The organism is Peribacillus sp. NPDC096540, from assembly GCF_050278525.1.
In the GTDB taxonomy this organism is placed as follows: Bacteria; Bacillota; Bacilli; order Bacillales; family DSM-1321; genus Peribacillus.
The window spans coordinates 1-57671 of sequence record NZ_JBNNTG010000005.1 but is presented as its reverse complement, the minus strand read 5'-3'; the positions used below and the strand labels follow the sequence as shown (position 1 = coordinate 57671).

Here is a 57671-nt window from a genome sequence, read left to right as displayed (position 1 = left end):
TGACCCTTTTGTATTGTATTAAATTTCCATATCCATTGAAGAAGGAGTAAAAATTTTCACTCCCTATGGTAAAGTTTTTTTTACCTCAGTTTATGCTTTTCCATTTTATATTTTAATAATTGTTTCGATATCCCCAACTGTCTGGCAGATTCCGCAATTTTCCCGTTTGTTTTGGTTAATTGGTGAACAATAATCTCTTTTTCAAATTCCTGAACCGCATCTTTTAAAGAATCTACATTCATATTTTTAAGATCAGCTTTTGGAGCTTCTACATAATCTTTAATTCTGCTAGGAATATCATCCAATGTGATTTGATTAGAACTAACGTGATTATAGGCCGTTTCTACAGCGTTCTTTAACTCTCTGATATTCCCGGGCCATGGGTATCTTCTAAAGCACTCTAGTACTTCCCTTTGAACACGATCTATATATATATTCATGGTATTATTGTAAAAATTCAGATAATGTTCAACAAGCACTTCTATATCTTCTTTTCTTTCCATTAAGCTTGGCAGGTCAACCTGCACAACACCTATTCTATAAAATAAATCCTCTCGCAACCGTTTCTCAGCAAGTAAAATGTCTGGGACCTCATTAGTTGCTGAAATTACCCTTATGTCCAACCGGATATTTTTTTTCCCGCCTAATCTCCTGATTGTTTTTTCTTCAATAGCTTTTAGCAGCTTCACCTGAAGGTTGATATCTAAGGAATTAATTTCATCTAAGAATAATGTTCCACCTTCAGCTTGTTCGAATAAACCCGGCATGTCTTCCGACCCAGTAAAGCTCCCTTTATTCGTGCCAAACAAGGTACTTTCCCATAAGCTGGCGGGAACTGCACTACAGTTAAGTGAAATAAAAGGCTTTCCAAATCGATCACTTAAATTATGAATGGCCTGGGCAATAAGTTCTTTCCCTGTACCAGTTTCCCCAACAATTAGAACATTTGAGTTTGTTAGAGCAATTCTTCTAAGTTTATCTTTAATACTTTCCATTTTAGGGTTAACCGTGATAATATCATCAACTGTATAGACTGTATTATTCTTTCTGAAAATCTTATGGCTCGAATATTTATCCAAATATTGAATAGCATCCTTCGAAAAGTAGCGCTTAGAGAATTCTACTGCCCCAATAATTTTATCGTTTTCCGCAATTGGGTATGTGGAATTGATGGTTTCAATAACCTCTCCCGTTTTGGTGATCATCTCTTGCTTAATATTACATAATGGTTTCCCGGTTTTTATCACATTCATCAATGTACTATTTTCGTTCGTAATGTTTTTATAAAATGAAGTTACATTTTTCCCCATGAACTCTTCAGGCCGTATTCCAAGTTCTTTAAGAACATTTAAATCTGCCATATCATGAAAAATAATCATCCCTTTGTCATCGACGACCAAAACATTATCAAAATCTGATAATTGACTAAATATATCTAAATTCTTATTCACCCTTCCAGCCTCCTATCCAACTTAAAATATTTCATAGCCTAACAGTCCCTGATGATTAGTCACACCACTACGTCTTGCTTCTTTTGGAACTGCGTGGCTTACTCATGAGAATATTCGGGAGCCTTGAAAAAGCTACTAGGGTGCAAAAGTCTAATCATTCTGATATTTTACCATGAAACAAAGTGCTTTTCCTTAGTAAACGTGCTTTAGGTATTCTCTATATCCAATATAACTATGATAGTTGTTTGAAAAACAAAAAAAGAGCATCCCAAAAGTCGAATTGCCTACACCTTTGGAACACTCTCTTTTCTATTATTAATCAGAGCCTGTTATAACAAAATCGTCTTGGAGCAAAGCTAAAGGAAGCTTTCTATTAATAGGATCCCCTGCCGAAACATTAATTTCAGTAATGTGACCACTGGCACCTATTGAAACATCAATCAATTTTCCATCTTCCGTTTTCACTAAAAAGAGCCTCTCCCATTCATAAACATAGGAATTCTTTTGAACGTAAACTTGTTCGATGGTCCCATTCTGAGCACACTCGATGGTATGAATCGGTTTTAACACGGAATCACTCCTCCACTCTCCATTATTTGACTAAAGCTTATACCCAGCCACGGAATATTGAGGCTTCTGCCATTTTTCTGACACCCACCATATACGCTGCCAGCCTCATATCCACTTTTCTTGTCTCGGACATTTCATATACTTGATTAAATGAATTGACCAATAACTCTTTTAATTTGGTTTGGACTTCAGCATCTTCCCAATAATAACCTTGATTATTTTGAACCCATTCAAAGTAAGAAACTGTCACACCGCCTGAACTTGCCAATACATCAGGTACGAGAAGCACATTGCGTTCCGTCAAGATCTTAGTTGCCTCCAATGTGGTAGGTCCATTCGCTGCCTCCACGACAATTTGGGCTTTGATAAGATGTGCATTTTCTTTGGTGATTTGATTGGAAATGGCAGCAGGCACTAAAATATCACAATCTTGTTCCAGAAGTTCCTGATTGGTGATTGTATTATCGAATAGTGTCGTTACCGTTCCAAAGCTATCCCTTTTATCAAGTAAGTAATCGATATCCAGACCATCCTGGTTATAAATGGCACCATATGCGTCCGATATGCCAATCACTTTCGCACCTGCATCATGCATGAATTTGGCCAAAAAGCTTCCTGCGTTCCCAAACCCTTGAACGATGATGCGTGCACCTTTCAATTCTATGCCCTTACGCTTTGCCGCTTCCTCGATACAGATGGTGACACCTTGTGCAGTCGCCTTTTCCCTACCGTGTGAACCGCCCAGTACCAGTGGCTTACCTGTAATGAAACCAGGAGAATCGTGTTCTCTTATTCTACTGTACTCGTCCATCATCCATGCCATGATTTGTGAATTCGTATAAACATCCGGGGCCGGAATATCTTTTGTCGGCCCCACTATTTGGCTGATTGCCCGAACGTATCCACGGCTAAGCCTTTCCAATTCACCGATGGACATTTGGCGCGGATCACAGATGATGCCGCCTTTTCCTCCGCCATATGGCAGATTCACGATTCCGCATTTCAAACTCATCCACATTGAAAGTGCCTTGACTTCTTCCTCATCGACTTCGGGATGAAAACGGATTCCACCTTTCGTCGGACCGACAGCATCGTTGTGCTGGGCACGGTATCCAGTGAAAATCTTCGTCGTATTGTCATCCATCTTAATCGGAATCCGGACGGTCAGCATCCGAAGAGGTTCCTTCAAAAGCTCGAACACTTCTTCAGAATAGCCAAGTTTATCAAGCGCCTCCTTGATTACGACCTGTGTTGAATCAAGCAAGCTGGCAGTTTCTTTTTCTTCTTTGACAGTTGTACTCAATGGAATTCACCTCATAGGTATATTAGGATAAAACTCTTTTAATGCGTTCGATTGCCCAATCCAAGTCTTCTTTAGTAATCACTAATGGCGGAGCAAAACGGATAACTGTATCATGTGTTTCTTTACATAGCAGTTTTTCTTCTTTAAGCTGCTCACAATAAGGTCTTGCTGCTTCTGTTAATTCGACTCCGATGAATAAGCCTCTGCCGCGGATATCTTTAATCATTGGATTCTTGATTTCTTTTAAACTATCCATAAAGTATTGTCCAAGCTCCAATGAACGTTCCGCAAGCTTCTCTTCTTCAAGAACTTCCAATGAAGCGATGGAAACCGCACATGCCAATGGATTGCCGCCGAATGTAGAACCATGGGAACCAGGATTGAATACGCCAAGGATTTCACGGTTTGCAGCTACGCAAGAGATTGGAAATACTCCACCACCAAGGGCTTTTCCTAAAATATACATATCAGGAATCACTTCATCCCAATCGGAGGCAAACATTTTACCTGAACGGCCAAGTCCTGATTGAATTTCATCGGAAACGAATAGGACATTATTTTCTTTACATAAGTCGTAAGCTTCTTTTAAGAATCCTTGTGGCGGTATGATGATTCCCGCTTCACCTTGAATCGGTTCGATTAAAAATCCAGCCGTTTGCGGTGTAATCGCTTCTTTCAATGCATCAAGATCGCCATAAGGGATAAGCTTGATCCCTGGTAGCATCGGTCCAAAGCCCCTTCTATATTCCTCATCGGATGACAGGGACACCGCTGCCATTGTACGGCCATGGAAGTTCCCGACACAAGCAATGATTTCAGCTTGGTTTTCTGCGATTCCCTTAACATCATAACCCCAGCGTCTAACAGCCTTGATTGCTGTTTCAACAGCTTCAGCACCCGTATTCATAGGCAGTGCCATGTCTTTTTGCGTAATGCGAGAAACCATTTCATACCATGGGCCCAATTTATCACTATGGAATGCACGGGACGTTAATGTTACGCGATCAGCTTGTTTTTTTAATTCGTCGATGATTTTCGGATGCCTGTGGCCTTGGTTCACTGCTGAATAGGCACTAAGCATATCCATATATTTGTTGCCTTCAGGATCTTCCACCCAAACTCCTTCAGCCTTCGAAATGACGATTGGAAGTGGATTATAATTGTTTGCACCATATTGTTCTGTTTGCTCGATTAATTTATCCGTTAATGTTGTCATGTTGATTCCCCCTAAAATTTATAGCGTTTCAGATGTTGTTTTTCCTTGAAGATGAAGAACTAAATAATCAGGACCGCCCGCTTTTGAATCTGTACCTGACATATTGAATCCGCCAAATGGCTGGTATCCTACAATGGCACCAGTACAGCCGCGATTGAAATACAAGTTACCTACGTGGAAATCCTCACGCGCTTGTTCAATATGTTCAATATTGTTCGAGATGACCGCACCCGTTAATCCATAATCCGTGTTATTGGCAATCTCGATTGCATGATTGAAATCTTTTGCCTTACAGAATGCAACCACTGGTCCGAAAATCTCTTCTTTCATGACACGAGCATTTTCATCCACATCAGCAATAATTGTTGGTTGGATAAAGAAACCTTTTGAATTGTCTCCTTCTCCCCCTGCAACAAGTTTCCCTTCTTGTTTACCGATTTCAACGTAGCTCATGACTTTGTCGTAAGCTGCTTGATCGATAACCGGACCCATGAAATTGTTTACATCCGTTGGTTCTCCAACTGTTTTTTCTTTTGTTAATTCAATTACACGATTTAATACTTGATCATACACATCTTCCACAACGACTGTACGTGAACATGCAGAACATTTTTGACCTGAGAATCCGAATGCAGAAGCGACGATGGATTGTGCTGCAAGTTCTAAATCTGCCTCTTTATCAACAACGATCGTATCTTTACCGCCCATTTCAGCGATGACACGTTTCAACCAAATTTGGCCTTCGTTAACTTTTGACGCACGCTCATAAATACGGATTCCAACATCACGAGATCCAGTAAAGCTGATGAACCGCGTACGAGGATGATCCACCAAGTAATCGCCTACTTCAGCACCGCTTCCTGGAATGAAGTTCACAACTCCTGCAGGTAAGCCGGCTTCTTCTAGCACTTCGATAAATTTAGCCGCAATGACCGGTGTTGTACTTGCCGGTTTCAATAAAACGGTATTTCCTGAAACAAGAGCCGCTGTCGTCATACCTGCCATAATCGCAAAAGGGAAATTCCAAGGTGAGATGATGACACCTACACCAAGTGGAACATAACTAAATGTATTGTGTTCAATTGGGCGGCTTTCCACTGGCATACCGTCTTTAAGCTTTAACATTTGACGTGCATAGTATTCCATAAAGTCGATTGCTTCCGCTGTATCAGCATCCGCTTCATTCCAAGGCTTCCCTGCTTCTTTAACCAATAGAGCTGAGAAGTAGTGTTTTCTTCTCCGAACAATGGCTGCTGCTCTGAATAATATATTTGCACGCATTTCTGCTTTTGTTTTTCTCCAAGTTTGGAATGTCTTATCTGCCGCTTGCATAGCTTGCTCTGCAAGGTCTTTGTTTGCCTTTGACACAATCCCGATAACTTCTTTTTTATCTGCTGGGTTTACAGAGGTAATGACTTCATCTGTAAAGATTTTTTCACCGTTAATAACTAATGGATATTTATTTCCTAAATCCTTTGCTACATCATTCAAAGCAACCTGAAAGGCTTTATTGTTTGCTTCATTATTAAAATCAGTAAATGGTTCGTGTTTGTATGGTTGGACCATTATGTCTCATCTCCCTAAAATTTATGTTTTTACTTCTCTCTTTATAACTAGCAAGTTCCGTGCCAACTTTTCAACTTTTTCGAAAAATATAGACTTTCCCAAGGGAAATGCAAAGAAATTTAGCACTTTTGGCAAAATGTAAGCAAATTGTGCCATTATTTTTTGCTATAATTCTTAATTTGTGGCTTGAATGCTATAGTTTTTATTAATGCAAGATTTGTGCCAACTTGTTTTTTCACGAAAAACAAGGAATTTTTATCTTTTGCGCAAAAAAAGTTTGCACTTTAATGCAAAATAATCTTGCTGTGCAAATTTTTATTGCGCCTTTTCTACAAATCCTCTACAATAATCTCTAAGAAATGAATAATAGTAGGAGGTAATAATGAATTTAGATCAAATCATAAAAATAGAAGGTTTTCAATCCATCCTATATTCACTCGTAGATGTAATTGATATTGGGATACATATAATAGATACAGAAGGTCTAACCATTGTTTATAACAAAAAAATGGCTGAAATTGAAGGAATGGATTCAGAAGATGTATTAGGGAAAAAGATTCCAGATATTTTTAAGTTCCAGGAGGAAACAGAGAGTACGCTAATACGGGCTCTTCATTCCGGCAAAGCAACTGAAAACTCTAAACAGACCTACTTTAATAATCTCGGACAGGAAATTACAACAATCAATAATACGTTTCCGATTTTAGATCAGCAGCAAAATATTATCGGTGCTATTGAAGTAGCAAAGGATATAACAAATCTTGAAAGAATTATTAAAGATAATATTTTAAACAAGGGCGATACCAAATATACGTTTGACAGCATCATTGGAACTAGTGAGAATTTCTTAGACGTAATTGAAAAGAGCAAGCGTTCCACAAGAACCACATCCTCCATCCTAATAGTCGGAGAAACAGGTACCGGAAAAGAACTCTTTGCCCAAAGTATCCATAATGGAAGTAACCGTTCGACACATCCTTTTATTAGTCAAAACTGTGCTGCACTGCCAGATAGTTTAATTGAGGGAATTCTCTTTGGAACGAAGAAAGGGGCTTTCACAGGATCCATTGAAAGGCCTGGGTTATTTGAACAGGCACAAGGCGGAACCATCCTTCTTGATGAAATCAATTCTTTAAACCCGAATTTGCAAGCAAAATTATTACGGGCCCTTCAAGAAAGAACGATTCGCCGAGTAGGAGATACAAAAGACAAAAAAATTGATGTTCGAGTCATTGCAACGATAAATGAAGATCCAATAGATGCGATTTCAAATGATCATTTACGAAAGGATCTATATTATCGATTAAGCGTTGTATCCTTATTTATCCCTCCACTTCGTGAGCGGAAAGAAGATATACCTTTGCTGGCGCAATCCTTTATTGAAAAGTTCAATGCGTTGTTTGAATTGGATATTGAAGGAATCAGCGATGAGGTCTACTCTCTTTTTTATGATTACGAATGGCCAGGAAATGTAAGAGAACTTGAGCATATTATTGAAGGGGCTATGAATTTACTAGAACCTGGGGATACAAAAATTGAGATCCCGCACCTTCCAACTTTATTTAAAAAGAAAGCACATATAGAAGAAACTCAACTGGATATAAAAAATGACCTTCTTCAAAATGAAGAATTACAAGACACAACCATGTCTCTTGATGATTATATTGCTAATACAGAAAAGATTTATTTGGAGAAAATATTAAAGGAACACGGCATGAATATCTCACAAGCAGCTAAAGCCTTGAATATAAGTCGTCAAAGTCTTCAATACCGCTTGAAAAAGCATCAGGTTAAATAACATCATTCCCGCACAAAGAAGGCCCCCATTGATATGGAGGGCCTTTTGTTTATCGACAAAAGGGAGTTTGGAATGGTCACATCCCGAACCGTGATTTAAAAAAATGGTTTAATTCTGCTTTATGGAATCCTAAATGGATGGAAGAAATTTGCGACACTCCTGCCGAATAACTGGCTAGCCGAGACCCCACAGACGCTTGCGGCGAGGAGGCTTGGCAGACAGTCGGCGGAAAGGGAGCGGATTTCTGAAATCAACTGAAACGTTTTTCAATAAAAAAACTGCAGGCAAACTCGCTTTCTACGAATTTGTCTACAGTCTGAAGGCCCCGATTGATAGTGATGGCCTTCCTTTGCCTGCTATTCTTTTCACTTCACAATCAGAATGTTTCAGCTGCTTTTGCAACGTTCTCTAAACCATCTGCAATGATTTTTTGTGTGCGATCTGGATACTGATTATGTCCTTCAATAACCACTTCTTCAGGATTTTTGATGCCCCATAGGCTAATAATGGTTTTTACTAAGTTTACAGCCATTTCAGCAGAAGCCATTCCTTCTAAGGCATAATCTGAGCCACGAGCGTTTAATAGCATGACTTTTTTATCACCAGCATATCCAACAGGACCTTCCGCTGTATAATTAAACATTTTACCAGCTTGAGCCAAATAAGAAAGGTACGTGATTAGCGGAGCAGGTACCGTTGAATTCCATAAAGGAAAAGCAAATACTACTTTATCCACGGCAAGGAACTGATTCAAATATTGATCAACTAAACTAGCTGCTTTTTCTTCTTCAGGTGTCAGTTCAAAACCTTGGTTTCGTTTATACATCCCAGTTATCGCTGTATTACCATAGTACGGTAGCTCTTCTTTAAATAAATCTAACTCAATCACTTCATCCGTACCATTCGCTTCTTTGTAAGTTTTTAAAAATGTATCATACATTTTTGGGCTTACTGCCTGGTCTGCTGGTCGATCGTTCGCTTTGATAAATAATACTTTTGTCATTTTTTTATTCTCCTCTGTACTTGTATCTTTATTTCCAAATAACTTACTAAAAAATCCCATTTTTCTCACCAATACTTTCTGAATATACTATAGTTTCAACCCGAAAGGCTTTAGATAACTAAATGAATCTCATTTCCTGACGGATCTGTGATGACATAAAAATCGTCTTCCCTTGTAGCTTCTGCACCGATTTTGTTTAGTTGTTCAATCACTTTGTTTCTCGCTTCATCATCTGTAAAAACAAGTGAATACCAGTTGAGTCCTACACTGTTTTTCCTTGGGGCAGGAGCGCCAACGCCATTCCATGTGTTTAATCCGATATGATGATGATATCCGCCGGTTGAAGTAAAGAGAGCTCCTCCGAATCGATTCACAATAGTAAACCCAAGACCCAACATGTAAAATTCTTCTGTTTTTTGTAGATCTGCTACATGTAAATGAATGTGTCCCATTAACGTACCAGCAGGCAGTCCGCTCCACTTGGCGTCACTTTCTGCCAGAAGGCTGTTTCCATCTAACGGATCCGTTCCCATCGCAACTTCCCCATTTGCCCATGTCCAGTCAGAAGATGGACGGTCCCAGTAGACTTCAATGCCATTTCCATCCGGATCAGTGATGTACAGCGCTTCACTTACATCGTGATCCGAAGCTCCAAACCGGTATTCTGTATGAAGTAAATGGCGTAAAAAGATCGACAAGTCAGCACGGGTTGGCAGCAAAAGCGCAAAGTGATATAAGCCTGTTGTTCTTCCTTCTTTTGGAATTACATCAACGGGCTGCTCAAGTGTAAGCAACGGGGTTTTACCGTCTGTTGTTAAAACAGCTTTGCGATCCGTTTTTTTCAATAATTGGAGACCTATGATATCTTGATAAAATGTGATGGCATTATCCAAATGCATGACATTAATACTAACTTCCCTTACAAACGTAACGGGCTTTTGATGAAATTCCCCCATCATATTGTTACTTCCCTTCTTTATTAAAGAGTTTATTATCTAAAGAAAAAATAGAGCGGTTTGCACATGCCAGATAAACGGACATAGCAAGCAGTGCTAAGTCCAGCTCATATCCTGCCGATTGTCCATTGCCGAGAAATCCAGCAGGTAATTTAGCCGTGAAAATGGCACCCAGCAAAATAACGGCAAACAAGATAGAAACGATTCGTGTTCCAAAGCCCACTATTACTGCAAGGCCTCCGACTAATTCGATAAATGCTACCACATAAGCCATGAACCCAGGAATTCCGAGGCTATCAAAGAAGCCTGCCGTGTTACCTATTCCACCTTGAAACTTTGAAACTCCGTGAATGAAAAAAGTAAGACCTAAAATGATACGTAAAAAAACTTGACCAGCTTCATTTCTATTCATGTTATTTATTCTCCTCTTTTTGTTGGTTACTTTATGTAAGTAATTATATTTTCATAAGCTTATAATGTCAAGTAAGTTTTATAGATTTACTTACGCTTAACAAATCCCCCTATGTATCGTTCGGTAAATCGAATGAAATTCGAAGGACTATCTTCTCTAGAACAGCTGAATTAGTTGGGATCTTATTGGCGATAATAAGTGTCAGTACATTTGAAGGAATAGTAGAAGTAAATGGAACCTATTCCTTATAAAAAGTAGGGTTTTTAGGCGCTAAACTCATAAATCCTGAAAAAAATAAAAAAACCTGAATCCCTCTAAAAAGAAGTGAAGGATCCAGGTTTCCATGTTAATTTCTCTTTGATAATTGCAATGCATTTTTGATGCTTTTTAGTGATTTTGAGCTTCCATACATCAGGACTCCACCACGATAGATTTTCGCTCCGATAATACCAAGTAAAACAATTGTTAAAATCAATACAGCAATGCTTATTGCGATTTCCCAGAAAGGGACATCAAGCATGCCTACGCGCAAGAACATGATCATTGGTGTGAAAAATGGAATGAAAGATGTAATCGTGATATAACTGGCTGAGGGATTCCCTAGTCCAAACATCGCAATCATAAAAGCAACGACAACTAACATGGTCATCGGTGAAATCATTTGCTGAACATCTTCAATTTTGCTGACAACGGACCCAAGGCAAGCCGCAAGTGTCGCGTACAGAAGATAACCAAGCAATGCGAAGATGATCGCATAAATGATCGTTGAGATATTGATGTTGCCGAAACCAAAAAACGCGAAAAATCCTTCATTCATGCCTGTCAAGCTTTGCTTAATTGATAAATAACCCAATCCAAAAAATAAAATCATTTGTGTAAGACTAAGCAAAGCTACCCCCATTATTTTGGCAAACATCTGCGTGACCGGCGGGACACTTGAAATCAGGATTTCCATGACTCGTGATGTTTTTTCAGTAGCTACTTCCATTGCAATCATCGTTGCATACATCAACACACCGAAGTAAATGACGAATAAGAGCACATACACAAGACCGCGAGCTTGATTGAGGTCTTCTTCTGTTTTTGCATTTTTTTGAAGTGCAATCGTTTCAAAGGCTGGCGGCGTATTCAATTGAGTGATTTGCTGCTCTGTCAATTTCAATTCTTTCGCTGCTATTTGGCTTTTCAATTGGGTAAGTGCGAGAAGCAAATCATTACTTACAGTTGAATCTGAAATTTGATTCGCTTTATACGTTCCTTTGATGCCTAGGCTGTCATCCTTTTCGATTAATAAATACCCAACGATTTTTTCTGCGCTAACCATTTCCTCCGCTTCCTTTTCATCCTGAGCGGATATTATCGAGAGCTCATCGTTCACACCTGCTACCGCATTTTTATAAGAATCAAATAAGCTATCTTCAGTCTGATCAATAATGGCGACCTTTTCCTGATCATCACTATCGAATGTATCAATAAGCTTCGAAATATTCGTAAGAACAAGAATCAAGGCCATCATAATGATTGTAGAAATGATAAAGGATTTCGTTTTTAATTTTGATAGATATGTATGGGAAAGAACAATCCAAAATTTATTCATAGACTGCACCTACTTTTTCAATGAAAATATCCGTCAGCGATGGTTCTTCCAATTCAAACTTTCGGACAAACCCTCTTGGAACAAGATCACGAATCATGTTCTCGGCTACATCTTCACCAGTGACTTGAAGGATTTTCCCTTCCATCGTGTTCTTAACTTTTGTTACACCTGAATAAGAATCCAGGAAAGATAAATCAAAATCAGCTTTAATTGACACATTCTTTTTACCAAAAGAACGCTTAATTTCTTTTAATTTCCCAGCCACAACAGGGGAACCTTTATGCATGATGCAAAGATGCTCACACATCTCTTCAACATGCTCCATACGATGGCTTGAAAAAACAATCGTCGTGCCGCCGTCCCTCAAGTCGATTACCGCTTTCTTCAGCATTTCCACATTAACAGGATCTAGTCCGCTAAAGGGCTCGTCAAGAATAAGCAATTCCGGTTTATGAATCATGGAAGCGATCAACTGGATTTTTTGCTGATTTCCCTTTGAAAGCTCTTCAACTCGCTTATCGATGTACTCAGGCACCTTAAAACGGTCAAGCCAATATTCTAACTCTTTTAATGCATCTCCTTTTCTCATGCCTCTTAATCTAGCTAAATATACAATTTGATCGCGCACCTTCAGTTTTGGATATAGTCCGCGTTCCTCAGGAAGATAACCAATTAATGAACTGGTCGTATAATCGATTTTCTTACCATCCCAAAATATTTCTCCTTCGGTTGGGTCAAGCAAGCCAAGTATCATACGAAACGTAGTTGTTTTCCCTGCACCATTCCCACCTAGAAAACCAAACATTTCTTTCTCAGGGATGGTGAAATTCAGATTATTAACTGCTGTGAAATCTCCAAATTTCTTTGTGATTTCTTTGATTTGTAAAGCCAATGTACAACCTCCTATCACATAATTCTTAATCTATGTTAACGGAAAACTTTACCAAATTCAACTATCATTGAGGACCAATAACACCTCTCCACTACTATTATATTTGTAATAATATGCAAGTTATCACAAATAAAGTCCCAATACTTAACCTCAAAAGCCTGCCACAAAGACGCCTATTTAACGCCTCCCGTATGTTCAATACCCAAATTTTATTTTTCTGTGAATCTTAAGAAAAAAACCCCTTCCCTCTTCTTGGTACAGAGTGTGGCAAATGATAATGACTTTTAGTTTTATAACTTACTCATATAAAAAAACGAATTGCCGAAGCAACTCGTTTGATGGGTTTTATTGTTTGTATGTGTAAAATATTGTTGAATTAATGATGAAAGAATCTGCAATAGTTCTGCCGACTTCTTCACATGCCACTTTGTGAAACTTTGTTGCATCGACTGGTTCATATAATAATTGATGAATGCCATCCACCGACCGAATTGCCACTATAGCCTTTGGATTCGTCTCGAATATTTGTTTTAAAATATCTTCTTTATTAGGAACAAGGCTGGCAATCCAGATTAGATCATACTCACTATAATCATGTAGGGCACCATCTTTTAAAATATAGTCTGTGTTCCTATCGGTATATAAATCTTGTATGAAACACTGGCCAAATGTATAAGCCTGCTTATCAATATCGAGACAGGTTATTTTTGCACCCAATTCTTTTTTTAGCAGGAAAGGACTTAAAGGTAAAGGGCCCGCTCCAATAAATGCGATCGAATGAAAATCGTTTTTCACTTTTTTAAGTTCATGTATTTCTGTATTGATCAGTTCTTTGTAGTTATCCCAATACATAAATGAACGAAAGTCATCTAAAGAATTCACCTTGCCAATAAATAATTTAGCATAGTAATTCTCCATTAAGGTTTCTGCAATCGTCAGCTTTTCAAGCATGGTTCCCCTAATTGATTTAATCTCCCTATTATTAAGAATATCTTCTGCTATGGATTGATCTATTGGTTTAGAAAGAATGGAAACTAGTTCAGATAAAACGTGATTAATTATCTCATTATTTGGTGATAAATCTTGCTCTGCTAGTAAGATCTTATATGTTTCTATATATGTATTAATGATTTTTTCTTGTTTTCTAGCTAATTCGATTGTCTTCATGTCTAACACTCCTCTTAGGAAATAATTTATGACTTAGCTGTGGTATATACAGTGCTAAAAATACTGAACGCCCTAAGCTAAATACAGTAAAGGCCAACCATAACGCATGGTTTTGAAACGAAGGCACAAAGATATAAAAGGTTATTAAAAAAACAATTAAGGAGTAAATCATTGAGTTCCGAATAGGAGCTGCTTCTGTAGCCCCTGTAAAAACACCGTAGAAAACGATGCCTACACTTGCCGAAAGAGGAAACAAATTAAGCCAGATTCCATAATCATTTGCCAAATCAATGACACTTGGTATACGTGTAAATAGTGAAATGATGTAATCACTAAATAGATAGTAACTGACAGCAATCAATAGAGAGGATAGGCAGCCCCACTGCCACGACAACATAAGGGTCTTCTTATACAAGTGCTTATCCTTCGAACCAATGGCTTTTCCAACAAGAATGCTAGATGCATTTGCGAACCCGTCAAAGAAGTAAGCCATTATATAGTGAATTTGAGGACGGCATTGGCTGCCAATATCTCCGTTCCATATGACGCGCCCTTCGCCGTAAAAATATTAAAAACAGTTAGCAGACAGAGCGTTCTGATAAATAAGTCTCGATTCACCGACATCATTTTTTTAAAAGAAAACGGGTCGATCATCTCTTTTAAAGGAGGCATTTTAAATCGAAAGGGTGACGCTTTCCAAATAATAAATATCCCAATGAAAAAGGCTGTTACCTCTGATATAAGAGTCGCTATAGCTACTCCAGATACACCCCATGCAAAAACATGGACAAACAACAAATCAAGAACAATATTCATGAGATTCATAAACACTTGTAGCACTAACGAAACCTTTATTTTGGACATCCCCATTAGCCATCCTAAGATGACGTAATTCATCAAAGTAAATGGAATTCCCCATATTCGAATGCTGAAGTAGTCAGAGGCATATAAGTGAACGTCAGCATCCGGATTTATCAAGGTTAAGGACACCTGTTCAATTGGACCTTGAAGCAGAATAAAAATTATCCCTACCGCAATCGCTAATAACAACGGCCTTATAAAGGCTAACATTCCTTGCTGTTCATTCTTTGCCCCAAGTGCTTGTGCCGCAAATCCAGATGTACTCACTCGCAAAAAGCCGAGCAGCCAATACATGGTATTAAAAATTATCGTACCTACAGCTACGCCACCCAAATAAGCAGGATTGGGTAACTGGCCCACTACTGCCGTGTCCACCGCAGCTATTAAAGGTGTCGTTATCGTCGAAATGGTCAGAGGAACGGCTAAGGCTAGATATGATCGATGATTCACCGTACTTCCCCCTTATGGTTTAAATTCTTTTCTGTCATTAATCAAAATCATTACGATTTATATTTTAAACAGATAGAGCGGTTCTCTTGAAGTTCTTCATCATTCAAACATTGATATTAATTCTTGTGTGTATGAATGACGGTCCATAGAAAAGAGGTTTTCCTTCTCGAATGAATCAACAATGACACCCTCTTTCATCACCATGATTTTTTGACTCATCTCATGCACAGCCGACAGGTCATGAGAAATAAAAAGATAAGATATATCCAACGTCACTCGTAGTTCATCTAACAAACGCAATAAGGCTGCTTGTGATAGCACATCAAGACTTGAAGCTGGTTCGTCTAATATAATAAGCGCTGGTTCAATACTAATAGCACGTGCAATAGTCACCCGCTGCTTCTGCCCGCCACTTAGTTCATGCGGAAATCGTTCAGCAAGCCCTATTGGAAGTTTTACAGCATCTAACAGCTGTGCGACAAAGTTTTCTTCACTTGTATACTGAAAATGTTTCAGCTTAGCCTGACTGCCATATTGCAGATAAGGATCTATTAGCGAATCCTTTATCCTTAGTCTTGGATTCAACGCTGAAGCAGGATTTTGTAAAACCGCTTGGATGTTTTTTCGGTACGGCTTTAAACTGCGCTCGCTTTTGTTTTGCAAAGGCGTGCCCTCGAACATAATACTTCCCCTATTAAAAGATTCAATCTGTAAAATGCAGCGAGCAAGTGTGCTCTTCCCGCACCCACTCTCTCCTACTAAACCTAGGCACTCTTTCCTCTCCATGCTAAAATTCACGTTCTTAAGAACTTCCACTCCGTTATCGTACGTTTTATGGACATTTTTCACTTCTAATAAACTCATCCTGACACTCCTTCAAGTGAAAATAGACTCTTGCTTCTAAGTGATGGCGATGATTGAATCATTTTATCTGTATAAGCGTGCTTCGGATGATTCAGCACCTGATTCTTATCACCGGTTTCTATTATTACTCCGTCTTTCATAACAGCAATACGGTCCGCGTATTTCTTCACATGACGCAAATCATGAGTAATGAACAAAATCGCACAGCCGGTTTCTTCTTGCAGCCGGGATAATAATTGCAAAACCTTAAAAGAAGATACACTGTCCAAGGCAGTAGTCGGTTCATCCGCTATCAATATATCTGGTTTAAGCAGCAGGGCAATCGAAATGGACACACGTTGAAGCTGCCCCCCGCTTAATTGAAACGGATATCTTCTATAGATATCTTCATCAAGGCCAACGGAAATAAGCGCTTCGACGGCTTGCTGCCGCCTTGCTTTGTTAGACAGTTTAAGGTGCGTCCGCTGATACTCATCGAAGTGTTGTCCAATGGTAAGAAACGGAGTAAATGAACCTTGGTAATCTTGAAAAATATAAGCTAGGCGCTTTCCGCGAATTTGCCGTATTTCAGAGGGAGACAGCGTTAATAAATTCTTTTCTTGATACCATATTTCTCCCTTTGCTTGGAGATTTGGCCCAAGCAACTGTCCGATTGACATTGCTGTCATGCTTTTGCCGCTACCACTTTGACCAACAAGTGCGAACCACTCTCCTTTATGAACCTCTAACGAAAGGTCTTTGACAATCTTATTTTGTTTGCCCATAACAGATAGATGATTAACGGTTAAAATACTCACGATTCCACCTCCTTTTTTACATCAAATTTATCACGCAAATAATCACCGAATAAGTTTGATAAAAGAACGACAAATCCAATAGCGAGTCCGGGATAAATCATCAGAAACAGATTGGATTGATAGTAAGGACGGGCGTCATTGAGCATTGCCCCCCATTCTGGTGCTGGAGGCTGCGCACCGAGTCCGATATAAGACAGGGAAGATATGAGCAAGATGATTTTCCCTAAATCGAGACTTGCCAGTACGAGTACATTCCCAATAAGGTGCGGTAATAAATGTTTTCGCATAATCCGAAAAGAACTAAGTCCATTGATTTTAGCTACCGTCACATAATCTTTCTGACGCTCTGTAATCACCGTACTACGCACAAGCCGAGCATAATTCACCCATTTCACTACAACAATGGCCAACAGCAGGTTCTCAATTCCCGGGCCTAATAGACCACTCAACACAATAGCTACGATTGTATCTGGAAACGATAAAAAAGCATCTGCAATCCGCATGAAAATTCGATCGATCAAACCGCCTTTGAATCCAGAAATCACCCCAAACGGGACGCCGATTATAACAGCAACAAACAAAGCTAAGAGCCCATAGCCAACCGTCAGCTTTGTACCAAGCAGCAGACGCGTTAATACGTCACGCCCTAAGTGGTCCGTGCCGAGCGGATGTTCTAAGCTTGCTGGCAATAATCTTTCAGCCAGATTGACTAGTAGCGGATCATGCTTCAGGCCAAGAAAGGTGTACGCTGCAACAGCAAACAGAAAAGCCATCGTTGTATAAACAGCGGCAGCTTTCCATCGTCTTTTGATTTGTTTTCTGATCACTAATTCCATCAACTATTATTCCTTTCCTTTAGTCTTAGCTCTGGGTTTAAATATCGGTAAGATAAATCCACTGCGCTATTTACCAGAAATACAATAATAGCCATGATCAAAATGTATCCTTGGATGACTGGGTAATCACGAGACCGAATAGAGTCAACGACCATCTTCCCAATACCAGGATAGGCGAAAATCACTTCAACTACGACGACCCCGCCGATCAAGCTGCCAAGGCTAACACCGAATACAGTAATGACCGGCGGTAAACTATAGCGAAATGCGTGGGCAAAGAAGATACGTATTTCTGAAATCCCCCTTGACCGGGCGGCTCTGATAAATTCATGACTAAGCGAGTCAATCAAACTCGAACGAAGCAAGCGGACGTATACACTTGTAATGGCAAGGCCCAAAGTAACCGACGGCAGGACCATAGAAATGAATCCGTCCCTCCCCATTGTTGGAAGTACCCCCCATCGCACCGCGAATAAATCTATCAAAAGCAGTCCCAGCCAAAAGCTAGGTATAGCTGCGCCTAATAGTGAGACTCCACGACTTATCTGGTCAATCCAACTCCCCCTATACAAAGCAGCAAGCGAGCCCAAAGGAATGGCTATACTAAGCATGACAAGTAACGCACCTATTGACAGTTCAAGTGTCGCCGGCAGACCGCTTATAATCATTTTCATCACAGGCTGATTCGTAATATAGGAATTTCCGAAATCCAATTGAACAAAGTCCGCAAACCAATGTCCATACTGCACAAGCAACGGATCATTGAACCCCAATTCTTCACGAAGCTCATTGACTTGCTCGTTTGTAATCGATACATCATCCACTTGAAGAATCGATAGTACCGGATCACCTGGAGCGAGCCGCACAAAAAGAAAGCTGATAAATGTAATAACAAGGATAAAAATCACAACTTCGATAAATCGCCGTCCTAGAATACAGAACATTTACTTAACATCCAGTTCATTCGTCAGCATGTAGTATTCACTTCGTGAAGTGATCCAGTTTTCAACTTTATCGGAGTTATAAGCAACAAGTGTGTTGGGATGTAAAATAAATGAGTTATATACTTGTTCATCCACATACATCGCAATTTCTTTAGCTAATTCTGAACGTTTTTTCTGCCCAACTGTTACGTTTAACCTATCAATAAGGGCTGTCAAATGATCGTCATCCGCACCACTGAAGTTTAAGGCGCCATTTGGATGATACGTTGCATTTAAATAGTAGCCAGCATCTCCGCGCGGTGCCGTTAAATTACTGTACGTTGTTAAATCCCAATCTCGATTGGCTGCCATATACTCTTCCGGGATTTCAATCTGTTTGATTTTCACATCAATTCCTAACTGAGCAGCATCAGATTGAAATACTTGAGCGATTAACGGTAAATCGGCACGCGAGCTGTAAGTAAGAAGCGTAAACGAAAGCGGTTTGCCATCTTTTTGCATAGCATCATGTACTTTCTTAAATCCTGCTTGTTCAAGATATTCTCTAGCCGTTTCCATTCCACTCTCTTTTTTGGGATAGTCTGGAGCAAATGAGAACGTAGATGGAAAAGGTCCTGTGGCAGCTTCTGCATGACCTTGTAAAATCGTATCCGCAATGGATGAACGATCAATCAATGCATCAATAGCCTTACGAACGTGTATATCTTGCAGCGCTTTCCGTTCTAAATTCATTGTCATTTGATGTACACGGAAAGTAGATGTGGACTCAACCGTCACCCCATCGATAGCTTCTAAATTAGCCAGGCTTTCAACTTCTGGGCGGAAGACAATATCCGCGTCTCCTGATTCAAGGGCAAGAGAGCGTGCGTTAGCATCTTCATTAAACGAAAATCTAGCTTTCTCCAGTTTCGCTGCACCACCCCAGTAAGAATCGTTCCTCTTAAGATCCACTGCAGTTCCTGGTGTGAATTTCGACACGGAAAATGGGCCTGTCCCAATTGGTTTGTTTATAAAGTCACTTTCCGTTACGTCAATAATCGATGTGTTTGGATGAACCAATTCAGAAGGAAACTCCGGAAAGGGACCTTCTGTTTTAATCATCAAGGTATTTCCTTTTGCTTCTATCGAATCAATGCGCAAGGCATTCTTAATCGCTAGACTATCTTTCATTGCCCTCTCTAAAGATGCCTTTACCGCCTCTCCATCCATAGACTTTCCGTTCTGAAAAGTTACTCCCTCTCTTAGCTTAAACTCCCAATTTTGTCCATCTTTACTATTCCAGCTTTCAGCCAGCCATGGCTCAATAGTCAGGTTCTTATCATTGAGATGTACCAAAGTTTCAGTAATTCCTGCACGCAGTGACACATAACTTGTATCAACATTAGGATCGAGCGAGCTAGTGGCAAAATTAAAAAGTAAATTCACTTCTTTTTTCTTTTTCTCTTGTTCTTTCATAGACTCAGTGGAGCAAGCAGCCAAAAGCAAGAATGATAGACATAAAATAAAAATCAATTTATATTTTATGAACATGATATATTTCCTCCATTACCTCAAGTATTTTTATTGATTACCGCAAATCGAATTGATTGCGATTTATATTCCAGCTTTACTATCATGATGAACCAGGTAACCAACTATCTGATGTTTAACCATCATTCTATGTACATGCACCGAACTCGGGATTATTTACGCATTTACGAGTATTTGCGCCAAACTCACGAGTAAATACTCCAAACTCACGAGTAAATACTCCAAACTCACGAGTAAATGCTCCAAATTCACGAGTAAATACTCCAAATTCACGTGTATTTGCGCCAAACTCACGAGTAAATCCGTCAAAGTCATGAGTAACAGCTTTAAATCTCGTGTAATAGCCCTTAATCTTGAGTAAATGGACCAAACTTTCAATTTACTGCACTAATTCCCTTGTGTAAATCCCTCAATTCAAGCAAGTGTTATATTCTTAATATTAAATAGCCCCTTTCATTAAATAAATCAAAATCGTTACGATTTATACTTTTTATATAAGCAACTCTTTTCTTGACTGTCTCTCATTATAAAACGTAATGATTACTATTTACAAGGTTTTTTTTATCGTTATTGTTAAACGGTCCGCACCTTCAGCCTTCAAGGTTATACTGCTTTACATGATGATAAGTCATCGACTTTTTCGATATGAAAAAACTCCTGAAAATTTATTTCAGGAGTTCTATTTTTATTTTTTCAAGTCGTTGTAATGGCTGACAACTTCTTTGGTTATTTCGTTATTCTCGTCTAAACCGCTAACTTCTTTAAGAACAAAAGGTACACCGTTTTCTTTCACCATCGCTTGCAGCTTTAGGGCTTCTTCATCCTCATTATAATTAAAGAGTAAAGCTGCTGCTATTGCCTTCGCTAAATGTGTATAGGAAAGGCCAGCTTTCTTCGCTTCTACTGCAGGGCGTACAAGACGGTCGTTTGGTCCAAGCTTACGCAAAGGTGAACGGCCTACTCTATTTACTGAGTCATTTAAGTAAGAATTTTTAAATCGATTAATGATCTTTTCAATATACTGCTGATGCTCGTCTGGGTTCAACCCGTATTGCTTTATTAAATAAGCGCCCGTTTCCCCCAATGTTTTCTTGACTTGCTCTACGATGGCTTCGTCTTCCAATGACTGGTCAATCGTCAATTTGTTATCCTTGAGATAGCCCAGGTAAGCGATGACAGCATGACCTGTATTAACGGTAAAAAGTTTTCTTTCAATGAATGGAGCGAGTTCTTTTACAATGGTCATTCCCTCAACGGCAGGAATGTTTTCATTCGTTTCAACGACCCATTCATAATAAGGTTCTACCAAAACATCGAGGGAACCCTCGTTATTTTGAATCGGAACAATTCGATCAACTGCTGAATTAAAGAAGAATACTTTATCAGCTAAGTTTGCCTTTGTATCCTGATCTATGTTTTCTAGAATGTACCCTTCTAAAAGATCTGTTGCTGATATTTGGTTTTCGCAAGCAATCACATATAGTTTTTCATCAGTTTCCTTCACTCTTGAAGTTAACCCTTTTGCAATTAAAGGAGCGATGTGAGGCAAAATATTCGGACCGATTGCAGTCGTAAGGAATGTTGCTTCCTTAATTGCCTTGATGATTTCCTCTTCCTGCTTTAAGCTGTTTAAACCTGATACATTTTCTACTGTGACCGATTCTTGCTGGTCAGTCGCCAATTTGACTTGGTATTGCTTTTTATCATTTAACTGGTCGATGATTTGATCAGCTATATCTACAAATGTTACATGATATCCAGATTGTGAAAAGAGTGCCCCAATAAATCCTCTTCCAATATTCCCTGCGCCGAAATGTACTACTTGTTTCATTTCTATCATCCCTTTATCAAGTTAGTATATAAATAATCCCAAAATATAGCTTCCATTCTACTGCGAATTGCTTCTTCGTCTGATGATGAAAAAATCATTATAGATTCATTGCTTTCAATTAAGCTTGAACTGATCAAGCTGACGATTTCCTGCTGTTTCGCACTTAATTCTTCAGGTGCAAGCATCAGCAACAGGTTTTTCATATATACGTCTTTTCCGTCCATTCCTCTTACTAGACAAGGTTCATCTAAGTGTGCCACCTGGAATATCAACTCTTTCACATTCTTATGTCTGCTATGAAAAAGTCCCATGCCAGTACTAGGTATTCCTAGCCCGCCTTTTTTTTCCCGTTCCTTTAAAGATTCAATCACATCAACCGCACCAGTTAATAGCTTTTCCTTTTCAGCCATCCAAACCATTTCCTCAATAACCTGCCGATGTCCTTTCAGATGCGGCAGCCGATAAAAGCGAAAATTATTGATAACAGCGTCTATTGATTGCTGGACGTCTTTCAGTTCCTGCAATACTTCTTTTAATAAGCCATTCTCTTTTTTTGGCAGGGAATCCTTTTGGGCTGAATGACTGCCATAACGCTTATTCTTAGTGAAGTTTTCAATATTCTTCCTTAAATAATTCCTAATGTTCAATATATTCTCTTCACTCAAAAGAGGGGATACGAGGATATAATCCATATCGATATACGGAAGCCTAACGGTAGAAATGATTACATCATAGTTTTTCAGGCTGCCCTGCTGCTGGATATCTTTGATCGTCTTGATTTCTACAGTCTGGATTTCTATGATTTCTTTTTTGATCCGGCTTGCAAGCATCTTCGACGTACCAATACCTGTCGGACAAACGATGAGTGCCCTTATTAATATTTCTTCCTCCCGCATCACTAATGCAGATCCGAAATGAAGGACAATGAAGGCTATTTCATCTTCAGGAAAATCTTTAATTTCTTTGAATCCCTTTTCAAGACTGGTCTTTACTGCTAAAAAGAGAACCGGATATTTTCGTTTAATATCTTCCGTTAAGGGATTATATAATCCCATTTCCTGTTTGATCCGGAAAAGCGATGGTTCCATGTGGGCAAGGAGCCCTTGATACAATGGGAAATCCTTGGTCAAATCAATTTGCAGTTGAGCAGAAACATCTTTTATCAAATTCCTTATCAATTGGCCTAGCAGCACACTGTCATATGGAATGGCATCCGCTGCATGAAGCTTAGAACCTTTAAGGATGACGGCCAGGTAGCTTATATCATCGATGGTAAAAGAGACTTCCAGCATGGTGCTGAGTTCCTTGCCTATTTTATTCATAAGGTTATTCTCATCCGAAAGTTCTCTTATTTTCTTGAAGTCCTTCTCCAAAAAAAATTGGCTTTCATTTCTTTGCAGGGTTACATAGATATGTACAATTAACCCTATGTACCCGCTATCCGCTAAACGCGAATGGACACTGTTAAAAGTCGAGTTCAGCACCCCATCAATAGCCAGAAGATAATCGGGATCGAAATAGTCTAGGATCTTCCCCTCTGGGAATTTTCCTTCTTGCAACAAAAATAAACTTTCAATCAGCTCTTCATTAAAGAAGTGCAAGAAATAGGCAGCCTGAGCTTTCCGTTTATTTTCTTCAGTGCCGGTAAGCTCTATTCCGACTCCCCTTTTTCTGGTAATCACGATATTAAAATTTCTTATCCACTCAGTAAGTTCGTCTAAATAGGTTGAAAGAGTGGTTATACTTATACCGAGATCCCCCGCTAGAGCTTGAGTTTTATAGGACTCTTCCTGTAGTAAAGCTAAAAGAAGATGCAACTTTCTTTCTTGTGGCGTTTGATCAATCGGATGATTACCCATCAGGTGCTGTACAAGCCTAAAGACTTGTTCATTCTTCCCATCGATGGACAGCCCTTCATGTGTATTTCGGGTTAATTGCAAATCAAATGAGTGCAGAATTTTTTCTACAGACTTTAAATCACGTTGAATCGTCCGGACACTTACATTTAATTGAGATGCAATAGATATGGCCGTATGTTTTCCTGAAGTTTTTATGATCAATTCTATGATTGATTTTTCCCTTGAAGTAATATACATGCTACCAACTCATTTCAGGTGGAGTAACACGAGAAAATACTGAATAGAAAAGCGTTACAACGCTTTTCTATTCTTAGTTAAAAGTATTTAATTATTTTTAACGTTTATAATATCCATTAATTCCCTGACTGATGTGGCTTTAACCATCTTTTCAATATTCTCCATCTCCGAGCAAGTAACCGCAATGCCAGATAGAATTTCAAGATGTGTGCCATCCTTGCCTGCTATCCCGAATATTAACCGAGCCTTTTGGCCATCAAAATCGACACCGTTTGGTATTTGTAAAACGGTAAATCCAGATTTAAGGACATCTTTCTTAGCTTCCTCAGTTCCGTGGGGAATGGCTACATCATTTCCCATATAGGTTGAAGTCATTTCATCACGTGCAATCATCGCTTCAATGTAGCTTTCCTTAACGTATCCTGCATTTACCAAAGCTCTTCCCGCAAAGCGGATCGCTTCTTCCTTATTGTCGAAGTGTTGATTAAGGAAGACATTTTCTTCGCGAAGCAGATCATTATCATCCTGTTCATCTTCGTTGATGCCAGGCTCGATTGAATGTTCACGAACACCTGGAACTTTCTCTTCAGCATCTTCGACAATCTCATGAAGCTCGTCAGTACCATCATCCTGAAGCCGTGCAAGCAATGAATCGTATTCAGGACTTGATAAGAAGTTATCGACAGATACATGAAAAGCATTCGGCACTTTATTTTGTGCTCTTGGAGTTAACTCTTCCTGTGTAATAACAATTTGTGCGTCAGAAGGAATGTTGCTGATTGCTGTATTTGTAACATCAATATTCAAACCAGCTTCCTTTACCTTTTTGCGCAGCAGGGAAGCACCCATTGCACTTGAACCCATACCAGCATCACAGGCAAATATAATTTTACTAACGTTTGTTGGCATAGTGCCCGGATCTGAAGCAAAAACATCAGCAACAGAACTTTTCTTTCCTTTTATTTCTTGCATTTTTTTCGCAGCATCTTCGATATTTTCATCCGTCTGTTTACCTGTTTTCAAGACAAATGCAGCTACGATGAATGATACAATTGCAGCTACGATCACACCTGCAAAGTTAGCAATATATGCGCCCATATTATGCGGAGTTACCGCTGTAATGGCAAGAATACTGCCTGGCGATGCGGGAGCGAACAATCCGCCGCCTAAAAGAACCAAAGTGAAAACTCCGCTCATGCCTCCAAGAATGACCGCTAAAAATAACATCGGTTTCATTAGAATATAAGGGAAATATATTTCATGGATACCACCGAAGAAATGAATGATGGCAGCTCCAGGCGCCGATCTCTTCGCAGTGCCTTTTCCGAAGAAGCAATAAGCAAGCAGAATACCAATACCGGGTCCAGGATTTGCTTCAAGTAGAAACAGAATGGAAGATCCAGTTTGTTTAACTTGCTCTACACCGATTGGTGAAAGGACGCCATGATTAATTGCATTGTTTAAGAACAATACTTTGGCAGGCTCGATTAGAATACTTGTTAATGGCAGTAAACCTGTACCCACAAGCCAGTCAACACCTGCTACAAGCCACCCTGTAAAGACGTTAACAGCAGGACCTATCGCTAAGAAAGATAGAATGGACAGCAAGCCGCCAAGAATCCCAGCTGAGAAATTGTTAACAAGCATTTCAAAACCGGCTTTTATTTTTCCTTCAATAAATTGATCGAATTTCTTAATAACATAACCGCCAAATGGTCCCATGATCATTGCACCAAGGAACATTGGAATATCAGATCCAACAATAACACCCATAGTCGCAATAGCACCAACTACACCGCCTCGGTGATCATGAACTAACTTACCACCTGTATAACCAATTAAAAGCGGAAGCAAGAAAGTAACCATTGGGCCAACCATTTTGGCAAGGCTTTCATTTGGGAGGAAACCAGAAGGAATGAATAGTGCAGTGATTAACCCCCAAGCTATGAAAGCAGATATATTCGGCATGACCATTGAACTTAGAAAGTTACCGAACTTTTGAACAGCAACCTTTATATTAAAGTGAGCCATTTTGCTCTCTTCCCTTCATATTATAGTTTCACCTAATGTTAAGGCACGGTTCATTCACATTCAATAAAAGAAAAAGCTAACTTTGTCGCGGGAAAGAAGACAAACATAATGTTTCTCTTAATTCTAGTTTTATTCAGACAGTTATAAATATCAATGAGCTTAGATAGAAAGAGTGTTAGTGAGGGAGGCGAGCAGTAGGATATAGGGCCACCTTTTCAATCGAAATTAAAGAGCCCCATTCGTAATAGTACTATTACGAATGGGGCTCTTTACAATAAAAAGGTACTTTAAATAATCGGGGAACTACATGCTATATTTCTTATAGTGGGATTATTCCTAATACAAGAGATACCAAAATCATGACAAGAGTCGATCCGCAAGCCCACTTTAAGAAAGTACGCTGCAGGGCTCCAAAATCTTCTCCTACCATCCCAATCAATAGATAGGTAGATGGAACAAGCGGACTTAATAGATGAACTGGCAACCCTAAAAGAGAAGCTCTTCCTATCAGGGCAGGATCAATTCCATAAGCAGCGCCTGCTTTTGCAAGTAATGGAAGTACGCCATAATAAAAGGCGTCATTAGACATGAAGAAAGTAAAAGGTGCGCTAATGATAGCGGTGATAACGGCAAAGTGTGCACCCATTTGGTCAGGAATGTGCTGAATCATAGAGTTTGCCATAGCATCTACCATTTCAGTTCCGGAAAGAATTCCGGTAAAGACACCTGCTGCAAATATCATCGAAACAACGGATAAAGCATTGTCAGCATAATTGGCTACACGTTCTTTTTGATCACTTACTTTCGGATAATTAATCGTAACAGCAATGGCAAAACCTATCATAAATAGGACAGCTGAAGGCATAAGTTCCATAATCAGCGCCACTAGCAGGGTAAGTGTTAACGCATAATTAAAGACAATTAATTTAGGACGCTTAATGTAAGCATCTTCTGTTGCAGCCGCATGTTGAGCTACAGCATTATAATCTACTTCTATTATCCCAATTCTTTTTCTTTCTTTTTTACCCATACAATATGCCATGAATAGAACGAATAGCACTCCGCCGATCATCGCAGGAATAACAGGCGTGAAAACATCGGACATTTCTAGTTTCAAAGCAGTCATCACCCTTGCTGTCGGGCCTCCCCAAGGAAGAAGATTCATGACGCCAGATGACGAAACAGCGATACCAGCTAATACAAGCGGTTTCATTCCAATCCGTTTATATAGCGGAAGCATGGCAGAAATCGTGATCATATATGTGGTTGTACCATCTCCATCTAACGAAATAAGTAAAGCCAAAACTGCCGTACCGAGGGCAATTTTTACAGGATCTCCTTTTACAAGTCTAAGGATCGTATTAATGATGGGATCAAAAACTCCAGCATCGATCAAAATACCAAAGAAAAGGATCGCAAATAAAATCATGATTCCTGTTGGCGCCACACTTTTGATTCCTTCTAACGCCATTTCACCCATTTCACTACCGAAACCACCAATAAGTGCAAAAGCACTAGGTACTACAATCAAAGCTATCATGGCTGAGAGTCGCCCAGTCATAATTAAAATCATAAACACTAATATCATCAAGTATCCTAGTAAAGCGAGCATATCTATCACTCCTATCTTCTAATAAAATAAATTGTATATGAAAACGCTTAATCTGTAAGCGTTTTCAATTTATTGTGTTTTAAAACTATTTTGTTAATTGTGTTCATTATGTTCACGGAGGTACTTTTCCTCTTCAATTTTAAGACTAAACCGGATGCCATCCCCCGGGTTTGAATGGTTGGTTTTTTAATGTTTTTAACAATATTGGTAACTCTCAAGCACTTTTCTTCCCACCGCTTTTCCCATACAAAAAACACCTCCATTTACGAAGGTGTTTTTATATTTCCTAGGTTATCTTTCTCTAAATCAAATCTTATAATATCTACGTTCTGGTCTCCCTACTACCCCATATATTACTTCTGCTTTACATTTCTTTACGGATATCAGGTATTCCAGATAACGCCTTGCTGTTGTTCTAGAAGCACCGATTTGAGAGCTCACTTGCTCAGCTGACAAACCAATGTCACTTATTTCAAGGACATCCATTACTTTTGATAATGTAATTTCGTCGACTCCTTTTGGTAATGCAGGTCCATCATTGATTTTCGGCGTAGACGGTCCCTTTTTTAAAATAAGATCAACAAAATCCTGGTCTATATCTTGTTTAGATTGCATCAGGTGGGCTTTCTTAAGATACTCCACTATGACTTGGTTGAAGCGCTTCATTTCTACCGGTTTAATTAAATAGTTCTCTACACCATAGTGAAGGGCCTTTTCAAGTTGTTCTTTTTCTGTAGCTGCCGTAATCATGATAATATCCACATTCGGGAATTTCTGACGAATGTTTGGAAGTAAGTCTGTACCAAGCTGATCCGGCATATAGACATCAAGCAGAAGCAGATCAGGGCTTTTTTGTTCCAAAATCCGAAGAGTCTTTTTTGCACTTACTGCTTTCCCGACCACTTCAATTTCTTCAAAATTTTTCAAAAATTTCTCATGGATATCCGCTACACGAAAATCATCTTCTGCAATGACCGCTCTTATTTTTAACATTCTTTCCCTCCTGTCTGCTCTTTAGGAAGATACACGGTGAATACGGTGTTTTCTTCCTCGCTTTGAACTTCGATGATGCCACCCAACTCTTTTACAACAGAATCAGCATTTGATAGTCCATATCCACTTGGATTTCCACTTGATTTCGAAGTGAAACCTCGGTCGAAAATAAACGCGATATCATTTTCGGGTATTCCCTTTCCATTGTCACTTACTTCAAATACCATATCATTTCCGATATCGGTAGCGAAAAATCTCACTAGTGGCTCATCTATGCCAGAAACCGCTTCCAGCGCATTATCGATTATATTGCCAAGAATCAAGGTAAGTTGGGACAACTTTATATGTTCAGGGAGTTTCTCCAAGTAACTTTGTGAGTCTATTTCAAAGGGAATCTTCTTTTCTGATGCTTTTCCTATCTTCCCAAGTAACAGAGCTTGTACCTTTGTATCTTTAATCTGTTCGAACACAACACGGTTCAGAGAGTACAGTTCGGATGTTTCGCTTTGAATCATATCTATTGCTTCATCATATTCCCCTAACTGTATCAATCCGGATAGAACATATAATTTATTGGTAAATTCATGGGTTTGTGCTCTTAAATCCTCTGAATGCATCTTCACTTCCGATAATGTGTTAACCATTTCCTCTATTTCTGTTCGATCACGGAACGAAGCGACTACACCGCTTACACCTTCACTATCGAAGATCGGGGTGCAATTCACAATAACAGATTTATCTTTCCATGAAATTTCTTTATCCACTTGCGGTTCCCCTGATTTCAACACTTCGAATAAATATGTTGAAGGAAACAGCCCATCTACTTTCAAATGGCGAACAGGTTCTTTTATATCCAGCAACTTTTTTGCCGGCTGATTCATGGATGTAATCAGACCATTTTGATCAATGGCTATAATTCCTTCTTTCACCGAGTGAAGTACTGCATTTTTTTCTTTATATAAATTAGCAATTTCAAATGGCTCTAACCCTAATGTATCTTTACGTATGCTTCTTGCCAGCATATAGCTCCCAACGATTGATATCATAATGGCTACTAAAGACACAATCATCTCTTTAGACAAATCCTTAAAAATTTGGGCACGAACATCATTCACTAAAAAACCGACCGAAACGATTCCAATTATTTTTCCATCCTTATCAAATATCGGTGACTTTCCTCGAATAGAAAGGCCAAGGGAACCAGCCGCTTCGGAAACGTAATATTCACCATATTGAATAGCCCGAATGTTATCCCCGCCCTCCATTTTCTTCCCTATTTCAGAGGTTAACGGATGGGAATAACGAATTCCATCTTTATTTCCTACAACGATGAATTCAGCCCCTGTTTCCTTGCGAATCTTTTCGGCAATCGGCTGGATTGTTCTAGCAGGATTTTCTGATTCAAATGCCTCCCTGATGGTAGGCATAAAGCTAATGGTTCTTGATAACTCCAAAGCTAATTGACCTTTATCCTTCGCTATTTGTCTTCCTTCCATATAGGAAAAGGAGGTCGTTAATAAGAGAATCAAAAATAAGCTCAATGATAAGACTAACCCAAGAATCTTGGTTTCTAGCGATACTTTCCTCATATTTAACAGCATCCTCTATTTTCATTTCCACTTTTTTAATAATGATTTTACCATTTCTATTAAATATTGAACATTGTGATTTGTTGGCGTTTATTTCACCATATTTAAAAATGAAAGGATTTAAGTAACAAAACAAGGTATAATTTTTAAAAAAATGGAGGGCGAAATGAATTTCTTGAATCCTTATCAAATGATTTATATGATCATCATCACCCTTTTGCTTATTTATGATTTTTTTCCAGTCCTTTTTCTTTCTGATATCGTTTCACCAGAGGTACTACTTGGGGTTATGATCGGTTTATTTCTCAGTGTCCTATTTAAGAAAAATAGTCACACCGATCATGATGTGAGGATCAAGGAGCAGTTGTTTTACACCTTGTATCTCCTTTCCCTAGTGGGAATGTTAACCGCTTTAGGGGGACGATCAACGATAGGTATTTCCTTTAATGATGTCTTTCTTTGGATAGTCCTGCTTCTGTCTTGCTACCATATCTTTTCTTACTGGAAGAAAGCAAAACAGTCTGAAACCTAAAATGCTCAAAGGAAACATCTCCTTTGAGCATTTTCAAAAACATGTAAATGAATTGATTTGTCTTGTATCTATGCCAAAAACTGTCCAGAACCTGCCATTCCATCTGAAGCCTGCAACAGATCGCGGACCGACAAAAATGGGATAATACCAGAAACTTGCACCATTATTTAACCATATAAATGTATTCCGGAATAAGCAAAATGAAATGGCTCCTGGATCTACAGCAAATGTTGAAGCCGATTGTTGAAGAGGGATAAACGATGGCGGAGGGGCCGTTGGCGCTTGTGAACTTGGTGGTAATCCTGGTTGGCCCGGAAATCCTGGTGCACCTGGAAATCCCGGTTGGCTCGGAACCCCTGGTAAACCAGGTATACTTGGAAAGCCGGGTAGACCTGGAAACTGTCGGACAAGATAATCTTGATCTTCATAATAATACGTTGGGTACATATACATAGTCATTCACCTCTACCTGATTGATTGTAATAAGGTATGGTGAATAGGCTTGAGATGGTTGGGCTACTTTGTAATTATTAGGGGGATTCTCACTTAGTAGGCCCTGTAAAACATTATTGTAAGAGAAAGGGGAGAACATTTTTGACTCAATACATCTATATTGCTTCTCCAATGAAACTTCCTGAAGGTTCGTTTGGCCTTAAGCCAGTCTCACCTGAACAACCAAATGTTTTCAAAGATGAATTGGATTTCACACATTTACATTTTGAAGATAATTATGATAGGGCATCAAAAACAAGATTTTCATATAGTTCCCACTTTTCATTCAATCATCAGGTTGCCATTAACCATAACCTTTTACCGCTAAAATACGTATCCAAAAGCAATGCGATACAAGAAAAGTGTTTAGATATATTGTATTCGTATATAGAGGAAGAACTGCACGCTAGCGGAGTTATAGAGTATTTCACTAGTTTGAATGGCCACGAAGACTTGCCCATAGGAGTTAATCGAAGCGTTAGTTGGACTGACATTAAAACACCTTATGATCTAGTTATAGCGGACCGTGAGTTTTGGTATTTTACCTTGTGAATCCACTAGTCTCCCACATTGAAAAATGAACATTCAAAAGCCCACTTTGAATCCAATTCAAGTGGGCTTTACCATGGCTTTTCAATATAGCAATCTCCATAAATAGAACGTCGCATAAGACTCCCAGTTGGCCCACGCTCCTGATAATTTGAGAATTTCTTCTTTCGTAGGTTTTGCTTCAGTTTCCAAAACCAATTTCATTGAATTATGCAACCCGACATCATCAATTGGAAAAGCTGCTGGAAAACGTAAACAGCGCATCAATACATAGTTCGCTGTCCACGGACCGATTCCACGAATTTTGGTCAGCATTTCTTCAGCCGCTTTAACATCCTTAGCATGTAACAACTCTTCTTTTGTGAGATCTCCTCGAACCATCAGTTGGGCCACACCAATTAAATATTCGCATTTCTTCACGGTCATCTTCATCTCTGCAAAATCTTCTACGGTTAAATTCGCTATCACTTTAGGAGTTGGGAACAGCCAATATTTCTCTCCTTCATATTCAACCGATTTACCGAATCTCTCAACAAGTCTCCGTTTCAATGTATAAGCATACGTCAAGTTGATTTGCTGTCCAAGAATTCCCCAGGCAATAGCTTCAAATAAATCCGGGATACCCATATTTCGCAGGCCATAAAATTGACTTACTGGCCTTTCCAATAAAGGATCGTTTTTTGCTAACTCATAAAAAGGAAGCAGATTTGTGTCCAAATCAAACCATTGCCGAATGTATAGGGATACAGCGTCTTTAACATGTTTTTCGATTGGTTCAGTCCGTCCTGGAAATCGAACGAAAAGCTCCGTTTCATTCTTAGCACGGATTTCCACTAATATTGTCTCGTTTTCTACGAATAAGGCACGATAAATTTTTTGATCAACAATTTTAAATAGACATTCATTGGAGGACCGTGACAGGTATTTAAGGTTTTCCGTAAAACTAAACTCTTTGGGTACGTGGATGATTAATTCACACATTTCTTCTTTGTTTGAAAATATCTCTTTCATATTTGCTCCTCCTTTGTCGCGTACGCTTTATTCTAATCAAAAAATAATTACGTTATCTTGCTCTTTCCTTCTAAATTTGGACCGGGTATGAAAACAAACCAAAAAAGTAATGAATCCTAGAGGCTGAAAGTCGAGAAATCATAAGTAAACCAAAAGAAAAAAGACCATTATTTTTGGTCCTTCTTAGTGTTCATCGGTCATATATTAGGTTTTCCTAAGACCCTCTCATTGTTGACGGATTTGCAAAAGGGGGGAATTAATTTAATAAACCTAATCGAAAAGCAAGGGCAACGACTTGCGTCCGATTTTTTGCTTTTAGTTTAGTCATTAAACTGCTCACATAATCTCTCACCGTATGCTCGCTTAAGAACAATAATTCGCCTATTTTTTTATTGTCGTACCCTTCCGAAAGCAAATCAAGAATCGTGGATTCTCTTTCTGTTAAGTGAAGCTCGGAAGTTTTTGCTACTTTTTCACCTTTTCTTGATAAAAATAAGCCAAGTCGTTTCCCCACTTGTTCAAGTAAATCTAACTCATCTTTCGAACAATCAAAGTCTTCCCCTAACTGATCAAAAGTAAGCCATCCAAACAATTGATCTTGATGGGTGATTGGTATAAAGATAACGGAAGACAGATTAAATAATTTTACATGTTCCTCTTTTACATAATTTTTTGGATTTTTTAAATAAATCGGTTTTTTGGAACTCAAAACTGTATTCTGCTCAGTAAGCTGTCCTTTCATGCTCTGTACCTTTGGAAGCTCTGCACCAATAACACCGTAGAATTGATTCGACCATGGGACATAAGCGTAAAAAACACATCGTTTATAATGAAAATACTCTTCACATTTTTTTAATATATAGGCTAAATCTTGAACTCCTGAAGAGCGGATCAGGAGTTTGTTTAATTTGTCTAACAATTGGAGTCTTTTAAGTTCCCTATTTTCATGGAGATTTTTTTTGGTAAGATCTGTAGTATCTTCATCTATCCAATTGTTATAACTATGGACAAGGTATGTAAAAATAGATAATAAAAACATTAATATAGTAATCATTCGGTTATGTTTTATTTGGAGCATTAGTGTAGTCAAAGATTTTTGGAAAATCAATTGAAACATGTTAAAACTTTTCATATTTATAATCGATAACTGAGATTGAAGCCAAGTGTCTAAGTGACTAGCTAAATCTTCATCGATACCTTCAATGTTCGAATGAGTTAATAGTTGAAAAAATGAATGCAGCAACGTATCAGTTATTTTTCGATCTGACTCGGAAATGGAAGGTTCTAGACTGAGGTAGATATTTACATTTTCTTCAATCTGTTTGCTATGAGTTTTGATGAACAATACGAATTGTTGAAACGTAATTTCTTCATATGGATGAAATGGCTGAGTCATAAGAAATTCTTCTCCTTCAAACAAAATAACCCTATAAATGGAGGATATTCACTCTATTATTATACATCATCTTATAGGATAGTATTTCAAAATGAAAGTAGTAAGATGGACGTGTAGCAAGTTAGTAAATCATTTAGAATCCGATTTCGAATATTAAAAAGGTTCTTTGTACACAATTTTATACATGATTTTAATAAATAGTGAAAGGATGCGTACTTGTAATGAGACTTGAAAATAAAGTGGCCATCGTAACCGGTGGAGGTACAGGAATTGGTAAAGAAACAGCCTTATTGTTTGCTAAAGAAGGAGCAAAAGTTGTTATCACTGACATAAATCAAGAATCTGGAAGCCAAGCAGTAAAAGACATTCAAACAAATGGTGGAGAAGCACTTTTCGTCCAACACGATGTTAGCAAAGAAGAAGACTGGAAAAAGGTTGCAGAGGAAACCATAAAGACTTTTGGTAAAGTTGATGTTCTTTTCAACAATGCTGGAATTTATATTATAAAACCTGTTGCAGAGATTGAACTGGAAGAATGGAATCGTCTAATGTCTATTAATGTTACTGGCGTATTCCTTGGAATGAAACATATCATGCCATTGATGGCCAAACAAAATAAAGGTTCAGTGATTAATGCTTCCTCCATAGCAGGTTTGATGGGATCTCCAGGACATGTTCTATATGGTGCTAGTAAAGGAGCAGTACGTATTATGACAAAAGATGCGGCGATGGAATATGCTTCTGCGGGGGTTAGAGTGAACTCTATCCATCCTGGATACATCGATACTGGAATGGCAGACTATGCTTCAGAGGTAACTGGAAATTCAAAAGAACAATTAGGTGCAAATTTATTTCCTTTAGGACATCTAGGATCTGTAAAAGATGTAGCAAATACAGTGCTATTTCTTGCTTCTGATGAATCAGCTTACTCGACAGGTGCAGAATTTGTGATTGATGGTGGAGCAACAGCAAGATAAAAAGATGTAGCAATGTTAACAATAGGATATCGACATGAATAAATTCTAGAATGGAGAGATTGAGATGAAATTAAAAGATAAAGTAGCAATCGTAACAGGTGGAGCAAGCGGAATTGGTGAAGCGACTGTTCGCCTTTTTGCTGAAGAAGGAGCAAATGTGGTCATTGCTGACTTTTCAGAACGTGGTAAAGACATATCAGTAGAATTGAATACGAATGGATATAATACGTTATTTGTTAAAACAGATGTAACAAATGAAGAAGATATTAAACAGATGATCAATGAAACCGTGAATAAATACGGCAAGCTAGATATTATGTATGCAAATGCTGGAGTTGCTGATGATGCACCAGCACATGAATTGTCCTATGAAAAATGGAAACGAACCATCGATATTAATTTGTCAGGAGTATTCCTTTCTGATAAATATTCGATTGAACAGTTTCTTAAACAAGGTACAGGAGGTGTCATTGTTAACGCTGGTTCTATTCATAGTTTTGTTTCATTACCAAATCCAACAGCCTATTCCTCTGCAAAAGGTGGCGTGAAGCTACTAACTCAAAACTTATGTACTGCTTATGCAAAAGATGGTATTCGTATTAATGCGGTCTGCCCTGGTTATATTGACACTCCTTTACTTGCAAATGTTGATCCTCAAACGAAAGAATATTTAGTTTCTCTTCATCCACAAGGTAGACTTGGAAAACCGGAAGAAATAGCAAAGGCTGTCTTATTTTTAGCAAGTGATGATGCCAGTTTTGTTAATGGTACAACCCTTCTTGTTGATGGGGGCTATACCGCACATTAATTTACATTAAGGGATATCTTATAATAACAAAGCAGTCTAAATCGCAGATCATTTAGAACTGCTTTGTTATTTCATTTTGTATTAAAAAAGTGAACTAACTCTTTCATCAACTGATATACCCTTTTGTGATTCACAACTAAACTATGTTTGCAAAACAGCCAAGTTCTCACTCTGCCATAAATTAATTCCATTTGTCGCAAATACTCCTGGAGTTTTATCCACCTTCCTTATTTTAACAGACCTAACCTATTTATAGTTACTTCCAAATTTTCACTAGAGCAACTCTTTCAGCATTATGGTGAAAGAGTGTGAGCCAGATATTACCCCTACTCCTCAAGCTAGGCCTTCCTTCTTATTTTTTCAGCTTCAGCCCTTGAATATCAAGAACATCGCTTTTCTAGTATAATGGAGGTTATGTAAATAGATGGATATTACGATAAACTGAAAATGTAAAGGGAGTTTTACCTTAGCCATGAGAATATCAAAGAAAAGATTTTTAATTAGCTGTTTAGTAGCTATTATCTTGATGTACCTTGCTACCTCTATCATACAATACTCCGATGGTGAACCGATAAAGTGGTTGGGTAATTTAGGCTATTCGATTTATTTTACAATATTTATAGCCTTTTTCCATTGGTTATTTGGAGATTTTAACATAAAAAAAGCCGATCACTAATATAGTGAAAGTTTCAGTGTAGACAAACTCGATAAATAATTGAGTTTGTCTACAGTTTTTTTGAGGATTGAACGTTGATTTCCACTCCAGGAACTCGCTTTCCGCGGGCGGTCCGGGAGCCTCCTCGGCGCGCTATGCGCCTGTGGGGTCTCCCTTGGACGCGCTTATCCCGCAGGAGTCTCGCACCTTTCGTTCCAATCAACTTTGTTTTAACATTTCAAAACAGTTTGCCTATTCATTCCATGCTGCCTCAGATCGAAACGGTTTTGTAGTCGGCACGATTGTAACACCAGGTAATACACATGATAGTAATATCCTAGAGCCACTAGTGGAAAATGTGATTAGAAGAGTTGGAAAACCCGAAGCTGTTGCCGCAGATGCAGCTTATAAAACACCTACGATTCTCTATAACTGCTTCAAATCCAATAAAAAATCAAAAAGGTTTCGGAATGAGCCGATCACTAATCCCTAATATAGTGAAAGGTTTTTTTTCTTATTTTTCCGTTGAAAGAAATTACGTTATCTTGCTTTTATATTATCGAAATGTTTGTATATCAATACTTTCTTGTATACTAAAAGGAGAGGTGAATGTGATGAATTTGAAAAAAACAGACATTCCTAATGATTACTGGAAAGCTATTATAGAGTGTGATGCAGCGTATGATGATCATTTTTTATATGGCGTAAAAACAACAGGCATCTTTTGCAGGCCCTCTTGTAAATCCAGGGTGCCCAACAAAGAAAACGTGCAGATTTTCAAAAATGCCAATATGGCTTTAGAAGAAAATTTCAGGCCTTGTAAACGCTGTAAACCCGAAGGCTTGAATCTGCCTACAGAAGAGTGGATTGAGCAAATAACTGAATGGATTGATCAACATTACAGCGAGCCCCTCACATTGAACACATTGGCGGATATTTCTCATGGCAGTCCCTACCACTTACAAAGATTGTTTAAGCGTGTGAAAGGTCTATCGCCTACTGAATATATTCAACAACTCCGCCTTGAAAAAGCAATTAGAATGCTTGAAAGCTCCGAACAGCCGGTAACCGAAATAGGATTAGCTGTAGGATTTTCAAGTACCCCCTATTTTATAACGTTATTCAAAAAGAAAACGGGAAATACACCATCAGGATATCGCAAAGCTTACCATCAAAACTTGAAGAAGGAGCGTGAACAACATGATGAATGTTAAAGAACAAACAATAGCTTGGGCCATTTTAAAATACGATAAGTGGCAATTATATGTAGTCAAGTCTGAGAAGGGACTTTGTTATGTAGGTTCACCTGGTCAATCGTATGATGAGCTGAAAACTTGGATACAAAAACGCTTCCCCTTGGAGAACCTTGTTGAAAATGAAGAAGCCTTAAAGCCCTATCTAAAAGAACTGTATGAATATTTCGAGGGAAAGCGGCAAACTTTCTCATTACCCGTAGATGTTAAAGGAACGCCATTTCAACAAGAAATTTGGGCAGCATTGAATCAAATACCCTATGGAGAAACCTATTCCTATTCTGATATTGCCGAGCACATTCAAAGACCCAAAGCTGTTCGCGCCGTCGGAACGGCTATCGGTGCCAATCCAGTTCTGATTACGGTGCCATGTCATCGGGTAATTGGAAAAAATGGAGCCATAACTGGTTACCGCGGAGGAACGGAGATGAAACAATTTCTGCTTCAATTAGAAGCACAAAATGGAGGAGAGATCAATGAATAAGGAGTTGAAATCACCAATCAACACTCTTGACTGGGACCAAATTCATCAAACATTGGACGACCAAGGCTTTGCAAAATTGCCGGTCCTGCTTACTCCTGAACAATGTCAAAACGTTATTAAGTTGTATGACAAAGAAGAACTATATCGAAACACAATCAACATGGGACGTTATCGCTTCGGTGAAGGCGAGTATAAATATTTCGATTATCCTTTGCCAGCTATACTGCAGGAGCTACGTACGGCATTTTACCCTGAGCTCGCTATAGCTGCTAATCGATGGTTGCACCAGTTAGGGAAAGAAGCCATTTATCCTGATACGTTAGCTGCTTTTTTAGAAGAGTGCCATGAAAAAGAACAAACCCGTTCCACCCCTCTTATTCTTAAATATGAAGCAGGCGGCTATAATTGTATGCATCAGGATCTATATGGAGACGTTTATTTCCCATTCCAAGTTGTATTTACGCTAAATCAGCGGGGGGTCGATTATACTGGAGGCGAATCCATTCTTGTAGAACAGCGGCCCCGAGCCCAAAGCCGAGGGCATGTCATCACGCTAGAACAAGGAGAAGCACTCCTCTTCCCTACGAACCACCGGCCAGTAGAAGGTAAAAAAGGTTATTACAAGAATACGATGCGTCATGGCGTAAGCACTCTTCAATCTGGAATACGCTACGGGATGGGAATCATTTTTCATGATGCAAAGTAACGGTACAACACGATGACAGCACAAATTCTGTATAAAAACCCTAAAACGATTTTAAATAAAGGTACAGGTTTTCTTTCAGACTACAGTCACACATTGAACCCTTACACAGGTTGTTCATTTAGCTGTTCCTATTGTTATGTGAGGAAAATGCCTGTTTCTATCTTTAGGAAAGAAGACTGGGGAAGCTGGGTTGATGTAAAAAAAGGGGCGGCAGAGATATTGGACAAAGCGCTCACAAGAGAGAAAGCCAAAGGAAATGTAACCATATTCATGTCTTCAAGCACCGACCCTTACCAGCCAATAGAATATCAGGAAAGAATCACCCGCTCCTTACTCGAAGTCATGGTAATCAACCAACCAGACTTTTTGTTTGTGCAAACGCGAAGCCCTCTCGTCAAAAGAGACATAGACTTGTTTGCGCAGTTGAAGAATAAAGTGCGGATAAGCATGACCATTGAAACAGATAGAGAAGACATTCGTAAACATTTTACACCAGATGCTCCACCAATTGGCGGCAGATTAAAGACACTGCAACTATTGAGAGATGCCGATATACCGACTCAAGCCACAATAGCTCCAGTCTTGCCCAGCAGTAATGAATTCCCAGATAAATTAGCTGGATTAGTCAATCGTGTTTGTGTGGACGACTATTTCATGGGCGACGGAAGTGGCGGAAAACGGACGAAAAGTCTAGGCATTGCTTCTAAATATCAAGCACTTGGTTTAGAAGATTGGTATCATCCTTCAGCCTATAAAATCGTCTATGACAGGCTTAAAGGAGTATTTCCTGAAGAACAGATTCTTTTGAGTCAAGAAGGATTTTCACCTTTTTGAACACAACTTAAGCCCCAACAAAACTCGAATTGTTTTGTTGGGGCTTAAGTTTTAGTTAGCTTTGGTCAGAACCTGAATGATATGATAAGTTTTCTCTGATCAACCTAATAATGCTTTTATAATAGGAAATATCATGCGGCACAAATTTATCTCTGCCAACATATTGATCTATCATCATTCTATGGTCATCTTGATTGATTTCAAAGCCTTGGATATTCACTTCTTCTTTTGTTCCGTCCCACAGGTCTTCAAAATCATCCAATTCAACTTTTACCATCCCTGAAACTTCTTCTTTTTGTAAGGTGAAGTCATTGAAACACTGAGTACTTTCATATTCAAGTATTTTACTGAAAGAATAACGTTTTTTTCATTTTGGGGGTAGTTTGTTCGGTTAGCTTGATGGGCATGTGGTAGGACCCCTTAATGGATGGTAAAGTCTTGATTTATGAGGTTAATATTGTGTTAGGTACGGCTATTGATGAGTCGGATGTCGACATATGTATAACAAATAGACCTTCAGAAACGAAGGTCTATTTTTATGCTCCTTGTACAAATCATCTTACTATAAAAATAAGTATATTTTCTTTGTTATATATATATACTTTGTTTGAAACCAACATTATTTAAATAATGGCCAATTACTTTATATGCATATAAGGAACACCCATTAATAGACTATTTTAGTTTTGTTTCTTCACTTTTGATTTCTTCTAAAGATCTTTCCTTTTTCTCTTTTACGTTATCATCTTCAATTATTCCTCGTGTAGCATTTTTAAACTCGACAAGTGATTTACCTACTGCACGTCCCACCTCTGGTAACTTCTTTGGTCCAAACACGATTAATGCAACAGCACCAATTAAAACTAAACCTCCAGGACTTACCATTAACACTACCTCCCTTTTAACTTAAAACTAATATTGTACATTTAAAAGTAAAGCTAATATTTAACTACCAAGGGAATCTTTAAAACTTCTTTACTACTCTTATATAGCTTGTTAAATAAAACAATACAAGTAAAGCTCCAGAACTTGCCCACCACTCCAAGAGACTTCAATACTCTGAAATAAAAAATACTATTCTTTCCTGGTTAACTGTACTTTTAGGGTTATGTAAGTTAAGAAATTTTTTACTTCCTTAACTGGCATATTGAGAGTTTTATAATGTTCAACCAAATCCAAAATCTGAATGCACTCTTCTCCATACAATCGATAATTAGAATCCTTCCTAATAGGGTCTAGTAAGCCTATTTGGGTGTAATAATCGATTTGTAATCCATACTAGCCTGTTTATTGACTGCTGCATGATTGGACCATCTAATCGTCTATAAATATTTGTCTCTGTTTTCATTTTCTTCACCATGTGTGTTTCTATTATTTTGCTTTCCATTTCAAAGGATTAATAATTTTTTCACTTTGACCATTTTTGGGAACTAACGGAATTTTATTATATATATGAATGACCATCCTAGGAATCGGCTGCAAAAAGGGGCTAATCTTATAAATAAATATACTTACAACTGTCGCTATAACAATGCTGCCAAGTACATCAACTGGATAATGGTGACCCACATATACACGAGAGATACCGGTTAATAACGCAAGCAAGACCATTCCAAATCCGATTTTACGGTGGCGTAATAAGACCGCTAAAGACAATGCAAATGCACCTGTAGTATGGTCACTTGGAAAAGAGGCATCAGCGGCATGTGTAATTAATAATTGAACATTATGTGTTACAAATGGACGGGGTTCAAAGTAAATAAGACCAATAATAAAGTTAATGAATAAGCTCAATGCCCCCGTCATAGTAGCAAAGACGACTGTATGTTTATGGTTTTCTTTCCCAAAAACCCACATCGCAATTAACACTATTGCATAAATCAGCAATGCTTTTTGTGTAGCAAAGACCATTAGTTCGTCCAATAAAGGATGATGACCCGCAAGTTGATTAATTGATTGAAATAATTCGTAATTCATGAAAAATCCTCATTTCTGTAAAAATAACCTAAATATTTAATAATTTAACATCATTCTCGAATTCTCGAAGAAAATTATGTTCAAATTATTAAACATGCAAAAAAGACCACGTACAAATAAGTCGTTTTTATCATGAATTACTCATGCCCCATTGTAGTGGTCAGTGGTCCTACCTCATTGACTGGTATTACTTTCATCTTCAGTTGATGCTAAAAAGTCTTTTAAAGCTTGCTTGTTTTTATTGATATCAATTTTAAGCACAGCTCCCACGTTAACCGTTTCATTCTCATATGAATCTTTAACTGGTATCCGAATACTTTCCATACTTTTTGATTTCCCAGCAATTAGCCCTTTGCCAATTGATAGAATGGTTGGAGTATCTACATTTGTATCAATGTAAGGGTCAGCCACTCCAAGGATCTTTGGTAGATTTACCAAACTATGAACACTGACTGCTTGTTCTTTGATCTTTGAGACTACTTCCTGCTGTCTTTCCACCCGGCCAAAATCACTTAGACGATCGTGGCGAAATCGAACATAGCCTAACAATTTATCACCATGTAATATTTGTTTACCTGGATGCAGTGTCATCCCAATTCCATAGGACATTTCGTATGGAATATCGACCTCGACTCCGTTAGGGGCAACGATGTCAACTATTTTTGAAAACCCTTCAAAATCGACAACGGCATAGTAATTAATATCAACATCAAAATTTTCCTTAATCGTTTTCCTTACTAATTCAGGCCCGCCAAATGCAAAAGCGGCATTTATTTTTTGCATACCATGACCAGGAATATCCACATACGTATCCCTCATAATCGAAGCGATTTTCATACTATGAGTGTTTTGGTTATAATGAGCGATCATTAACGTATCAGAACGTGCATGCTCCTCACCCCGTGAATCACTTCCAAATAATAAAATATTAATCTCTCCAAATTGAGGCTCAGTGCCTTGGAAGTCATGAAACATTTTTTGATCGCTCTTATACTTACCATTATTCGCTTCAGACAATCCACTTTTATATTGATAAATACAATAAATGGATACCGTTATAAATAATAAAAGAACTGTCAAAAGGAGGTTTCTAAGCCATTTTCGTTTCTTGTTTATTCTTACTCTTTTTTCCATTTGGAATATCACCTGTCAGAATCGTTTTTATGTTTAGTTTCATGCTTTTGTTGATAATAAATTTAAAACAAGTTTTACTGCGATTGCATCGTCTAAATACCCAATTGGAAAAATGTAATCAGGGATAACATCTACCGAAATAATAAAATAAATGAGCGCACTGCCAATGATGGCAAGCTCAGCAGGAGTACCATTTCTTAAGCGAAACCGCTCAAACATTTCCTTCAACTGACTAATAAACGGACCTATGCTGCCAACTTTCATAAGCTTTTTCTCAAAGCCATTTAGAATAGTCTCTTCTCCCTCTTCGGTGTATGAATATAGTTGATATTTTGTCAATTGCTGTTCAACACTCTCAATAGTGAACGTTTTATTATATAATTCAGAGGATTCGAGGATACTTTGAATGCTGTCTATAGACGAATGAATATCTGAATACTGATGTTCCTGTCTTTGGTCAATGGAGTAACCAGCTGCTACAAATAAATCAGCGATAGGGACACCAAGACAGTCGGCAAATTTTTGTAAATGGTCAGGATTTGCTCTTCGTTTACCATTAATAATCCGTGAAATGGTTGCTGTATCAATATTAGTGAACTCACCAAGTTTTCTCATTGATAATGACCGTTCCTTCAGTAATTCTTTTAACCGCAAACCAAGTTTACTAGTTTTTGGTTGATCATCTGACATACTCTTCCCTCCCATATCGGACTTCGAAATTTATCTAGTTTTACATATGAGAATACGATTCTACTTAAACATTTTTATAGAGTAATAAAGTAAGTGTTCTTGTGGAATATACCTAAGTGTTGACATTTTGTCAATGTTTATTTGGTAAATATTAAAAGAATGCTCTAATAGCAATTATTAAAATAATGATCCCGCTAATGATTGTTCCGAATTCACCTAGTGTAAAAGAGCCAATACGAACGGAAGCTAATTTATGCCCTAACTTAACTCCTGCCCAAACACTGATAATACTACCAATGGCAGCGGTTAGTGAAATAGCAAGTGGTGAAAACCCAAGTAAACCGGCACCTAAGCCATTGGTAAGGGCATTCGCTGATAAGGCTACCCCAAGAATCACAGCTTCCCCCCAGCCAATTTCTCCAGAGTTATCGACATCAGCAGCTTCAGGATTCTTAAGAACCCCTTTCATGCTTGGAGATGGGTTGCTATGCTCATGGCTTACGGCTAAAACCTTTTTACGTGGTGTAGCTAATAAAATAATTCTTATACCGATAATAATTAGAAAGAACGCTCCAATAATCACTGGGAACATACCTGGCAAAATCTTGGAAAGCCAAACTCCAAAGGAAATTCCCGCTATACTCATAAGAAAACAAATAAACCCAATCAATAAGTTGGCCCCTAAGCCAATCCGTATTTTGCGAATTCCATAAGAAATACTTACTCCTAAATTATCGACACTGGATGAAACAGCAAAAGCCAAGATGATTAGCCAAGACAATGTAGATCACTCCTAATTTTTTTTACATTATATTGATCAAATTGACTAAAAGTGCTTATTTATTTCTAAAGTGTTGATAAAAAGTCAACAACCCCTGCTAGTTTAACTAGTAAACTAAGCGGGAGTATATTAATAATGTTGTTGTAATTCGTCTGTGACTTTTTGTAAAGTATGAGGCTGTTCTCGTGCTAGGGCTAATTCTCCTTTCACCAGAGCCAGTTCCTCCATCACAGTATCATGAGTCTCGTTGATAACCTTTTCATCTATTTCCCCAGCGATTCTTGACACATATCCCAACACAAGCAAGGAAATGCCTTGAAATATTGTCCGCTTCCATATTCAATGGCAGCGGATTTTAGTATTTTAGGAAAAAATTATGGCGGTACAAATTATAGGATTCATGCGACAATATACAAAAGCAAATTATTTCCTGGCGTGAGGAGGCAAAAAAAAGGCCTCAAAGAGATGGCCGTCTCTTTAAGGCAGTTTTTCCAACAATCTATGATTATGATAAAGTTCCTAGGAAAAAAACGTGGAAAAAAATTGGGTAGACCTAAATTAGATAAAGAAAAGCTTGCTGTTGCGCTACGGATGTATGATAGTAAAGAGTATTCCATAAAAGAGATAGTAGCAGTAACAGGAATATCTCAAGGTTCTCTATATAGGGCAGTCAATCGAAGAAAGCTTGAAGAAATAAAAAAATAAGGAGCATTTTTTTCCTTGTCCGTTTACTTTTATTACGATTACTTTGCGGTCTACAGCAAGCACCCTGTCATCAAGCCTAATAAAAAGCAGCGTCACTTTTTAAAAGAGTAACGCCACCTGTTTAGACTTTTGTAAAAGAAATAAAGCCATAAGTGAAAGGATTTAAATTATTTCTATATTTTTTTCACTTCTAAATATTGAATATGATGATCATCACAAATAGTTAACATCTTCGATCAGTAATTTAGCGTCTAAGATAAAATATTCCTCATTTAATTTACGAATGTCAGGTACTTCATCCTCATCAAATTCATCTCTAATTTCTCCAACAATTTTGATAGGTATTAATACATATCGTTAGCATCCTCTGGTGTCACTTCTTTTAAAATTAACCTTTCTGTTTCTATGATTGGAAATTTATTCATCATAAAGTCTCCCTCTATAAATATTGGTTTTAGTAATCTTATAATATTTTCTATTCTATATCTCACTTACATTACATAGTAATCTATTACACAGCTCGACCAAACTACGCCCTTATGCAGCTAAACTGCCGCGATAGTTAAAGAAAAAAATCCTGCAAACAAAGGATTTTAATCAAACTTTATTATAAATAATCGAACTTTGTTTTAAATGATCAATCTTTTTTATAAAACTACATCAATTCCCTCACTCTTTTTAACACTACCTTCTCAACTCTTGTATTTCATTTTCCTGCTACTCTTTTTCTTTTCTCCAATTTTTCGGGTTTAAATAACTTTTGAATTTTGCAGCTACTTCTTTTCCGACTAAAAGTGCACCTACCCAGAACATTACTTCTGCAAAGACGATCGCACCTGTTATGACCCCCGCTTTTACCTTAGTGGGAAAAGGCGTAAAAGGAGCTATTACAGGAATGATCCAAGTGAGAAGGGAAATAATCAGAAAACCCATTCCTATTTTGTAAAACTTCGATTTCGATACTTCCTTACCTTCTTTATCCAATTAAATAACCTCCGTTATGATTATATTCATTTAATTTTTCCGGCAACCTTCAATATACCATTCTCTAAATATATTCTTTTTTTATACGTTTGAATGAACATTTCGTTTCATTATAAATCTAAATAAAAAATAGTTGATAGTGAAAGCATAATCCCTGAGATGAAAAGCTAATGGCCAAGCAGAATGATTTATTTGTAACAAAATGAACGATTTCCCTCCACAATCGGGCCGTATTACGGAATAAGTGTTACTCGTGTTTTGGGCCAGACTTAGAAAGAGCAACGCTAGTATTTGTATAAATAATAAATTTCCATTATTTTCAAAACTTGTATATAATATAGTATCATCGTAACTTATTAAAGATATTTAATAAGTTTATTATTTTAGGTGGTGAATATTGTGAATGAGTTATTCGTTACTCCAAAATCTATGAAGAAGGTTATCCTTCATGGTATTCGTACAACTCTTTTAGAACTTGGAAGTGCAACAAAAGTTGAACTCAGTCATAAATTAGGAATTAGTTTCCCGACAATAAGTAAATTCCTAGCGCAGATGGAGAAGGATGGGGAACTTATTTTAGTCGGCCTCGATGATTCTAGTGGTGGAAGAAGAGCAAAACGATATGCATACAATCCTGAACATATGTTAGGTTTGGCACTATTTTTAGAGAGAACAGAGACAAATTATACAATTTTTAATTGTTTGGGTGAAGTGAAGGAACAGGGAAAAACGTCAAGTGTATTAATAGATAATGATCTAACATTATTAACCAAGTATATTGAAGACATTATAGCTAAATATTCAAAGATCAGTTCTATGGCAATTGGTGTCCCTGGTTCGGTTGATAATGGTCGGATTTTTTATATACCAGGCTACGAGCATTTTCAAAATTTTAATTTAAAAGAATACTATGAGGACCGTTTTTCTATACCTGTGGTAGTAGAGAACGATATGAATGCTGCAGTTCTTGGATATCACAATAATACAGGAAATACTGACAATCAATCTCTTATCTATTTGTATTCCGGTCAAAATGGTCCAGGTGCAGGAATTATGATAAATGGAGACGTGGTACGAGGAAGTACTTTTTTCTCGGGTGAGGTTTCATTCGTCCCTCAGTATGATGACCGAAATTTTCTGCAAGCTTTGAATAATGGAAGTGGACCTAAGAAAGCAACTATCCGTGAAGAATATGAGATTGATGCGATCAGTCGCTTAGTAGCTACGTTTGTAGCAATCATTAACCCTCATACGATTATTTTTTGCGATGATGAAGTGAACAAACTAGTAATAGATCAAATTGTAATAGAGAGCTCAAAATATATCCCAGTAGAACATCTTCCAGAGATAACAATGAGTGATTGGAAACAAGACTATCTATATGGATTACAAAATCTTGGACTTGATCTCATGATCACTGGAACAAGCAGGTAAAACGAATCAGAAGTACAATGGAGCACCGCAAAAAAATTAAAGGCGGGTTATATATATGGCTACATTCTTTTTAGTAATCATCTATTTAGCTTTCATCAGCTTAGGTTTACCTGATTCATTGTTGGGAGTGGCCTGGCCTGTGATGCAATTGGAATATGGAGCACGGCTTGAGACTGCTGGCTTGCTTTTTATGACGATAGCAGGCGGTACAATTATTTCCAGTTTAGCAAGCGGAACTGTACTTAAACGGTTCGGAACTGGGAATGTTACATTTGTCAGTTGCTTAATGACTGCTGGGGCTCTGCTAGGTTTCACTTTTGCTCCATCGCTTATTTGGTTAATTATTTGTGCCATACCACTTGGATTAGGTGCAGGATCTGTTGATGCAGGATTAAACAATTATGTTGCTACACATTACAAAGCACACCACATGAGTTGGCTACATTGTTTCTGGGGAGTTGGGGCTACACTTGGTCCCATCATTATGGCTCAGTTTATTTCAGAGCAAAATTCTTGGAGACATGGATATTTTGCTATTGCTGGAATTCAGTTCGCATTAGTTGTAATCCTTTTCTTCACTCTGCCTTTATGGAATAGGGTCGCAAGAAGCAGCAAGGTCACCTTAAGTGAAGAGCCGGAAGATTCAAAAAGTGTATTTTATGATGAAGATGCTAAAAATATAAAACCATTGAAGATTAGAGGAGTTAAGCTAGCTCTGATATCTTTCTTGTTTTATTGCGGTGTTGAAGCAACAATGGGCCTATGGGGAAGTAGCTTTCTGGTGAATGTTAAGGAGTTACACGTAGCGGTAGCTGCACAATGGGTTTCTCTATATTACGCTGGAATAACAATCGGCAGATTTATTACAGGCTTTATTACTTTAAAGGTCAGTAACCATGCTCTCATTCGGGTAGGGCAAATAACAGCATTAGTTGGTGCGGTACTTCTATTCTTACCATTGCCATCTAGTTTCTCACTTGTAGGCTTTATCATGATTGGATTAGGATTAGCACCGATATTTCCGTGCATGTTACATGAAACACCAGCACGTTTTGGGAAGGAGCATTCTCAGACAATTATGGGCTATCAAATGGCTGTTGCCTATACAGGCAGTACGTTCATGCCTCCTCTTCTCGGTTTCATTGCATCTCATTCAACAATAGGAATCTTCCCGTTTTTTATTGTTGTTTTTATTGCAGGAATGATATTGGGTTCAGAAAAATTAAATGTCTTATTGAAAAAGAAGGATTTTTTTAAGGGGAAAAATACGAATTCAAAAGTACTTTAGTGATATAGAGTTTGCATTGATAACAACGTTGCTTATTTTTATATAAATGAAAATAAAGATTAGTAGTTGTTTAGTACGAAAACTGATAAAGAGAAAATGAACGAATAAGGTGAAGATGATGAAAATTGAACATGTAGCTATTTGGGTAAATGATCTGGAATCAATGTGTGCGTTCTACACGCAGTACTTCAAAGGCCAAGCCAATCGTTTATACCGTAATACGGAAAAGCAATTTGAATCCTATTTTATAACTTTTGAAACTGGAGCACGTCTAGAAGTTATGCGGCAGAAAGGAATACAAGATAAAATGACTACCCAAATAACCGGATATGCTCATATCGCTTTTTCTGTGGGCAGCAAAGAGAATGTCGATCAATTAACAGAAATGTTAAAAGCAGCAGGATACCCTGTGTTGAATGGCCCACGTATCACTGGGGATGGTTATTATGAAAGCGTAGTAAGTGACCCTGAAGGAAATCAGATAGAGATAACAATCTAACAGAAAAGCAGACCGCATGATAAAATTGATTGTGACTGTAGTTACAATGGTTTAAGAAAGCTGATTTCGTTTCTTAAAAACCTTCCCTTTTTTTTTGAAAAAGTAATGAAACTTTCTTTTATAAACAAGTTTATTGTCACTGTTCTTCTGACACTTAATTTGTTTTATCCAAAAATAAACAACAGCAACAAAATGATATACTTTTTATATTGTGATTCCTATGAAGGATACCAAAGAACTTGTTAAGAAAGGAAAATCTAATGTACATTGAATTTATTGCCACAACCATAGAAGATGCCCTTTTAATTGAAAAATCAGGTGCAGACCGAATCGAGCTCGTTTGTGCTTTAGCTGAGGGCGGTTTAACTCCCAGTTACGCCCTGATAGAAGCTGTCGTCAGTTCCGTAAACATTCCAGTAAACGTAATGGTAAGGCCTCATAGCCAGTCATTTCGTTACTCTCAAAATGATATAGATATTATGAAAAATGATATAAGCATTATTCGTTCATTGGGCGCAAACGGCGTCGTATTGGGTGTATTAAACGAAAAAAATGAAATCAACCAATTATCCCTCAAAGAGCTATTAACAGTATGTGAAGGTTTGGAGATTACATTCCACCGGGCTATCGATGATACGCCTGATCCAGTCCGAGCTGCTGAAATACTGGCACAGTATCCGGAAATAACAACGATATTAACCTCTGGTGGTCATGGGAATCTCTCCAGTCGTATGCAAACCATCCACCAAATGAAAAGAGTCTGCAGCGACATCTCGATTTTAGTGGGCAGCGGCTTAAATAAAGATAATATCCTTTCTATCCATTCCGAACTAAATACTGGATACTATCATTTTGGTACAGCTGTTAGAAAAAATAGCAGTTTCATTGAAGGGGTTCAATTAGAAAAAGCGAAAGAAATTGTAAACTTGCTAAAGATTTAATGAAATGGTCCCGTTTTTTATATTTTAACATTAGGAAAGGGACCATTTTTGGTCCCTTCAGTTTGTCGACAAAAGCGGTTATATCTAATTGTTAAAACAAAGTGGATTGGAACGGAAGGTGTGAGACTCCTGCGGGAAAAGCGCGTCCAAGGGAGACCCCGCAGGCGCAAAGGCGCCGAGGAGGCTCCCGGACCGCCCGCGGAAAGCGAGTGCCCTACGTTCCTATCAAGGCTCAAATTGTACAAGCCATAAAAAGACTGTATACAAACTCGATTTTCATCGAGTTTGTATACAGTCTGAAGGGACCATTTTTTGGTCCCTTTTATGATTGATTCATTAAATTTTTGATTCCAAATCATTGAACAGTTATATACTCAATTAACCAATTATTGTATGATAAAGTAAACATTACGAAAGTGAGCTGAAATTTGATGATGTATTCACCACTATTTGAAAATGATGTACCTGTAGTTATTCTCCCTTAACGGTAGAAAACTACAACTCCGTTAAGGACAGCAGTATTTGTCTAGAGAAAACGGAGGGCACAAAATGAAAAACACCTTATTAGGTTCTTTATATTTATCACTCGCTGCTAGTATTTGGGGCGGGATGTATGTTGTGGTAAAGGTTGTGGTAGACTCTGTTCCACCACTTGAATTAGTATGGTTCCGCTATCTTATTGCTATAGCTGCATTGCTAATTATTGGCATTGTCACAAAACAATCATGGCGGATTGAAAAACGAGACTGGCTGTTAATTTTCATGATTGGGCTTATTGGAAATACAATTTCCATTGTAACCCAAGAAATTGGTACGATGCTCTCTACTGCACAAATGGGTGCTATTATTACTTCAACAACACCTGCATTCATGGTGCTATTTGCGCGAATCATTTTAAAAGAAAAAATTACCTTTAAAAAAGCACTTTCAATTATTCTAGCTACAATTGGTGTCTGTATAATAGTAGGAAATGCGCATATCAATTCATCTAATCAACTTGGTGCGGTATCGTTACTTATTGCAGCACTAACATGGTCGCTTATGTCTGTTCTTATTAAGCGTGTCCCGGGGCAATATTCACAAATTGTGGTAACAACCTATGCTATTCTTGTTTCAATTGCCATACTAACGCCTTTTACAATTACTAGATTAGATAAACTCGACTTCCAAGCCATGATGCATCCAACTATTTGGGGCGGTCTTTTATACTTGGGAGTCATTTCGACAGCATGTGCCTTTTTACTATGGAATCGCGGATTGCAAATACTTAATGCTTCAAGTGGCGGATTATTTTTCTTTTTCCAACCTATAGTCGGCACCTTTTTAGGGTGGTTATTACTAGGTGAGCAAATTGGCTTGCCTTTTTGGATAGGTACTATATTAATCTTTATTGGTGTTATATTTGTCATTCGAGAAGAATGAGCACTAGGAAAAAGCTGATTGGTGTTATTGCCGATCAGCTTTTTATATAACTTTTGGATTTTAGTTTATAAATTTTAAAACACCTTATTATTAACATCTTTATGAATAGATTAATTAGTTACTTAGTAAGTAATTCATCCCATTCTTGAAGTGAAAGTTTATTGATCATATGCTTATATGCATCAGGAACTTCTATTGAACACATAAGTTCCAAACTATTACCATCGGGGTCATTAAAATAGACGGATGCGTTTCCTTGATGCGGGCGTACAAAAGGCTCAATAGATGCCCTTTTTCCAAAAGGCACAACTTTAATATGCAGGGATTGAAGCCACGTTAAAGCATTTTTCATATTTTCATAGGATACTCGAAAAGCGATATGCCGGAGTGAAGGGTGATAGGGAGTTTGATATTCTTCCCCCTCCCACAGACCTATCCAGCTTTTGTTTTCTTCGATCCAAAAGAAGGCAGTATCTTCATCCTTCCATGCCAATTTCAAGCCTATTTTCTTATAAAATTCCATTGAAATGGCTAGGTTTTTGACAGGTAAATGGGCTTCATATAAACCTTCTATCAAATTTTTTCTCCTACCTTTCGCAAATCTTCTGCTATCGACTGCTTCGTTCTTTTCAATGTTGTATGTTCTATCATTTTTTTCATTGGCTCATCTCCTGCTCCCCTTATTTTTTCGTCCATATAGCTTTTGTATAGGCAATCTTCAATCCGGCTCTTTCCATATTATTTTGACTAACACTGCCAAACCTGGCTTGCCCTACGGCTAATTTACAATGAAGGGAGTTTGCTTGTGTTAAGCGTTTCTTTATTAAAGCCGTTTGAACTCCATGATTTCTTAAATGCGGGACGGTAGCTGCAGCTGCAAGTGTTGCACTTTCATCTTTTGTAAACAGTACACCGATTCCAGCAGGTTCATTTCCAACACTTGCAAGATAAAATGTCCAATGTTCGTTGTCGTATAATATTTCATTATTGGCAGCAATTCCACTTTTTAAGAACGCTGGCATTTGAAACCCCTGCGTGTAAATATCTGCAAATATACTGAATTCATCTCTTTTCAGCCTGCGGATAGATATCTTGGAGTCGATTGGCTCTATTTCTTGAGAAAGAGGTGCATATAAAGTCGTATGGAAGTCCGACTGATTAAAACCCGCTTTAGCTAGATATGCCATCAAATCAGGAGAAGCATGTGCCGGAGTCAGCTCGAAGCGCACAGGAATCTCTCTTTTTTCGTAAAACTCCACGATTCTTTCGACAACCATTTCATCACCATCTTGTAAACCTTTTACCGTATTGAATGAAGGGCCTGGAATCTTTTTCACAGAAAATGCTGTGGCATTTCCAAACCATTGTATTTCAACATCCATTGGATTACCGCTTATTCCTTTAATAGCCGTGAGCCGGGAATATAAGGCATCCACTTCTGTTTGTTCTAAAGTATCAGCTAAACCATTATTCACCCTCGACACTCCTTACAATTTCCTTCCCTACTAATCATTCAAGAAACCGATTGATTTTTCCTTCCAGCATTTCTTTAAACGGTGCTGATTATTTCTCTTATCCTTAAAAATAAAACCCGAACAAGGACACTTTTCATTTGTGTCCTTATTCGGGTCATTGTTCAGCATTCACCTTTTTTGGCTATTAAAATTTTCAGGATATAATCCTTCCGCCACTGTCTGTAAGGCTTGCGGTGCACGAATTCCTTCCGCTCCCGCCGAAAGAGGAAGCACGATTATTTCCTTGTTTTGAATGGCAGGTACATCTGCAAGCTCGCTTTTATTTAATAAGAATTTTTCTTTTTGTTCGATTGGGATATCACCATAATCAATGATGACTATAACATCTGGATTGCGATCCACCACTTCTTCCCAACTAACCTCAGGCCATCCTCCTTCAATATCATTAAAAATATTTTGACCTCCAGCCAATGTAATGATTCCGGTCATGTAATTATTTTTAGCTGCCGTTTTAGGGACTTCTTCCCCGCTATCATACACGAAGACGTTTTTTGGTGTTTCAACTGAACCAATTTTTGAAGTTGTTTCCTTGATCTCCAGTTTCATTTCATTGATGACTTCTGCTGCTTTTTCTTCTACATGAAAGATACGCCCAATATTCTCAATATCCTTATAGACATCTTTCATGGTTGGTGTTGATGTATTGGAGGACTCTTGAATATATGTATTAATACCAGCTTCTTTAAGCTCCTGAACAGTTCCTAATGTTTGTTCTGTAAAGGCACTTTTCCAGCCAGCATAAGCAAAATCGGGCTCTGCTTCAAAGAAAACTTCTTTTGAAGGGTATTCCTTAGCAAGTACAGGAATCGACTCATAGGCATCTTTAAATTTGGGTAAAATTTTGTCATCTAAATATGCTGTTCCTACCATTGAATCCTGTAGACCCAATGCTAGCATAATTTCCGTCGCATGCTGATTTAGGGTAACCGCCCGTTTTGGTGCCTCTTTATATGTAAATTCATGGTCCAGGTTTGTGATGACTACATCTTCTTGTCCACTTTTGCTCTGTTTGTCATTCTTTGAAGCATCTTCAGAACTATTACAAGCGGCCAACATCATCATTACTAGTAAACTAATACTTAACCATATCTTTCGGTAACTAGTCATTTATTTCTCCTCAAATTTATTTTCTCTTATAGATGGGCTAAAAAAGTGATGTGTGTCTTTTTCGTGATTGGATGAATGCTGATTTCTGTTTCAACACCAAACACCGTTCTTATTAGTTCTGCCGTTAATACCGTTTCTGGCGTTCCAAAGGCAACCACTCTCCCATTTTGGATGACGTACAAATAATCACAATACATGGCTGCTAAATTTATATCATGCAAAGCGGTAAAGACAGTAATATCCAGCTTTTTAACAAGGTCTAACAATTGCAGTTGGTGACGGATGTCTAAATGATTCGTTGGTTCGTCCAAGATAATGATATTCGCTTCCTGTGCAAGGGCACGGGCAACGAGAATACGTTGTTTCTCGCCACCGGATAGGCTCATGAAACTTCTGTCCTCAAACCCCTTCATTTCAACACGTTCTAGCGCATGATTGACGATGAGGCGGTCTTTCTCCGTGTCTCCTTGAAAAAGCCGCTTATGAGGATGCCGCCCCATCCAAATCATTTCTAGTACGGTAAAGTCAAATGTCAGGGATGTTTCTTGACTAACAACCGCCATTTCCCGAGCGGTTTGTTTCGGTGAAAGCCTGTATAGGTTTTGACCGTCCAGGTGAACTGATCCAGTGTGTGGCTCTGCAATTCGAGAAGCCGCTTTTAATAGAGTCGATTTCCCGCTCCCATTCGGGCCGATTAGCCCTACAAACTGTCCAGAACTTATTTGCAGGGAAATATCCTCTATAATAGTAGTTTCCAGAATGGAATAAGACACTTCTTCAATAGATAATTTCACTTGCCTCCACCCCCAAAGGAATACGAACTTCGACGCAAAAGCCAAATAAAGAATGGACCGCCGCAAAGTGCAGTGACAACCCCAATCGGAAGTTCTTGAGGTGCAAGAACCAACCTAGCACATACGTCTGACCAAATAACCAGAATCATCCCTATCAAAATACTGCATGATAGTACACGTTTATGGTCTGTACCCACTACTAGCCGGGCTAAATGGGGAACGACTAAACCAATAAACCCGATAGAGCCACTTACAGCCACAATTGTTCCTGTAAGAAGGGAAGTAATTATGATTAGCACTTTACGAAAGGATTCCATATTAACGCCAAGTGTCACTGCGACTTCTTCTCCCATTAATAAGATATTAAGAGAGCGAGAGTGTACTAATAGATAGATGGAAACAACGGCCACCACGACAGTTGGAATCGGTATATAATCCCATTTGGCTCCGGCTAAGCTTCCCATCATCCAAAACATCGCTTCACGAATACCAGAATCCTTTGGAGCAAGGGTGACAATGAAATTAGTTATGGCGGACATAATCATCGAAATAGCCACACCCGCAAGCAATAGTCTTGTCGTTTGAATTCTCCCACCTACTTGAGCTAATAAATAAACGGACAGCATCGCGACCATTGCACCCAAGAAAGCACCAAACGAGAGTGCATATTGACCGAAAATAGGCAGTGCTCCAAATAGAATAACGAGGGTTGCTGCAACCGATGAACCAGAAGAAATGCCCAGGATATACGGATCTGCTAGTGAATTGCGAACCAAAGCCTGAATAACCACACCCACTACGGATAATCCCGCTCCTACCACTGCTCCGAGTAAGACCCGGGGTAAACGGATATCCCAAATAATTCTCTCTTGGGATCGGCTCCAATTCACGTCTATATAATCACCAATAAACGGAAGGTGACCTATAGCAATTTTCCAAACCGTTATCGCCGACATCTTAACTGGGCCGAGGGTTACAGCAAATGTAATCGATAATAAAAGGATGCAAACCAAGAAAAGTAACAAAAATCGAAACCGGCGTTTGGCTTTCCTCTCAAACTGTGGTTCTTGTGGTACATCCACATTCTCTTTCAACGACCTACTTAGCAATAACTCTCTCAATAATGAAATCCTCCTCAAAAAAAAACTCACAAAAAAACCCCAATCCGTTTTACAAGGAATGGAGTTACGAGCATAAGTATAAAGACATACAAACTGTGTTTGCAGTCAGTCTTTTCCCTCTCGAACACCTCTCCTCTCAGCGAAGGATGATTGGCGATACACACTAGGTAGGTCTCCTGGCTTCCAGATCATCATTTTCTTTCGTCTTCCCTGATTCATCATCAAGTGACATCTTGAAAGAAAACTTCTTGGTTACAGTGGCGCGACCACTCGGGATTTACACCCGATTCCCTGTTACCCTTTGTTCACACAAAGGCACCCAGCGGCATATTTATGAACTTCGCAAAATTTCCAAATAAATATAACGTTAGTATAGTATACTTCCCATCTTTTCACAATTGGAAAAGTAGAAAGACGGAAAGCTCCTACACTCTAGTTTAAAAGATCATGACCGGTTAAAGGGCCCTGCTATAATGGATAAACGTTTCTTTTTGACCATTGAGGTCACTTTGTTCTACATTAATAGAAATTCGTTTAAATCCGTTTCTCTCTAAAACTTTTTGAGAGGCAATATTGTTACTTGTTGTTTTCGCTTCTATCTGGTTTACACTTGATTCTGACGCTTTGTTTAGCAATAGCTTTAATGCTTTATTCGCTATTCCCCTTTGCGTATACTTCTCGCCAATTCTATAACCCACATGTGCGACACCATTGGTATTATCAATATCAACAAGGTTAATTCTTCCGACAATTGAGCCTGATTCATTCTTAATGAGATAAAAATATGAGATATTTTCTGCTTGTTCTTTTAATAATTCCCTATGTCTATTTTTAAACGTTTCGAAGATATAATAATCATCTCCACGACTTGGGACCGTTTGTTCAAAAAATGTTCTGTTATTGCATTCAAATTTAAATAGCTCTTCCGCATCTTGTTCTTTTAGCTTATCAATAAATATTTCCATAAATAGATTCCTCCTCTTTTTCCAAAACGCTGATCACATTCTACAATTCATTACCTTCCATATCACATTCAAGAAACCAACGGATTTATCCTTCCTGAAACGATATAACATAATAAAAGGCGAAGGGACCCTAGGACTAAACTGTACCCTGTAGAGTAGACACTTTAAAAAAAGTGGCTGCCCTACAGGGTCTTTTTTTGTACAATGAAATGACTACAGGCAGAGGAGAACG

General features: G+C 38.3%; 55 protein-coding genes, 4 pseudogenes and 1 riboswitch. Of the genes and pseudogenes, 16 read left to right on the top strand and 43 right to left on the bottom strand.

The genetic code is table 11. The features are described 5' to 3' along the window. Nucleotides 1–80 precede the first annotated feature (80 nt). From ACQKMR_RS07010 to pruA, 5 genes are all read right to left on the bottom strand, one after another. The gene (locus ACQKMR_RS07010) at nt 81–1451 is read right to left on the bottom strand and encodes a sigma-54 interaction domain-containing protein (protein WP_427696643.1); all 1371 of its coding nucleotides are present in this window, start codon (nt 1449–1451) and stop codon (nt 81–83) included. Between the two features lie 315 nt (nt 1452–1766). Then, nucleotides 1767–2021, bottom strand: a complete 255-nt coding sequence (locus ACQKMR_RS07005; RefSeq protein ID WP_427696642.1) for a hypothetical protein — start codon at nt 2019–2021, stop codon at nt 1767–1769. A gap of 37 nt (nt 2022–2058) precedes the next feature. Then, the gene (locus ACQKMR_RS07000) at nt 2059–3324 is read right to left on the bottom strand and encodes a Glu/Leu/Phe/Val family dehydrogenase (RefSeq protein ID WP_098373605.1); all 1266 of its coding nucleotides are present in this window, start codon (nt 3322–3324) and stop codon (nt 2059–2061) included. 22 nt (nt 3325–3346) lie between these two features. Continuing rightward, nucleotides 3347–4540 carry an ornithine--oxo-acid transaminase gene (locus ACQKMR_RS06995; RefSeq protein WP_427696641.1) on the bottom strand — a complete coding sequence of 398 codons (1194 nt, stop codon included), beginning with the start codon at nt 4538–4540 and terminating at the stop codon, nt 3347–3349. 18 nt (nt 4541–4558) lie between these two features. Further along, nucleotides 4559–6106, bottom strand: coding sequence for an L-glutamate gamma-semialdehyde dehydrogenase (gene pruA, locus ACQKMR_RS06990; protein ID WP_427696640.1), 1548 nt, complete (start codon nt 6104–6106; stop codon nt 4559–4561). Between the two features lie 382 nt (nt 6107–6488). Between pruA and ACQKMR_RS06985 the strand changes: the two genes are divergently transcribed. Continuing rightward, nucleotides 6489–7904 carry a sigma-54 interaction domain-containing protein gene (locus tag ACQKMR_RS06985; protein WP_427696639.1) on the top strand — a complete coding sequence of 472 codons (1416 nt, stop codon included), beginning with the start codon at nt 6489–6491 and terminating at the stop codon, nt 7902–7904. A gap of 376 nt (nt 7905–8280) precedes the next feature. On the opposite strand, the gene ACQKMR_RS06980 is transcribed toward ACQKMR_RS06985, so the two are convergent. From ACQKMR_RS06980 to ACQKMR_RS06890, 19 genes and pseudogenes are all read right to left on the bottom strand, one after another. Beyond that, complete coding sequence (locus ACQKMR_RS06980; RefSeq protein ID WP_427696638.1) at nt 8281–8967, bottom strand: FMN-dependent NADH-azoreductase; 687 nt, start codon at nt 8965–8967, stop codon at nt 8281–8283. A 50-nt stretch (nt 8968–9017) separates the two neighbouring features. Next, nucleotides 9018–9863 (bottom strand): VOC family protein, encoded by an 846-nt coding sequence (locus ACQKMR_RS06975; RefSeq protein WP_427696807.1) that lies wholly within the window; start codon nt 9861–9863, stop codon nt 9018–9020. Nucleotides 9864–9870: 7 nt separating this feature from the next. Beyond that, nucleotides 9871–10275 carry a DoxX family protein gene (locus tag ACQKMR_RS06970; RefSeq protein ID WP_427696637.1) on the bottom strand — a complete coding sequence of 135 codons (405 nt, stop codon included), beginning with the start codon at nt 10273–10275 and terminating at the stop codon, nt 9871–9873. A 346-nt stretch (nt 10276–10621) separates the two neighbouring features. Beyond that, nucleotides 10622–11872 carry an ABC transporter permease gene (locus ACQKMR_RS06965; RefSeq protein ID WP_427696636.1) on the bottom strand — a complete coding sequence of 417 codons (1251 nt, stop codon included), beginning with the start codon at nt 11870–11872 and terminating at the stop codon, nt 10622–10624. After that, nucleotides 11865–12764: an ABC transporter ATP-binding protein gene (locus ACQKMR_RS06960; protein WP_427696635.1), complete on the bottom strand. Its 900-nt coding sequence runs from the start codon at nt 12762–12764 to the stop codon at nt 11865–11867. Before ACQKMR_RS06960 ends, ACQKMR_RS06965 begins: the two co-directional genes overlap by 8 nt. Before the next feature lie 345 nt (nt 12765–13109). Continuing rightward, nucleotides 13110–13931, bottom strand: coding sequence for a nicotianamine synthase family protein (locus ACQKMR_RS06955; RefSeq protein ID WP_427696634.1), 822 nt, complete (start codon nt 13929–13931; stop codon nt 13110–13112). Next, nucleotides 13909–15242, bottom strand: a pseudogene (locus ACQKMR_RS06950) (MATE family efflux transporter). Before ACQKMR_RS06950 ends, ACQKMR_RS06955 begins: the two are co-directional and overlap by 23 nt. 99 nt (nt 15243–15341) lie before the next feature. Next, complete coding sequence (locus tag ACQKMR_RS06945) at nt 15342–16106, bottom strand: ABC transporter ATP-binding protein (protein WP_427696633.1); 765 nt, start codon at nt 16104–16106, stop codon at nt 15342–15344. Then, nucleotides 16103–16903, bottom strand: coding sequence for an ABC transporter ATP-binding protein (locus ACQKMR_RS06940; RefSeq protein ID WP_427696632.1), 801 nt, complete (start codon nt 16901–16903; stop codon nt 16103–16105). Before ACQKMR_RS06940 ends, ACQKMR_RS06945 begins: the two co-directional genes overlap by 4 nt. Next, nucleotides 16900–17676 carry a nickel transporter permease gene (gene nikC, locus ACQKMR_RS06935; protein WP_427696806.1) on the bottom strand — a complete coding sequence of 259 codons (777 nt, stop codon included), beginning with the start codon at nt 17674–17676 and terminating at the stop codon, nt 16900–16902. The genes ACQKMR_RS06940 and nikC overlap by 4 nt, the downstream gene beginning before the upstream one ends. 62 nt (nt 17677–17738) lie before the next feature. Then, a complete protein-coding gene (gene nikB, locus ACQKMR_RS06930; protein WP_427696631.1) occupies nt 17739–18683 on the bottom strand; it encodes a nickel ABC transporter permease in 945 nt (314 codons plus the stop codon). Next, complete coding sequence (gene nikA / locus ACQKMR_RS06925) at nt 18684–20213, bottom strand: nickel ABC transporter substrate-binding protein (protein WP_427696630.1); 1530 nt, start codon at nt 20211–20213, stop codon at nt 18684–18686. Nucleotides 20214–20340: 127 nt separating this feature from the next. Then, complete coding sequence (locus tag ACQKMR_RS06920) at nt 20341–20583, bottom strand: hypothetical protein (RefSeq protein ID WP_427696629.1); 243 nt, start codon at nt 20581–20583, stop codon at nt 20341–20343. A gap of 315 nt (nt 20584–20898) precedes the next feature. Further along, nucleotides 20899–22044 carry a mannitol-1-phosphate 5-dehydrogenase gene (locus tag ACQKMR_RS06915; protein WP_427696628.1) on the bottom strand — a complete coding sequence of 382 codons (1146 nt, stop codon included), beginning with the start codon at nt 22042–22044 and terminating at the stop codon, nt 20899–20901. A gap of 5 nt (nt 22045–22049) precedes the next feature. Continuing rightward, entirely contained in the window at nt 22050–24140 is a 2091-nt protein-coding gene (locus ACQKMR_RS06910) for a BglG family transcription antiterminator (protein ID WP_427696627.1), read from the bottom strand. Between the two features lie 87 nt (nt 24141–24227). Further along, nucleotides 24228–26171 (bottom strand): PTS mannitol transporter subunit IICBA, encoded by a 1944-nt coding sequence (locus ACQKMR_RS06905; RefSeq protein ID WP_427696626.1) that lies wholly within the window; start codon nt 26169–26171, stop codon nt 24228–24230. Between the two features lie 319 nt (nt 26172–26490). After that, nucleotides 26491–27783, bottom strand: coding sequence for a CitMHS family transporter (locus tag ACQKMR_RS06900; RefSeq protein ID WP_427696625.1), 1293 nt, complete (start codon nt 27781–27783; stop codon nt 26491–26493). A gap of 306 nt (nt 27784–28089) precedes the next feature. Continuing rightward, a complete protein-coding gene (locus tag ACQKMR_RS06895; protein ID WP_427696624.1) occupies nt 28090–28776 on the bottom strand; it encodes a response regulator in 687 nt (228 codons plus the stop codon). Continuing rightward, nucleotides 28770–30365, bottom strand: a complete 1596-nt coding sequence (locus ACQKMR_RS06890; protein WP_427696623.1) for an ATP-binding protein — start codon at nt 30363–30365, stop codon at nt 28770–28772. Before ACQKMR_RS06890 ends, ACQKMR_RS06895 begins: the two co-directional genes overlap by 7 nt. Before the next feature lie 166 nt (nt 30366–30531). On the opposite strand from ACQKMR_RS06890, the gene ACQKMR_RS06885 reads away from it, so the two are divergent. After that, nucleotides 30532–30897 (top strand): hypothetical protein, encoded by a 366-nt coding sequence (locus ACQKMR_RS06885; RefSeq protein ID WP_427696622.1) that lies wholly within the window; start codon nt 30532–30534, stop codon nt 30895–30897. A 33-nt stretch (nt 30898–30930) separates the two neighbouring features. Here the strand turns inward: ACQKMR_RS06885 and ACQKMR_RS06880 are convergent, their stop codons facing one another. Continuing rightward, entirely contained in the window at nt 30931–31350 is a 420-nt protein-coding gene (locus tag ACQKMR_RS06880; RefSeq protein WP_427696621.1) for a collagen-like protein, read from the bottom strand. Nucleotides 31351–31491: 141 nt separating this feature from the next. Here ACQKMR_RS06880 and ACQKMR_RS06875 point away from each other — a divergent pair, with 141 nt between their 5' ends. Further along, entirely contained in the window at nt 31492–31941 is a 450-nt protein-coding gene (locus ACQKMR_RS06875) for a hypothetical protein (protein WP_427696620.1), read from the top strand. 81 nt (nt 31942–32022) lie between these two features. Here ACQKMR_RS06875 and ACQKMR_RS06870 read toward each other — a convergent pair whose 3' ends face one another. Both ACQKMR_RS06870 and ACQKMR_RS06865 read right to left on the bottom strand, forming a co-directional pair. After that, on the bottom strand, nt 32023–32949 hold the full coding sequence (locus ACQKMR_RS06870; RefSeq protein ID WP_427696619.1) for a DNA-3-methyladenine glycosylase family protein: 927 nt from the start codon (nt 32947–32949) through the stop codon (nt 32023–32025). Between the two features lie 256 nt (nt 32950–33205). Beyond that, on the bottom strand, nt 33206–34345 hold the full coding sequence (locus ACQKMR_RS06865) for a LuxR C-terminal-related transcriptional regulator (RefSeq protein WP_427696618.1): 1140 nt from the start codon (nt 34343–34345) through the stop codon (nt 33206–33208). Nucleotides 34346–34566: 221 nt separating this feature from the next. Between ACQKMR_RS06865 and ACQKMR_RS06860 the strand changes: the two genes are divergently transcribed. The 7 genes and pseudogenes from ACQKMR_RS06860 to ACQKMR_RS06830 all read left to right on the top strand — a co-directional run bounded on the left by ACQKMR_RS06860 (nt 34567) and on the right by ACQKMR_RS06830 (nt 40062). Further along, nucleotides 34567–35322: an SDR family NAD(P)-dependent oxidoreductase gene (locus ACQKMR_RS06860; RefSeq protein WP_427696617.1), complete on the top strand. Its 756-nt coding sequence runs from the start codon at nt 34567–34569 to the stop codon at nt 35320–35322. A gap of 64 nt (nt 35323–35386) precedes the next feature. Then, nucleotides 35387–36130 (top strand): SDR family NAD(P)-dependent oxidoreductase, encoded by a 744-nt coding sequence (locus ACQKMR_RS06855; RefSeq protein ID WP_427696616.1) that lies wholly within the window; start codon nt 35387–35389, stop codon nt 36128–36130. Nucleotides 36131–37023: 893 nt separating this feature from the next. Further along, nucleotides 37024–37278: pseudogene (locus tag ACQKMR_RS06850) on the top strand (transposase); the annotation flags it as partial. Between the two features lie 121 nt (nt 37279–37399). After that, on the top strand, nt 37400–37999 hold the full coding sequence (locus ACQKMR_RS06845; RefSeq protein WP_427696805.1) for a bifunctional transcriptional activator/DNA repair enzyme AdaA: 600 nt from the start codon (nt 37400–37402) through the stop codon (nt 37997–37999). Next, complete coding sequence (locus ACQKMR_RS06840; protein WP_427696615.1) at nt 37986–38522, top strand: methylated-DNA--[protein]-cysteine S-methyltransferase; 537 nt, start codon at nt 37986–37988, stop codon at nt 38520–38522. Before ACQKMR_RS06845 ends, ACQKMR_RS06840 begins: the two co-directional genes overlap by 14 nt. Then, on the top strand, nt 38515–39228 hold the full coding sequence (locus ACQKMR_RS06835; protein WP_427696614.1) for a 2OG-Fe(II) oxygenase: 714 nt from the start codon (nt 38515–38517) through the stop codon (nt 39226–39228). The genes ACQKMR_RS06840 and ACQKMR_RS06835 overlap by 8 nt, the downstream gene beginning before the upstream one ends. A 12-nt stretch (nt 39229–39240) precedes the next feature. Further along, complete coding sequence (locus ACQKMR_RS06830; protein ID WP_427696613.1) at nt 39241–40062, top strand: radical SAM protein; 822 nt, start codon at nt 39241–39243, stop codon at nt 40060–40062. 55 nt (nt 40063–40117) lie between these two features. On the opposite strand, the gene ACQKMR_RS06825 is transcribed toward ACQKMR_RS06830, so the two are convergent. The 8 genes from ACQKMR_RS06825 to ACQKMR_RS06790 all read right to left on the bottom strand — a co-directional run bounded on the left by ACQKMR_RS06825 (nt 40118) and on the right by ACQKMR_RS06790 (nt 44932). After that, complete coding sequence (locus tag ACQKMR_RS06825) at nt 40118–40339, bottom strand: hypothetical protein (RefSeq protein WP_427696612.1); 222 nt, start codon at nt 40337–40339, stop codon at nt 40118–40120. A gap of 398 nt (nt 40340–40737) precedes the next feature. Further along, the gene (locus tag ACQKMR_RS06820; RefSeq protein ID WP_427696611.1) at nt 40738–40947 is read right to left on the bottom strand and encodes a twin-arginine translocase TatA/TatE family subunit; all 210 of its coding nucleotides are present in this window, start codon (nt 40945–40947) and stop codon (nt 40738–40740) included. Nucleotides 40948–41136: 189 nt separating this feature from the next. Then, on the bottom strand, nt 41137–41328 hold the full coding sequence (locus tag ACQKMR_RS06815) for a MerR family transcriptional regulator (RefSeq protein WP_427696804.1): 192 nt from the start codon (nt 41326–41328) through the stop codon (nt 41137–41139). A gap of 105 nt (nt 41329–41433) precedes the next feature. Beyond that, on the bottom strand, nt 41434–42039 hold the full coding sequence (locus ACQKMR_RS06810; protein WP_427696610.1) for an undecaprenyl-diphosphatase: 606 nt from the start codon (nt 42037–42039) through the stop codon (nt 41434–41436). Nucleotides 42040–42213: 174 nt separating this feature from the next. Continuing rightward, on the bottom strand, nt 42214–43014 hold the full coding sequence (locus tag ACQKMR_RS06805; protein WP_427696803.1) for an LCP family protein: 801 nt from the start codon (nt 43012–43014) through the stop codon (nt 42214–42216). Nucleotides 43015–43212: 198 nt separating this feature from the next. Beyond that, entirely contained in the window at nt 43213–43863 is a 651-nt protein-coding gene (locus tag ACQKMR_RS06800) for a helix-turn-helix domain-containing protein (RefSeq protein WP_427696609.1), read from the bottom strand. A 151-nt stretch (nt 43864–44014) separates the two neighbouring features. Beyond that, nucleotides 44015–44644, bottom strand: a complete 630-nt coding sequence (gene ytaF / locus ACQKMR_RS06795; protein ID WP_427696608.1) for a sporulation membrane protein YtaF — start codon at nt 44642–44644, stop codon at nt 44015–44017. 129 nt (nt 44645–44773) lie between these two features. Beyond that, a complete protein-coding gene (locus tag ACQKMR_RS06790; RefSeq protein WP_427696607.1) occupies nt 44774–44932 on the bottom strand; it encodes a hypothetical protein in 159 nt (52 codons plus the stop codon). A gap of 237 nt (nt 44933–45169) precedes the next feature. Here ACQKMR_RS06790 and ACQKMR_RS06785 point away from each other — a divergent pair. After that, nucleotides 45170–45349 (top strand): annotated as a pseudogene (locus ACQKMR_RS06785) (helix-turn-helix domain-containing protein); the annotation flags it as partial. Nucleotides 45350–45562: 213 nt separating this feature from the next. Here the strand turns inward: ACQKMR_RS06785 and ACQKMR_RS06780 are convergent. Next, nucleotides 45563–45685, bottom strand: a pseudogene (locus tag ACQKMR_RS06780) (hemolysin family protein); the annotation flags it as partial. Between the two features lie 381 nt (nt 45686–46066). After that, on the bottom strand, nt 46067–46333 hold the full coding sequence (locus ACQKMR_RS06775; protein WP_427696606.1) for a transporter suffix domain-containing protein: 267 nt from the start codon (nt 46331–46333) through the stop codon (nt 46067–46069). Between the two features lie 399 nt (nt 46334–46732). Between ACQKMR_RS06775 and ACQKMR_RS06770 the strand changes: the two genes are divergently transcribed. From ACQKMR_RS06770 to ACQKMR_RS06750, 5 genes are all read left to right on the top strand, one after another. Next, a complete protein-coding gene (locus ACQKMR_RS06770; protein WP_427696605.1) occupies nt 46733–47767 on the top strand; it encodes an ROK family protein in 1035 nt (344 codons plus the stop codon). A gap of 55 nt (nt 47768–47822) precedes the next feature. After that, nucleotides 47823–49055: an MFS transporter gene (locus ACQKMR_RS06765; protein ID WP_427696604.1), complete on the top strand. Its 1233-nt coding sequence runs from the start codon at nt 47823–47825 to the stop codon at nt 49053–49055. 118 nt (nt 49056–49173) lie between these two features. Next, the gene (locus tag ACQKMR_RS06760) at nt 49174–49554 is read left to right on the top strand and encodes a VOC family protein (protein WP_427696603.1); all 381 of its coding nucleotides are present in this window, start codon (nt 49174–49176) and stop codon (nt 49552–49554) included. 260 nt (nt 49555–49814) lie between these two features. Continuing rightward, entirely contained in the window at nt 49815–50495 is a 681-nt protein-coding gene (locus ACQKMR_RS06755) for a copper homeostasis protein CutC (protein WP_427696602.1), read from the top strand. Between the two features lie 549 nt (nt 50496–51044). Further along, nucleotides 51045–51917 (top strand): DMT family transporter, encoded by an 873-nt coding sequence (locus tag ACQKMR_RS06750; protein WP_427696601.1) that lies wholly within the window; start codon nt 51045–51047, stop codon nt 51915–51917. A 118-nt stretch (nt 51918–52035) separates the two neighbouring features. On the opposite strand, the gene ACQKMR_RS06745 is transcribed toward ACQKMR_RS06750, so the two are convergent. The 6 genes from ACQKMR_RS06745 to ACQKMR_RS06720 all read right to left on the bottom strand — a co-directional run bounded on the left by ACQKMR_RS06745 (nt 52036) and on the right by ACQKMR_RS06720 (nt 57439). Continuing rightward, complete coding sequence (locus ACQKMR_RS06745; RefSeq protein ID WP_427696600.1) at nt 52036–52494, bottom strand: VOC family protein; 459 nt, start codon at nt 52492–52494, stop codon at nt 52036–52038. A gap of 103 nt (nt 52495–52597) precedes the next feature. Continuing rightward, nucleotides 52598–53392 carry a GNAT family N-acetyltransferase gene (locus ACQKMR_RS06740; RefSeq protein WP_427696599.1) on the bottom strand — a complete coding sequence of 265 codons (795 nt, stop codon included), beginning with the start codon at nt 53390–53392 and terminating at the stop codon, nt 52598–52600. A 168-nt stretch (nt 53393–53560) separates the two neighbouring features. After that, on the bottom strand, nt 53561–54559 hold the full coding sequence (locus ACQKMR_RS06735) for an ABC transporter substrate-binding protein (RefSeq protein ID WP_427696598.1): 999 nt from the start codon (nt 54557–54559) through the stop codon (nt 53561–53563). Between the two features lie 26 nt (nt 54560–54585). Then, nucleotides 54586–55353: an ABC transporter ATP-binding protein gene (locus ACQKMR_RS06730; protein ID WP_427696597.1), complete on the bottom strand. Its 768-nt coding sequence runs from the start codon at nt 55351–55353 to the stop codon at nt 54586–54588. Beyond that, entirely contained in the window at nt 55350–56435 is a 1086-nt protein-coding gene (locus ACQKMR_RS06725; protein WP_427696802.1) for a FecCD family ABC transporter permease, read from the bottom strand. The genes ACQKMR_RS06730 and ACQKMR_RS06725 overlap by 4 nt, the downstream gene beginning before the upstream one ends. Nucleotides 56436–56623: 188 nt before the next feature. Continuing rightward, a riboswitch (cobalamin riboswitch) is annotated at nt 56624–56811 on the bottom strand. 118 nt (nt 56812–56929) lie between these two features. Next, complete coding sequence (locus ACQKMR_RS06720; RefSeq protein ID WP_427696596.1) at nt 56930–57439, bottom strand: GNAT family N-acetyltransferase; 510 nt, start codon at nt 57437–57439, stop codon at nt 56930–56932. Nucleotides 57440–57671: the final 232 nt, after the last annotated feature.

Coding starts and splice junctions, on each gene's coding strand:
- ACQKMR_RS06995 (WP_427696641.1), bottom strand. CDS start 4,540: ATGACAACATTAACGGATAAATTAATCGAGCAAACAGAACAATATGGT.
- pruA (WP_427696640.1), bottom strand. CDS start 6,106: ATGGTCCAACCATACAAACACGAACCATTTACTGATTTTAATAATGAA.
- ACQKMR_RS06985 (WP_427696639.1), top strand. CDS start 6,489: ATGAATTTAGATCAAATCATAAAAATAGAAGGTTTTCAATCCATCCTA.
- ACQKMR_RS06980 (WP_427696638.1), bottom strand. CDS start 8,967: ATGGGATTTTTTAGTAAGTTATTTGGAAATAAAGATACAAGTACAGAG.
- ACQKMR_RS06975 (WP_427696807.1), bottom strand. CDS start 9,863: ATGGGGGAATTTCATCAAAAGCCCGTTACGTTTGTAAGGGAAGTTAGT.
- ACQKMR_RS06970 (WP_427696637.1), bottom strand. CDS start 10,275: ATGAATAGAAATGAAGCTGGTCAAGTTTTTTTACGTATCATTTTAGGT.
- ACQKMR_RS06965 (WP_427696636.1), bottom strand. CDS start 11,872: ATGAATAAATTTTGGATTGTTCTTTCCCATACATATCTATCAAAATTA.
- ACQKMR_RS06955 (WP_427696634.1), bottom strand. CDS start 13,931: ATGAAGACAATCGAATTAGCTAGAAAACAAGAAAAAATCATTAATACA.
- ACQKMR_RS06945 (WP_427696633.1), bottom strand. CDS start 16,106: ATGAGTTTATTAGAAGTGAAAAATGTCCATAAAACGTACGATAACGGA.
- nikC (WP_427696806.1), bottom strand. CDS start 17,676: ATGGCTTTTCTGTTTGCTGTTGCAGCGTACACCTTTCTTGGCCTGAAG.
- nikB (WP_427696631.1), bottom strand. CDS start 18,683: ATGTTCTGTATTCTAGGACGGCGATTTATCGAAGTTGTGATTTTTATC.
- nikA (WP_427696630.1), bottom strand. CDS start 20,213: ATGTTCATAAAATATAAATTGATTTTTATTTTATGTCTATCATTCTTG.
- ACQKMR_RS06915 (WP_427696628.1), bottom strand. CDS start 22,044: ATGAAACAAGTAGTACATTTCGGCGCAGGGAATATTGGAAGAGGATTT.
- ACQKMR_RS06910 (WP_427696627.1), bottom strand. CDS start 24,140: ATGTATATTACTTCAAGGGAAAAATCAATCATAGAATTGATCATAAAA.
- ACQKMR_RS06905 (WP_427696626.1), bottom strand. CDS start 26,171: ATGGCTCACTTTAATATAAAGGTTGCTGTTCAAAAGTTCGGTAACTTT.
- ACQKMR_RS06900 (WP_427696625.1), bottom strand. CDS start 27,783: ATGCTCGCTTTACTAGGATACTTGATGATATTAGTGTTTATGATTTTA.
- ACQKMR_RS06895 (WP_427696624.1), bottom strand. CDS start 28,776: ATGTTAAAAATAAGAGCGGTCATTGCAGAAGATGATTTTCGTGTAGCG.
- ACQKMR_RS06890 (WP_427696623.1), bottom strand. CDS start 30,365: ATGAGGAAAGTATCGCTAGAAACCAAGATTCTTGGGTTAGTCTTATCA.
- ACQKMR_RS06885 (WP_427696622.1), top strand. CDS start 30,532: ATGAATTTCTTGAATCCTTATCAAATGATTTATATGATCATCATCACC.
- ACQKMR_RS06880 (WP_427696621.1), bottom strand. CDS start 31,350: ATGTATATGTACCCAACGTATTATTATGAAGATCAAGATTATCTTGTC.
- ACQKMR_RS06870 (WP_427696619.1), bottom strand. CDS start 32,949: ATGAAAGAGATATTTTCAAACAAAGAAGAAATGTGTGAATTAATCATC.
- ACQKMR_RS06865 (WP_427696618.1), bottom strand. CDS start 34,345: ATGACTCAGCCATTTCATCCATATGAAGAAATTACGTTTCAACAATTC.
- ACQKMR_RS06860 (WP_427696617.1), top strand. CDS start 34,567: ATGAGACTTGAAAATAAAGTGGCCATCGTAACCGGTGGAGGTACAGGA.
- ACQKMR_RS06855 (WP_427696616.1), top strand. CDS start 35,387: ATGAAATTAAAAGATAAAGTAGCAATCGTAACAGGTGGAGCAAGCGGA.
- ACQKMR_RS06845 (WP_427696805.1), top strand. CDS start 37,400: ATGAATTTGAAAAAAACAGACATTCCTAATGATTACTGGAAAGCTATT.
- ACQKMR_RS06840 (WP_427696615.1), top strand. CDS start 37,986: ATGATGAATGTTAAAGAACAAACAATAGCTTGGGCCATTTTAAAATAC.
- ACQKMR_RS06835 (WP_427696614.1), top strand. CDS start 38,515: ATGAATAAGGAGTTGAAATCACCAATCAACACTCTTGACTGGGACCAA.
- ACQKMR_RS06830 (WP_427696613.1), top strand. CDS start 39,241: ATGACAGCACAAATTCTGTATAAAAACCCTAAAACGATTTTAAATAAA.
- ACQKMR_RS06825 (WP_427696612.1), bottom strand. CDS start 40,339: ATGGTAAAAGTTGAATTGGATGATTTTGAAGACCTGTGGGACGGAACA.
- ACQKMR_RS06820 (WP_427696611.1), bottom strand. CDS start 40,947: ATGGTAAGTCCTGGAGGTTTAGTTTTAATTGGTGCTGTTGCATTAATC.
- ACQKMR_RS06810 (WP_427696610.1), bottom strand. CDS start 42,039: ATGAATTACGAATTATTTCAATCAATTAATCAACTTGCGGGTCATCAT.
- ACQKMR_RS06805 (WP_427696803.1), bottom strand. CDS start 43,014: ATGTTTCATGACTTCCAAGGCACTGAGCCTCAATTTGGAGAGATTAAT.
- ACQKMR_RS06800 (WP_427696609.1), bottom strand. CDS start 43,863: ATGTCAGATGATCAACCAAAAACTAGTAAACTTGGTTTGCGGTTAAAA.
- ACQKMR_RS06765 (WP_427696604.1), top strand. CDS start 47,823: ATGGCTACATTCTTTTTAGTAATCATCTATTTAGCTTTCATCAGCTTA.
- ACQKMR_RS06760 (WP_427696603.1), top strand. CDS start 49,174: ATGAAAATTGAACATGTAGCTATTTGGGTAAATGATCTGGAATCAATG.
- ACQKMR_RS06755 (WP_427696602.1), top strand. CDS start 49,815: ATGTACATTGAATTTATTGCCACAACCATAGAAGATGCCCTTTTAATT.
- ACQKMR_RS06750 (WP_427696601.1), top strand. CDS start 51,045: ATGAAAAACACCTTATTAGGTTCTTTATATTTATCACTCGCTGCTAGT.
- ACQKMR_RS06735 (WP_427696598.1), bottom strand. CDS start 54,559: ATGACTAGTTACCGAAAGATATGGTTAAGTATTAGTTTACTAGTAATG.
- ACQKMR_RS06720 (WP_427696596.1), bottom strand. CDS start 57,439: ATGGAAATATTTATTGATAAGCTAAAAGAACAAGATGCGGAAGAGCTA.